36 protein-coding genes and 4 pseudogenes are annotated in these 40,752 nt (G+C 37.3%); 15 read left to right on the top strand and 25 right to left on the bottom strand.

All coding sequences use genetic code 11. The features are described from left to right. The first annotated feature begins 295 nt into the window (after window positions 1-295). A complete protein-coding gene (locus C0975_RS10670) occupies window positions 296-931 on the top strand; it encodes a TfoX/Sxy family DNA transformation protein (RefSeq protein ID WP_101776362.1) in 636 nt (211 codons plus the stop codon). Between the two features lie 77 nt (window positions 932-1,008). Here the strand turns inward: C0975_RS10670 and tnpA are convergent. From tnpA to yrfG, 12 genes and pseudogenes are all read right to left on the bottom strand, one after another. After that, window positions 1,009-1,389: pseudogene (gene tnpA, locus C0975_RS10675) on the bottom strand (IS200/IS605 family transposase). 227 nt (window positions 1,390-1,616) lie between these two features. Further along, entirely contained in the window at window positions 1,617-2,201 is a 585-nt protein-coding gene (gene nfuA, locus C0975_RS10680; RefSeq protein ID WP_101776363.1) for a Fe-S biogenesis protein NfuA, read from the bottom strand. A 98-nt stretch (window positions 2,202-2,299) separates the two neighbouring features. Next, window positions 2,300-2,986, bottom strand: coding sequence for an amidophosphoribosyltransferase (locus C0975_RS10685; protein ID WP_101776364.1), 687 nt, complete (start codon window positions 2,984-2,986; stop codon window positions 2,300-2,302). Between the two features lie 110 nt (window positions 2,987-3,096). Beyond that, a complete protein-coding gene (locus tag C0975_RS10690) occupies window positions 3,097-3,909 on the bottom strand; it encodes a Cof-type HAD-IIB family hydrolase (RefSeq protein WP_101776365.1) in 813 nt (270 codons plus the stop codon). Between the two features lie 147 nt (window positions 3,910-4,056). Further along, on the bottom strand, window positions 4,057-5,511 hold the full coding sequence (gene gnd, locus C0975_RS10695) for a decarboxylating NADP(+)-dependent phosphogluconate dehydrogenase (protein ID WP_101776366.1): 1,455 nt from the start codon (window positions 5,509-5,511) through the stop codon (window positions 4,057-4,059). Window positions 5,512-5,765: 254 nt separating this feature from the next. Beyond that, window positions 5,766-6,464, bottom strand: a complete 699-nt coding sequence (gene pgl, locus C0975_RS10700; protein WP_101776367.1) for a 6-phosphogluconolactonase — start codon at window positions 6,462-6,464, stop codon at window positions 5,766-5,768. A gap of 61 nt (window positions 6,465-6,525) precedes the next feature. Then, complete coding sequence (gene zwf / locus C0975_RS10705) at window positions 6,526-8,016, bottom strand: glucose-6-phosphate dehydrogenase (RefSeq protein WP_174674061.1); 1,491 nt, start codon at window positions 8,014-8,016, stop codon at window positions 6,526-6,528. Window positions 8,017-8,088: 72 nt separating this feature from the next. Further along, window positions 8,089-8,913 (bottom strand): 3'(2'),5'-bisphosphate nucleotidase CysQ, encoded by an 825-nt coding sequence (cysQ, locus tag C0975_RS10710; RefSeq protein WP_101776368.1) that lies wholly within the window; start codon window positions 8,911-8,913, stop codon window positions 8,089-8,091. A 230-nt stretch (window positions 8,914-9,143) separates the two neighbouring features. Beyond that, window positions 9,144-9,872: an outer membrane beta-barrel protein gene (locus C0975_RS10715; protein WP_101776369.1), complete on the bottom strand. Its 729-nt coding sequence runs from the start codon at window positions 9,870-9,872 to the stop codon at window positions 9,144-9,146. Window positions 9,873-9,948: 76 nt separating this feature from the next. Further along, on the bottom strand, window positions 9,949-10,815 hold the full coding sequence (gene hslO / locus C0975_RS10720) for an Hsp33 family molecular chaperone HslO (RefSeq protein WP_101776370.1): 867 nt from the start codon (window positions 10,813-10,815) through the stop codon (window positions 9,949-9,951). 88 nt (window positions 10,816-10,903) lie between these two features. Then, window positions 10,904-11,317: a ribosome-associated heat shock protein Hsp15 gene (gene hslR / locus C0975_RS10725; RefSeq protein WP_101776371.1), complete on the bottom strand. Its 414-nt coding sequence runs from the start codon at window positions 11,315-11,317 to the stop codon at window positions 10,904-10,906. 9 nt (window positions 11,318-11,326) lie between these two features. Then, window positions 11,327-11,983 (bottom strand): GMP/IMP nucleotidase, encoded by a 657-nt coding sequence (yrfG, locus tag C0975_RS10730; RefSeq protein WP_101776372.1) that lies wholly within the window; start codon window positions 11,981-11,983, stop codon window positions 11,327-11,329. An 88-nt stretch (window positions 11,984-12,071) separates the two neighbouring features. Here yrfG and nudE point away from each other — a divergent pair, with 88 nt between their 5' ends. The 3 genes from nudE (at window position 12,072) to pckA (ending at window position 15,300) form a co-directional block, all read left to right on the top strand. Further along, entirely contained in the window at window positions 12,072-12,629 is a 558-nt protein-coding gene (nudE, locus tag C0975_RS10735; RefSeq protein ID WP_101776373.1) for an ADP compounds hydrolase NudE, read from the top strand. A 174-nt stretch (window positions 12,630-12,803) separates the two neighbouring features. Next, window positions 12,804-13,502, top strand: a complete 699-nt coding sequence (locus C0975_RS10740) for an outer membrane beta-barrel protein (RefSeq protein ID WP_101776374.1) — start codon at window positions 12,804-12,806, stop codon at window positions 13,500-13,502. Window positions 13,503-13,683: 181 nt separating this feature from the next. Next, entirely contained in the window at window positions 13,684-15,300 is a 1,617-nt protein-coding gene (gene pckA / locus C0975_RS10745; RefSeq protein ID WP_101776375.1) for a phosphoenolpyruvate carboxykinase (ATP), read from the top strand. A 172-nt stretch (window positions 15,301-15,472) separates the two neighbouring features. On the opposite strand, the pseudogene C0975_RS10750 reads toward pckA, so the two are convergent. Continuing rightward, a pseudogene (locus C0975_RS10750) lies at window positions 15,473-16,919 on the bottom strand (NAD-dependent succinate-semialdehyde dehydrogenase). 190 nt (window positions 16,920-17,109) lie between these two features. Between C0975_RS10750 and hpaC the strand changes: the two are divergent. Continuing rightward, complete coding sequence (hpaC, locus tag C0975_RS10755; RefSeq protein ID WP_101776376.1) at window positions 17,110-17,619, top strand: 4-hydroxyphenylacetate 3-monooxygenase, reductase component; 510 nt, start codon at window positions 17,110-17,112, stop codon at window positions 17,617-17,619. A gap of 98 nt (window positions 17,620-17,717) precedes the next feature. On the opposite strand, the gene ftsX is transcribed toward hpaC, so the two are convergent. The 3 genes from ftsX to ftsY all read right to left on the bottom strand — a co-directional run bounded on the left by ftsX (window position 17,718) and on the right by ftsY (window position 20,783). Beyond that, window positions 17,718-18,653 (bottom strand): permease-like cell division protein FtsX, encoded by a 936-nt coding sequence (ftsX, locus tag C0975_RS10760; RefSeq protein WP_101776377.1) that lies wholly within the window; start codon window positions 18,651-18,653, stop codon window positions 17,718-17,720. An 11-nt stretch (window positions 18,654-18,664) separates the two neighbouring features. Continuing rightward, window positions 18,665-19,315, bottom strand: coding sequence for a cell division ATP-binding protein FtsE (gene ftsE, locus C0975_RS10765; protein WP_101776378.1), 651 nt, complete (start codon window positions 19,313-19,315; stop codon window positions 18,665-18,667). Window positions 19,316-19,388: 73 nt separating this feature from the next. Further along, entirely contained in the window at window positions 19,389-20,783 is a 1,395-nt protein-coding gene (ftsY, locus tag C0975_RS10770; protein WP_101776379.1) for a signal recognition particle-docking protein FtsY, read from the bottom strand. A 185-nt stretch (window positions 20,784-20,968) separates the two neighbouring features. Between ftsY and C0975_RS10775 the strand changes: the two genes are divergently transcribed. The 4 genes from C0975_RS10775 to C0975_RS10790 all read left to right on the top strand — a co-directional run bounded on the left by C0975_RS10775 (window position 20,969) and on the right by C0975_RS10790 (window position 25,544). After that, window positions 20,969-21,928: a hypothetical protein gene (locus C0975_RS10775; protein ID WP_101776380.1), complete on the top strand. Its 960-nt coding sequence runs from the start codon at window positions 20,969-20,971 to the stop codon at window positions 21,926-21,928. Between the two features lie 435 nt (window positions 21,929-22,363). Next, on the top strand, window positions 22,364-23,362 hold the full coding sequence (locus C0975_RS10780; RefSeq protein ID WP_101776381.1) for a hypothetical protein: 999 nt from the start codon (window positions 22,364-22,366) through the stop codon (window positions 23,360-23,362). 56 nt (window positions 23,363-23,418) lie between these two features. Next, entirely contained in the window at window positions 23,419-24,021 is a 603-nt protein-coding gene (rsmD, locus tag C0975_RS10785; RefSeq protein ID WP_101776382.1) for a 16S rRNA (guanine(966)-N(2))-methyltransferase RsmD, read from the top strand. Between the two features lie 11 nt (window positions 24,022-24,032). Continuing rightward, window positions 24,033-25,544 carry a surface lipoprotein assembly modifier gene (locus C0975_RS10790; RefSeq protein WP_101776383.1) on the top strand — a complete coding sequence of 504 codons (1,512 nt, stop codon included), beginning with the start codon at window positions 24,033-24,035 and terminating at the stop codon, window positions 25,542-25,544. Between the two features lie 55 nt (window positions 25,545-25,599). Here C0975_RS10790 and C0975_RS10795 read toward each other — a convergent pair. Next, window positions 25,600-25,894, bottom strand: a pseudogene (locus tag C0975_RS10795) (HigA family addiction module antitoxin). Between the two features lie 245 nt (window positions 25,895-26,139). Here C0975_RS10795 and trmL point away from each other — a divergent pair. Next, window positions 26,140-26,616 carry a tRNA (uridine(34)/cytosine(34)/5-carboxymethylaminomethyluridine(34)-2'-O)-methyltransferase TrmL gene (gene trmL, locus C0975_RS10800; RefSeq protein WP_101776384.1) on the top strand — a complete coding sequence of 159 codons (477 nt, stop codon included), beginning with the start codon at window positions 26,140-26,142 and terminating at the stop codon, window positions 26,614-26,616. Between the two features lie 61 nt (window positions 26,617-26,677). On the opposite strand, the gene C0975_RS10805 is transcribed toward trmL, so the two are convergent. Next, window positions 26,678-27,547 carry a VirK/YbjX family protein gene (locus C0975_RS10805; RefSeq protein WP_101776385.1) on the bottom strand — a complete coding sequence of 290 codons (870 nt, stop codon included), beginning with the start codon at window positions 27,545-27,547 and terminating at the stop codon, window positions 26,678-26,680. Between the two features lie 110 nt (window positions 27,548-27,657). On the opposite strand from C0975_RS10805, the gene yihA reads away from it, so the two are divergent. Both yihA and C0975_RS10815 read left to right on the top strand, forming a co-directional pair. Next, window positions 27,658-28,275 (top strand): ribosome biogenesis GTP-binding protein YihA/YsxC, encoded by a 618-nt coding sequence (yihA, locus tag C0975_RS10810; RefSeq protein ID WP_101776386.1) that lies wholly within the window; start codon window positions 27,658-27,660, stop codon window positions 28,273-28,275. Between the two features lie 108 nt (window positions 28,276-28,383). Continuing rightward, on the top strand, window positions 28,384-29,916 hold the full coding sequence (locus C0975_RS10815; protein ID WP_101776387.1) for a YifB family Mg chelatase-like AAA ATPase: 1,533 nt from the start codon (window positions 28,384-28,386) through the stop codon (window positions 29,914-29,916). A 90-nt stretch (window positions 29,917-30,006) separates the two neighbouring features. On the opposite strand, the gene C0975_RS10820 is transcribed toward C0975_RS10815, so the two are convergent. Both C0975_RS10820 and envC read right to left on the bottom strand, forming a co-directional pair. Beyond that, the gene (locus C0975_RS10820; RefSeq protein ID WP_101776388.1) at window positions 30,007-30,846 is read right to left on the bottom strand and encodes a divergent polysaccharide deacetylase family protein; all 840 of its coding nucleotides are present in this window, start codon (window positions 30,844-30,846) and stop codon (window positions 30,007-30,009) included. Next, on the bottom strand, window positions 30,843-32,072 hold the full coding sequence (gene envC / locus C0975_RS10825) for a murein hydrolase activator EnvC (RefSeq protein WP_101776389.1): 1,230 nt from the start codon (window positions 32,070-32,072) through the stop codon (window positions 30,843-30,845). Before envC ends, C0975_RS10820 begins: the two co-directional genes overlap by 4 nt. A gap of 183 nt (window positions 32,073-32,255) precedes the next feature. Between envC and C0975_RS10830 the strand changes: the two genes are divergently transcribed. After that, complete coding sequence (locus C0975_RS10830; protein WP_046339903.1) at window positions 32,256-32,939, top strand: 2,3-diphosphoglycerate-dependent phosphoglycerate mutase; 684 nt, start codon at window positions 32,256-32,258, stop codon at window positions 32,937-32,939. A 96-nt stretch (window positions 32,940-33,035) separates the two neighbouring features. On the opposite strand, the gene carB is transcribed toward C0975_RS10830, so the two are convergent. The 5 genes and pseudogenes from carB to carA form a co-directional block, all read right to left on the bottom strand. Further along, the gene (gene carB, locus C0975_RS10835) at window positions 33,036-36,251 is read right to left on the bottom strand and encodes a carbamoyl-phosphate synthase large subunit (protein ID WP_101776390.1); all 3,216 of its coding nucleotides are present in this window, start codon (window positions 36,249-36,251) and stop codon (window positions 33,036-33,038) included. A gap of 171 nt (window positions 36,252-36,422) precedes the next feature. After that, window positions 36,423-37,019, bottom strand: coding sequence for a DJ-1/PfpI family protein (locus C0975_RS10840; protein ID WP_101776391.1), 597 nt, complete (start codon window positions 37,017-37,019; stop codon window positions 36,423-36,425). A 55-nt stretch (window positions 37,020-37,074) separates the two neighbouring features. Further along, complete coding sequence (locus tag C0975_RS10845) at window positions 37,075-37,527, bottom strand: hypothetical protein (protein ID WP_101776392.1); 453 nt, start codon at window positions 37,525-37,527, stop codon at window positions 37,075-37,077. Window positions 37,528-37,618: 91 nt separating this feature from the next. Next, window positions 37,619-37,876 (bottom strand): annotated as a pseudogene (locus C0975_RS11760) (PhzF family phenazine biosynthesis protein); the annotation flags it as partial. A gap of 129 nt (window positions 37,877-38,005) precedes the next feature. Beyond that, window positions 38,006-39,142: a glutamine-hydrolyzing carbamoyl-phosphate synthase small subunit gene (gene carA, locus C0975_RS10850; protein WP_101776393.1), complete on the bottom strand. Its 1,137-nt coding sequence runs from the start codon at window positions 39,140-39,142 to the stop codon at window positions 38,006-38,008. 346 nt (window positions 39,143-39,488) lie between these two features. Between carA and C0975_RS10855 the strand changes: the two genes are divergently transcribed. After that, window positions 39,489-40,229 (top strand): MlaA family lipoprotein, encoded by a 741-nt coding sequence (locus C0975_RS10855; RefSeq protein ID WP_101776394.1) that lies wholly within the window; start codon window positions 39,489-39,491, stop codon window positions 40,227-40,229. A 12-nt stretch (window positions 40,230-40,241) separates the two neighbouring features. Next, window positions 40,242-40,736: a YfbU family protein gene (locus tag C0975_RS10860; RefSeq protein WP_101776395.1), complete on the top strand. Its 495-nt coding sequence runs from the start codon at window positions 40,242-40,244 to the stop codon at window positions 40,734-40,736. Window positions 40,737-40,752: the final 16 nt, after the last annotated feature.

Genomic DNA, 40,752 nt, shown 5'->3' on the forward strand with positions numbered 1-40,752 from the left:
TTAAATCTTTATTATGTGTTCAATAAGCCTAATCTATTTAACAGTGGTATAAGCAACATCAATATTCTTTCGACTTAATTAACTAATTAACCACAACTCATTAATTACAAATGCTCAAACCTTGTCCAAAAACCAATAAAAATTTACTATTTTTTCGATCTAAATCACAAAATTTTCAATAATTTATAATATTTTTTCTAAATAAAATGAAGATATGTTATAACTTGCCGCGCTCGAGGTTATGAGCTTATAAACACGCAATTGTCAGTAGTATAACTATAAGGAAGAGTTAATTATGACGAAAACAGAAAAAGAAACATTAAAAATTCGGGAAACCTTAAGCGAGCTTATTGGAGAAGTCACCGCAAAAAGCCTCTTTGCGAGTTATGGATTATTCCACCAGAAAATAATGTTTGGTTTATATCAAAATAACGTGTTCTATTTGAAGGCTGAAGGGAAACTAGCCTTATTTTTAGAATCAAAGGGAGCGGCTAGTTACCTTGCCAAACAACCTCCTTCAACACTCAATATTTCTAGTTATTACCGTCTTCCAAAAGAAATCACTTCAAACAAAGATCTCTATAAACAAATTCTAGAACAATCCCTTCAACAAATTAGGAGTCAAAAACTAGCTGAAGCGCTAGCAAAGAAAAATCGTATTAAAGAACTCCCTAATCTCTCTATTAAACACGAAAGAATGCTAGAAAAAGTAGCCGTTTATAATGTTGATATGTTTCAAACATTAGGCGCTAAAAATGCCTATATTCGGCTCAAAAAGAAAGGAATTACTGCAGATATCGGCATATTTTGGGCATTCTATGCAGCATTAGAAAATAAAAATATTAATTTAATTACAGCAACAGAAAAACAAAATGTATTAGCTCGCTTAAATTTAGCTTTGGCAGAAGCAGGGTTAAGGCAAGTGAAGTAAAAATCCACCTTTATACAAGGAGGCTAATTGACGCCCCATAGGGGCGTTTCTAAATTCTGACTCTCAGAATCTGAATTTTACATAGCAGATAGCTTTAACTGCTTATCTTCCAATTCGTGTTTCTCTTGATATTTCACATATCTCCTTAATCATTTCTGCATCAACACCTACGGTCTTCTACGCAGTAATTTCTCGCCCCCAAATAATTACCACACAATTTATATTTTCTTAAATACGGAAATTTATTGAACAATCTTATACCTGTTCTACCTTTTAAATGCCTTATTACTTTCGAGACCGACAATTTTGGCAGGATTTTTACTAACAAGTTAGCATGATCTACTTGGACGTTCAATTCTACTATTCCTATTTTTAATTGCTCGCATAATATCCTTAGCTGAACATGGACGTCTCTACCTACTTTATCTTTATAAAATCCTGAAACGACATTTCAGTATTCAAACTAAATGATATTGACAATGCCAAATGACATGCGATGATTTCTTAAGTCGACTCATAGTTTGTCTTTATGTTGGTTATAGGGATAGCTTTCGAAGGATTTTCAATGAGTCGGTTTATTTAGACAAAGTCTTTAAAGACGATAGCCACTTTCATAAAAGGTAGCTTTTAGTTAACAATAAAAATACGGGCTGTTTAATATAAACAGCCCGTATTGATTTTAAGATTAATAATAAGAATGCTCACCACGTTGATGTTCAGTGATATCTTTAGCACCTTTTAATTCATTTGGGAATAAACTTAATAATTGTTTCTCGATACCATCTTTTAACGTGACATCGACCATCGAGCAACCGTTACAACCACCACCAAATTGTAAAATAGCATAACCATCATCTGTAATTTCAATTAAAATGATACGTCCACCATGGCTTGCAAGCTGAGGATTGATTTGCGTTTGAATAACATATTCAACACGTTCAATTAAGGGAGCGTCATCTGCTACTTTACGCATTTTTGCATTTGGTGCTTTTAAAGTTAATTGTGCCCCCAGCTCTTCTGTCACATAATCAATTTCAGCATCTTCTAAAAAAGGCAAACTAATTTCATCAATAAATGCAGAAAATGAAGCATATTTCATTTCCGTATCTGTTGCTTCTACTGCATTTGGTGGGCAATAAGAAACACCACATTCCGCATTTGGCGAACCTGGGTTAACGACGAAAATTCGAATATTGGTTCCTTCCTCTTGCTGATCAAGTAAGCGACGAAAATGCGCTTGGGCAGCTTCAGAAATCATAATTTGTTGCATAAATTATCCTAAAAAAATGTGAATACTTGAGTAAGATTGTCAAGAATGATACTCCTAGATTGTTTTTTTTTCCACCTTTTACAGCAATAAATCTTTACTTACGTTTTTGCAAGTCCCCAGACTTGGATCTGCTCAATACCCGCTTGGCGTAAGACCTTAACAATCTCATTTAATGTTGAACCTGTCGTAATCACATCATCAAGTAGAGCAACGGATTTATAAGCATGCTGTTGATATTTAGGATTAATCCGAAAAGCATTACGTAAGTTTTTACGACGTTCGTTAGCACTTAACCCACGCTGAGTATGAGTATATTTTACACGTTGTAATAAATATTCGTCACAAGGAATTTGTAACCAGTTAGCGATACACCGAGCCATTAAACTAGATTGATTATAACCACGTTGCCAATGACGAAAACGATATAAAGGCACAGGCAAGATCACTTCTGGTAAAACAAGCGCATGTGTTCGTCGTGCATCATGCACTGCGAGTAATAAAAGGCGCGCTAAAGTGCGGTCTAAAAAGAACGCATTTTGAAATTTGAAACGGTGAATTAAAGACGATAGGAGATCAACATAACGCCCAATAATTACTATGCGATCCCAACTCGTCTTATCGTGTAAACAGTGACCACAATATAAGGCATTCTGCGTTAACTCCATGCCACAATGTCCACAATAAGCAAAACGTCTAATTTGTTTATTACAACGACAACACAATCCATGCTGTGCAATTGCTAATTTTTGTTGACAATGAACACAGCGAAAACTAAGCCAATTCATGTTATTCCCTTATTTTAATGTATGTCATGTATTCAAGATTAAAATAAAGGAAAATTTGATGCAGGATTAACTGACTTTTTTACGAATAGGATCGCAAAACTAAATTTTATTTAATCAATCAGTTTTGCTGCTTTTAAGAAAGAATAGATACCCTCTTCTTCAATATGTAATGTCACATGATCTGCGGCAACTTTGACTTGTTGATGAGCATTCCCCATTGCAACACCCACACCAGCCATAGTGAGCATTTCAATATCATTCAGACCATCACCAAAAGCCATAACATTTTGCATAGTAAAACCAAAATGCTGAATAGCAGCCGCAATACCACTCGCTTTTGAAATATGCTCATCGAATAAATCAACAGAATGCTCATGCCAACGAACTGCCTGCAAATCTTTTAGCACACCAGAACGATTAACTAATTCATCTTCAGGCTGATCATAAAAAGCTAGGATTTGGAAAACATCATGCTGTTTAAAATAATCTTTATTGACATAATAATGTCCTTTTAAAGGATCTAATGCACTACGTACTTTATCTGTAATTGCAGAAACACAAGTATCTGTTGGTGAAATTTGCGCATATTCAATTTGATGTTGGGTAAAAAAATCGGCTAGTTGTTGGATCTTTTGTTTTGAAAGTGGATTCCTTTCTAAGGTTGTGCCTTGATAGCTTACATATTGACCATTCATCGTCACGAATAAATCCATTTGTGTTTGCTGAATTAATTGTTTAATTTTAGGCGGGAAATTGCTTGGTGTGCGTCCAGTTGCAATAGCGGGGATAATCCCATTTGCTCTTAATTTTTGAATAGCTGAAACCGTCGTTTCAGGTAAATAATCTTTATCTTTTACTAATAAGGTTTCATCAATATCAAAAAATACGATTTTAATTTGCTCACGATAATTAGGAATTGTCATAACAGACCTTTCATTGAGATTTAATGGTGCACAGATTGTAGCACTATTTTGTCTATTTCAGCGAAAATAACATCAATTTTGACCGCACTTTTAATCAAAAAGCCACTGTCTGAAATCAACAAGTGGCTTTTTACAAAGTGGTGTTAACTAAACATCATAAGTCGTTGATGCTGTATCACCGCCACGACCAGTCCAATTAGTGTGGAAAAATTCACCACGTGGTTTATCAGTACGCTCATAAGTATGCGCACCAAAATAATCACGTTGTGCTTGTAACAGGTTCGCTGGTAAACGCGCACTAGTGTAGCTATCTAAGAAAGTGATCGCTGATGCCATACAAGGCATTGGAATGCCAACTTCAATTGATTTTGCCACTACTTGACGCCATTCGCCTAAACTATCCTCTAAAATACCTTTAAAGTAAGCATCTGAACCTAAGAAAATTAAATCTGGATCTGCCTCATAAGCATCTCGAATATTACCTAAGAAACGGCTGCGAATGATACAACCTTCACGCCATAAGAGTGCAGTATTACCATAGTTAATATTCCAACCAAAATTTTCCGACGCTTCACGGATTAACATGAAACCTTGTGCATAAGAAATAATTTTAGACGCTAACAAAGCCTTGCGTACTGCTTCAATCCATCCTTTCTTATTACCTTCGACTTTACCCACTGTTTTATTAAATAATTGAGAAGCTTCTACACGTTGATCTTTAAATGAAGACACGCAACGAGCAAACACGGATTCGGTGATTAATGTTAATGGAATACCAAAATCTAATGCGTTGATACCTGTCCATTTACCTGTCCCTTTCTGACCCGCCGTATCTAAAATTTTGTCTACTAAACGTGTACCATCTTCATCTTTATAGCCTAAGATATCTGCAGTGATATCAATTAAATAACTATCTAATTCTGTGTTACGCCATTCATTGAAGGTTGCTTGCAGCTCATCATCGGATAACCCAACACCTTCTTTTAAGAATTGATATGCTTCGCAAATCAATTGCATATCACCATATTCAATACCATTGTGTACCATTTTTACAAAATGACCTGCACCATCACGTCCAACCCAATCGCAGCAAGCTTCACCTTTATCAGTTTTCGCCGAAATTGCTTGTAAAATAGGTTTAACATGTTCCCATGCTGACTCATCACCACCTGGCATAATAGAAGGTCCGAGACGTGCGCCTTCTTCACCACCAGATACACCCGTACCAATAAAGCGAATCCCTTTTTCACGTAAATATGCCACACGACGATTGGTGTCTGGGTAGTTGGTATTGCCACCATCAATGATGATATCACCTGCTTCTAAATGTGGTAATAATGCGTCAATGAACTGATCTACTACATCACCTGCACGTACCATCAGCATAACTTTGCGTGGTTTTTCCAATTTTCTCGCTAAGTCTTCCAACGAGTAAGCGCCAATAATATTGGTCCCTTTCGCCGCACCTTGTAAAAACTCGTCTACCTTTGATGTAGTACGGTTGTATGCTACCACTTTAAAACCATGGTCATTCATATTCAGAATTAAATTCTGCCCCATTACCGCTAAACCGATAACGCCGATGTCGCCTTTTACTGACATATTTTGCTCCTGTGTTAACTTTTATTCATTGTTATGGATATGTATGCGTCTAAATTTGCTGAAATAGACAATTCAGTCTAATTCTTTCAATTTATTATTCCAATCGCCCATATCTTTACATGTTGCTCTATATTCTATTTAAAATACATTGAGTATTCGTGCCAATTATCAGGAACTCATGACATTTCTTACTCAGCTCCCGCACGACTTCTTATGTGCTCTTATTCAAAACTTTTCAAAAACTGACCGCACTTTTACAACAACTGTGCCGCATCCTTATCCAAATACCACTCCGTCACCCCATTTTTCGCTTTAATCTTGGCGGCTGGGTAAGGTAAATCTTTAGCATCTGTAGTCTGAATTTCTTTCAGAATTTCTGCCTTGCTGCTGCCTGTCACCAAGTAAGTCACACGTTTTGCTTGTTCAATGAGTTTTGCCGTTTTTGAAATACGCAGTTGCCCCGTTTCTGGATGTTGTGCAATAACCGCCAAATTTGGATCATCAAAATTGGTTTGCTGTGGAAATAAGGAGGCGGTGTGTCCATCTGTTCCCATACCTAAAATAATCCAATCAAAAACTTGCTCTGGAACGACCGTACTTAACTCTTGCACAAAGCGTTTAAGTTCTGTTTCTACGGGTGCTTCACCACGAATGCGGTGAATGTTTTGTGCTGGAATTTGAATATGATCGAACAATAACTTTTGTACTTCACCATAATTACTTTCTGGATCAGTTGGCACCACCATACGATCATCGCCCCACCAAAAATGTAAATTTTGCCACTGAATTTCGTTGTTATAAGGCGCTTGTGCTAAAGTTTTGAACAATAATTTTGGTGTCGAACCCCCAGATAACGAAATATGCACAGGACGACCTTCAAGACTGTACGCTAAAAATTCTTGTGCAATGTTTTCCACTGCATGTTGGGCATTATCAAAAATAACGGTATTCATGTTGTATCCTAAGTAGTTTTGATTTATCCCCTCTCAATGAGAAAGGGGGATTATTCAACAATTACACTTTCTTTTTCATTAATCCGCTTGGTTTACGCCAAACCCGACCTGTTTTAGCGATTAATTTATCGGCTTCTGTCGGTCCCCAAGTGCCGGATTCATACTCATACAAACGTCCATTTTTCGCTTTGTATTCCAAAATTGGCTCCACAAATTTCCAGCACGCATGTACTGCGTCAGTACGTGCAAATAAGGTCGCATCACCTTTCATTGAATCTAATAATAAGCGCTCATAAGCGGTTAATAAACTTGGCGAAGCAAGATCAGCATAACGGAAATCCATCGACACTTCTTTTGCCTCAAAGCCTGCACCTGGCTTTTTCAAGCCGAAACGCATAGAAATCCCTTCATCTGGCTGGATACGAATAATCAGTTTATTTTCTGGCGCTTTTTGGCTAAAGACAGGGTGCGGCGTCGTTTTAAAATGAATCACAATTTCTGTCACTCGTGCAGGTAAACGTTTACCAGTACGCACATAGAATGGTACGCCAGCCCAACGCCAGTTATCAATTTCACAACGCACGGCCATATAGGTTTCGGTATTTGAATCAGCAGGTACACCTCTTTCCTGCAAATAACCTTTGACTTCTTCGCCGCCTACAATACCAGCAGCATATTGTCCTAACACCAAGTTATTTTTGAGATCATCATCACTTAATGGATGTAAACAGTGTAATACTTTCGCGACTTCATCACGCATTGAATCGGCGTTGATAATCGCAGGTGGCTCCATCGCAACCATCGCAAGGACTTGTAATAAGTGATTTTGGAACATATCACGCATTGCTCCAGAACCATCATAATAACCACCGCGATCTTCTACCCCAATGGATTCTGCGCCTGTGATTTCAATATAATCAATAAAATTACGATTCCACAGTGGCTCAAATAACCCATTTGAAAAACGCAGTACAAGTAAGTTTTGTACCGTTTCTTTACCCAAATAATGGTCAATACGATAAATTTGGTGCTCATCAAAGAAACGGTGAATTTGGATATCCAACTCTTTTGCTGTACGAATATCATAACCAAATGGTTTTTCGACAATGAGACGCTTCCAACCAAATTCTTCGGTATTTAAACCATGTGCAGCTAAACATTCTGGAATAATGCCATACAAACTTGGTGGTGTAGATAAATAATACAGCGTATTACCACAAGTTTGATATTTATCATGTAATTCATCTAAACGTGGAATTAATTTGCCATAGTCTGCGGCATCTGAAGTGTTAATAGCTTGATAATAAAGGTGTTGGCAGAATTGCTCTAAAGTTTCACCATTCGCGCCTTCGCTTTTCATTAACGCTTGGCGCATTTTTTCACGGAAACTGTCATTATCTAAATCCGTTCTTGCCACGCCTAATACAGAGAAATGTTCAGTCAAACGACCGATTTTATATAAGTTATACAGTGCAGGAATGAGCTTACGATAAGTTAAATCCCCTGATGCACCAAAAATAACGATACAATTGTTATCTGCTTCGATTTTCATTTTTATCCTAAAATTATTTTGTTAAAAAATTGATCTAATATGTAACATATTATAACAAATTGCCAAGAGTCCTTATGCATTAAATTGGAAGATTTTATGCCAATCAAATGCCGAATTTGCCACCATCACAAAATTGGGATTGGTAAAATGTGCTTTTTGATTATAAGTTAACGGTTGGAAGTCAAAATCAAATACTTGCCCACCGATCTCCGCCAATAAAACTTCTGCTGGTGCGGTATCCCATTCGCCCGTCGAACCAAAGCGCACATAGCAATCACAAGTACCATCAGCAACTAAACCACTTTTTAAGCCGCATGAACCATAAATCAAAAATTCATATTGATAATTTGGGTTTAACAATGGCTGTACTTTTCGTTGCGTACTTTCAGCTCCTACTCCAATTTTAATAGCACGCTTATGAGGAGAACATTGACTTGCAAGTTTAATGATATCATCGCCGACTTTTTTGTAAGCACCAACCCCCTGCATTGCATAATAAATGGTCTTTAAAATTGGCACATAAATAATCCCTAACACGGGTTGCTGTTTCTGGACTAAGGTAATCAAAATAGCGAAATGATCTGTGCGATTAATAAATTGCTGCGTACCATCTAAAGGGTCAATTAACCAATATTCATCCCACTGGCGACGTTCTGCAAAAGGTATTTTGCACTGTTCTTCAGATAAAATCGGCACATGTGGCGTCAATGCGGTTAACTTTTCGATCAAAAATTGGCTTAAACATAAATCCACTTCAGTGACGGGCGTATTATCTAATTTATGTTCAACATTGACCGCACTTTCTTTGAATTTTTGATAAAAGTCGACTAAATACTTTCCCGCTTGATAACTAATATTGAGCGTCTCATCTAATAACGTTGGGGAAAGTGTTAACATAAGAATATCCTTTTAAACTATTGATTATTAGTTGAAAGCAACAACGTTTTTGACTAAAGGTTTGTGATTAAAGCATCGCTGATGGAAGAATGCGAACATTGAGCAATGTAAACGGTTGCTTAAAAATAGAAAAACAGGCTACCAAATATCTTGGCAGCCTGCAACTTAATCAATACTAAAATAAATGTCTTTATCACAGACAAGTTTAATTCGTATTCATTCCTCAATGACTAAAATTTATAGCCTATAGAGAAACGCACTGCATCATTATTATATGACACTGTTTCAACAACATTTGGAGAAACATTTTGTACTTGTGTTGTAGAGTAATATTTTAATTTTGATTTCGTATGATGATACGACAACTCTACTAAAATATTGTTATATTCAGCGCCAATACCTGCACCATAATACGCACCATTTGCTGATGATGTACGAGTAACACTATTAAATGGTATAAAAGGTCCTATAAATGAGCCACTCTGTATTTGGGCATTATGTTCATGCGATGAACGAATTTTATTAAAAGAATAACCCAAATCACTTTTTACATAAAAAGTGAAAGCGGGGTGAATATTAAAATTATATTTCCCCGTAAAATAAATAGGAATGGAAGAATAGCGTGGCATTTTATACTTATCAATAGCATTATATCCATTATTACCGTTAGACAATTTTTTAAAACCCTTCGATTCGTTATAAAATCCCTTACGATAAATATAACCAGCGCCACCACCCACTTCGAATTCTGGGGTAAGATTATAAGTCAGTTCTAAAAAAGCACTAGGTGAAAATGTATTTTTCTTTGTAGGTGTATTCAGCGCCCACGGACTGGGAGAAGCGGATTCAAAACGAGAAGTTAAGTCAATACCGACTTTACCATACACATTAACATTAGTACTAAATGCCATTACATTACTTGTTGCTAAAACTAAGACTCCTAAATATATTTTTTTCATAAAAGCTCCATTTTATATAAAAAAAGGAACTATAATCTAACGTTAAACGAACATAAAATCAACAATACAATTTAAATTATGTTTTTATTTTTAACTGATTAATTGCCTCTTTATTAAAGAAATAATGCGTTCCACAGCATTCACATTGCATATCAATCGTGCCATTATGTTCAGCCAATACATCATCAATTTCATCATCTGAAATTAACAGTAGAGCTGCTCCTGAACGTTCTTGCGAACAACCACAAAAAAAGGTGATAGATTGTGCAGGAAAAAGCTGAACAGTTTCTTCATGATACAAGCGATATAACAATTGTTCTGCACTTAAACCAAATATTTCCTCATCTTTTACTGTTGCCGTAAGGGTCGCTAAGTGATCAAAATCTTCTGCTGTACCTGAACCATCTGGCATAATCTGCAATAACATACCTGCCGCAACAGGCTTACCTTGGTATTCACTCACTCGAATAATAAGCTGTGTTTGCAATTGTTCAGAACGGACAAAATAATCTTCTAAACATTCAGTAATCGTTGGCTTATCAAGGGCAATCACACCTTGATAACGTTCTCCATCAGTTGGGGCAATTGTAATCACTAATACGCCTTTACCTACTAACTGTACCAAACTCATCTCGCCCCGCACTTCAGATTGTAAACGAGCTAAAGCGCGAATCTGCTGTTGATCATTCCCATTGACTAACGCCAACTTTAATGGACCATCACCTTGCACTTGTACAGTAATATCGCCTTCAAATTTCAACGTTGCGGTTAATAAACTAGTTGCAACCATCATTTCACCCAATAAATTTTGGATAACTTGTGGATATTGATGCGTATTCAATGTATCAGTGAAGGTTTGATTTAAACGAACCCATTCACCGCGCACTGCACGATGTTGGAATAAATAGCGATAAAGTTTGTCATTGTCAGTTTGATATGTCATTAAGTTTCCTTTTTAACCCGTTTGCTAGTAAACGAGCTATTAATGTATATAATTTGCTAAAACATCTATATAGTATTGATTGATACAATTACAAGTGATCTTGCTGTTTAAACTTCAACAAGTCACGGCGTTCTTTCTTATTTGGACGGCGATCAGGATGAGGCATAGTCAATGCATGAATTTTACGTGCAATTGCCATTTTGGCTCTCTGCTCTATACTTTTTTCTGTTTCTTGGTATAGAAGCTGTGCTTCTAGTGCACCACGTCGTTGAGTCGAAAGCGCCACTACTTCGACTTCTTTTTCTTCATTGCCTTGCCGTAGCTTAATCACACCACCAATCTCAACCGTTTTATTTGGTTTAGTACGCTGACCATTATAGTGTACTTTACCACCATCAATCATTTCTTTTGCAATCGTGCGAGTTTTGTAAAAACGTGCAGCCCAGAGCCATTTATCCAAACGTACATCTTCTTGCTCTTGCTGTTTCTTCTCTTTTGCCATATTGCCCTGTTACTCCACTAAAGTGCGGTAGTTTTTTACCGAAAAATGTCGCTCAAACTGTTTATGTGGCAAGGTACTATCTGGATTTTCTACTCCAACCGTATAAGCAATCCCAAACTGTTTGGCACTGTCTAATACCTGTTCAGTATCATCAATAAATAGCGTACGAGTTGGGTCAAAATAATGCTGCTGTTGTAATTTCTGCCACAAGGCTTGTTCAATTTTAGGCGCACCAAATTGATGACTAGACAGTAATAGATCAAAGTGCGGTGCAAAATCACAAAATTTTAACTTCATTTCTAAACTAAATAGGTTACTGTCCGTTAATAACATCACTTGTTTCCCCATCTGCCGCACCGCTTGCAAAAAGGGCGCTACATCAGAGCGCACTTTTAATGTCGGTCCATGAGATTGATATAACTCACGTAATGGCAAACTTAATTGATCAGCCCAAAAATCTAAACAATACCAATCTTTGCTATGCTCAATCGCGTCATAACGCTGTTTCAACGATTGGCGACTTTGTTCAACACAAATCCCCCATTTTTCGGCATAAGCCTGCGGCACAAGCTGTTTCCAAAAGTAATGATCAAAATAAAGATCAATCAAAGTCCCATCTAAATCTAAAATCACGGTTTCAATTTGTTGCCAATTCATCGCTAACATCATGCTGCCTTTTCTTTTTGTCACAAGCGGTTTATGGTATCGTTATTCCCTAATTTTGTAAAATTGAGCCGTTTGGCACGAGGTAAACATGCACCAAAAACCCCAAATTCTGGCAATTTCTGTGGCTGCCAAATCACGTCTTTTTGAGATTCAAGCCGTAGATCTTAAATTTGCCAATGGTGTTCAGCGCACTTATGAACGTTTTAAACCAAGTAGCCGATGTGCTGTGATGGTCTTACCCATAGAGCAAGATACGCTATTAATGGTGCGTGAATATGCAGTAGGTACCGAGCGCTACGAACTCGGTTTTCCGAAAGGCTTAATGGATCCCAATGAAACCCCTGAACAAAGCGCTAACCGTGAATTAAAAGAAGAAATTGGTTTAGGGGCAAAACAGCTTATCCATTTACGCACGGTGAATACCTCACCAAGCCATATGAACAACCCAATGCATATCTTTGTCGCTTATGATTTTTACCCTTGTAAATTGGAAGGTGACGAACCCGAACCGCTAGAATTAGTCCGTGTCCCACTCAACCAACTTGAACAATTATTACAAAATCCTGATTTTTGTGAAGCACATAACCTGGTTGCATTATATTGCTTACGAGACTTTCTCAAAAAATATAATGTTGCAAAAATTTAATATATTGATCTTATTAAAAACAATGAAAACCTCTTATTTTTCAAAATCAAAGTAATTGCAAATCAGATCTTATTTCAAATCAAAATAGCATTAAAAAACACGCTTTAATAGATTGTTTTTCTAACAATCATAAGTATAATTTTCAGCCGGTTATATACAAAAATGGAGTTTAAAATGAAAAAAATCATGTTAGGAATGCTTGTATTCGCAACAAGTAATGCAATGGCACTAGGTCATAATTTTAATTTGTATGGAAAAATGGGCGTAGATCTCGTTTCTCGTTTTGACCGCATTGCCATTACAAGGAATGAAACTCAAGCACCCAAAAAAACAGCACACTTCTCACCGAGCTTCTTTGCAGAAATCACCTATAATGCGACACCTAAAACAGAACTCGGATTCGGTTTAGGGTATGTTTATCGTAAACATTACGACTATAAAGTTGCACAAAAAACTAATAGTGGCAACAATGCGTTAATTGATGTTATTGAGGAATATCCTGTAAATCGTTATTTCTCAATTCCACTTTACTTTCTTGTGAAGCACAACTTTCAGATTCAACAAAATTTACACTCCTATATCAAGGTTGATTTTGGTCATGCATTTAACAAAATCAAGTCCAATATGACATTAATTGAGCATAACGATTATATAGGTAATGGAAAATACCATACAACTCAACATAACATTTCTCTGAATGTAGAAAATGGTAACTATTATGGCGTAGGATTCGGCATTGAATATAAAAATATGCTTGCCGAACTTGCCTATACGCATACTGATTCACACTTGACTTATTCATCTAAATTAATTCGAGGGGAAGCAAAATATAACAACGATAGTCTTCGTTTCTCAGTAGGTTATCGATTCTAACTTGCTTATCTGAAAACCGTTCTATCACAGGACGGTTTTTTCTTTGATATAAATCATAGAATAATAAAAATTTTCAGTAATTTTTCAAAATTTTGATCAACCTAACAGTTTTTAGGTAGAAAGTTGATTAGAATGTTTTCATTATTTTTTAACTTTAAAACTTAACTCTATGAGGTGATGTATGACAGACTTAAACAAAGTAATCAGCGAACTTGGTGCACTTGGTATCCATGACGTAAAAGAAATTGTTTATAACCCAACTTATGAGCAACTTTTTGAGGAAGAAACCAAACCAGGTTTAGAAGGTTACGAAAAAGGTATCGTAACGCAATCAGGTGCAGTTGCGGTTGATACAGGTATCTTTACTGGTCGTTCGCCAAAAGATAAATATATCGTGCTTGATGATAAAACTAAAGATACAGTTTGGTGGACAAGCGATGCGGCGAAAAACGATAACAAACCAATGACACAAGACACTTGGACAAGCTTAAAAGGTTTAGTAACAGAACAACTTTCTGGCAAACGTCTATTTGTTATCGACGCTTTCTGTGGTGCAAACGCAGACACACGTTTATCAGTACGTATTGTGACAGAAGTTGCATGGCAAGCCCACTTCGTGAAAAACATGTTCATTCGCCCAACTGAAGCAGAATTAGTCGGCTTCAAACCAGATTTCGTAGTAATGAATGGTTCAAAAGTCACTAACCCGAACTGGAAAGAGCAAGGCTTAAATTCTGAAAACTTCGTTGCATTCAACTTAACTGAAGGTATTCAATTAATCGGTGGTACTTGGTACGGCGGTGAAATGAAAAAAGGTATGTTCTCAATGATGAACTACTTCTTACCATTAAAAGGCATCGCATCAATGCACTGTTCAGCCAACGTGGGTGAAAAAGGCGATGTCGCTGTCTTCTTCGGTTTATCAGGTACAGGTAAAACCACACTTTCAACGGATCCAAAACGTCAATTAATCGGTGACGATGAGCATGGTTGGGACGATGATGGCGTATTCAACTATGAAGGTGGTTGCTATGCGAAAACAATTAAACTTTCGCCAGAAAACGAACCAGATATCTATAAAGCCATCAAACGTGATGCCTTATTAGAAAACGTAGTGGTACGTGCAGATGGTTCTGTTGATTATGATGATGGTTCAAAAACAGAAAATACTCGTGTTTCTTACCCAATCTATCATATCGATAACATCGTCACACCAGTATCAAAAGCAGGTCATGCGAAGAAAGTGATTTTCTTAACTGCTGACGCATTCGGTGTATTACCACCAGTGTCTAAATTGACACCAGAACAAACCAAATACTACTTCTTATCTGGTTTCACAGCGAAATTAGCAGGTACTGAGCGTGGTATCACAGAACCGACACCAACTTTCTCAGCGTGTTTTGGTGCCGCATTCTTATCACTTCACCCAACACAATATGCTGAAGTGTTAGTAAAACGTATGGAAGCGGCAGGTGCTGAAGCCTACTTAGTGAACACAGGTTGGAACGGTACAGGTAAACGTATTTCAATCAAAGATACTCGCGGTATCATCGATGCTATCTTAGATGGTTCAATCGAAAAAGCAGAAATGGGTAAATTACCAATCTTTGATTTAGCGATCCCAACTGCATTACCAGGTGTTGACCCTGCTATCTTAGATCCACGTGATACTTATGCAGATAAAGCACAATGGCAAGCAAAAGCAGAAGATCTCGCAGGTCGTTTCGTGAAAAACTTCGAAAAATACACCACTAACGATGAAGGTAAAGCATTAGTGGCAGCAGGTCCAAAAGCGTAATCAAATGCCTTAATATTTAAATGACTAAACAGCTCGGTGTAAATCGAGCTGTTTTTTTGTATATTAAAACTTTCTAAAAAGTGACCGCACTTGAGTTAAAAGTGCGGTCACTTTTTTCAATATTTTCTCACAAACAAGCCCTCACTTGTTCTTTCTAACTGTCACAGATCAATCACACCTTCAAACAAAGGTACTTCATCTCCAAAAATTCTTCAATACCGTAGCGTGAACCTTCACGTCCTAAGCCCGACTCTTTTACCCCGCCAAAAGGGGCCATTTCGTTGCTAATTAAGCCTTCGTTAATGCCCACAATGCCATATTCTAAGGCTTCGGCAACACGCCAGATACGAGAAAGATCTTGGGTGTAAACGTAAGAAGCTAACCCAAACTCAGTGTCATTTGCCATGTTTATCACTTGTTCTTCTGTGTCAAATTTGAATATAGATGCCAACGGAGCGAAAGTTTCGTCTTTTGCCACCAACATAGATTGCGTGACATCACGTAATACCGTTGGCTCAAAGAAGGTACCACCTAAAGCGTGTGTTTTACCACCGATCACTAAACTTGCATCTTTCGTGGTAGCATCAGCAATGTGTTGTTGAATTTTTTTGACCGCACTTTCACTGATCAAAGGTCCAATATTCACGCCTGCTTCATTTGCACTACCCACTTTAAAAGCCGCTACTTTAGTACTGAATTTTTCGATAAAGCATTCGTAAATACCAGTTTGCACATAAATACGATTAGTACATACACAGGTTTGTCCACTATTACGGAATTTTGAAGCCAAAATCCCTTCAATCACGTTATCAAGAGCAGCAGCATCAAATACAAGAGATGGCGCATTACCACCCAATTCAAGTGAAAGTTTTTTCACGGTACTTGTCGATTGTGCCATTAAGATTTTGCCCACTCGAGTTGAACCTGTGAAAGTCACTTTACGTACAATAGGATTTTCAGTGAGCTCTTTACCCACCTCAATCGCATTAGTTGAGGTAATTACATTAAACAATCCAGCTGGAATACCCGCTTGATGTGCTAATTCCGCTAAGGCTAAGGCAGACAGGGGTGTTTCCTGTGCAGGTTTTAACACAATGGCGCAACCTGCTGTAAAGGCGGGAGCTGCTTTGCAGGGTAATCATCGCATTCGGGAAGTTCCAAGGCGTAACCGCAGCCACTACGCCAATCGCTTGTTTAATCACTAATAAGCGATGATTTTCTTTATCTTGTGGCAATACATCACCATAAATCCGTTTTGCCTCCTCCACAAACCATTCGATAAAACTGGCACCATATAAAATCTCGCCACGACTTTCAGTGATCGGTTTACCTTGTTCTAAACTGAGCAATTGGGCTAATTCCCCGTGATTCTCAATGACTAAGTCGTACCAGCGTCGCAATACACTTGCACGCTCTTTAGGTGTCACTTTTTGCCACTGTTTTTGTGCTTTTGCCGCACATTCAATCGCATACTTTGTCTCGCTTACCGTTAAGTCAGGCAACTCACAAATCACCTCATTTGTTGCAGGATTGGTGACGGGAAACGTTCTGTTATTTTTCACCTCCACATATTCGCCATTAATATAAGCTTTAGTTTTAAGTAGAGAAAATCGTTGCATAATGCCTCCCAACAAGCAGTTCATTGCCATAACCTGTTTATGGTCTTGGACAACATTATGCATTTTAACAAGTGGAATGACCTCTTCTCATTGCGCTTTTCTTACTATTGCCTAACCCAATACGCTATAATTTTGCTAAGGATGTTTACAAAATCGACTCATTAAGCATCAAAAATTAAGGAAAATTACTATGCTTACTCTTACGCCAATTCAACAAAATTTCCGTAATTCCATGGCAAAACTAGCTGCTGGAGTGAATATCATCACCACTAACGGCGCAGCTGGAAAATGTGGAATCACTGTAACTGCGGTGTGTTCGGTGACAGATACACCACCCACTGTGATGATCTGTATTAATAAAAACAGTGAAATGAATCCTGTTTTTCAAGCCAATAAACGCCTTTGTATCAATGTGCTCAATGCTGAACAAATTGAATTAGCGCAGCATTTTGCTGGCTTTAAAGACAGTGATATGGACGAGCGTTTTGAATGGGATGTGTGGCAACGCAAAGAGGAGCCAAACGCGCCACCAAGTTTAAACAATGCATTAGCGAACTTAACAGGTACCATTGTTGATATCCGTGATATTGGCACTCATTCTATGTTCTTAGTGGAACTAGAGGATATTCAAGTTAGTGAAAAAGGACAAGCATTAGTCTATTTCTCACGCTATTTCCATCAAGTGGGCGATAAAGAATAGCCTGCTTGCCTGAATAAAAAAGCGACGTAATGATCTCAACATGTCGCTAAAACCAACCGCACTTAGTGCTGCCATCTAACTAAAGTGCGGTCACTTTTTTAATTTTTTCGTTCTAACATATTGATATGACGCGTTGCAGCAATCCAAGCACCGACATACCCTACTAATGTACAAATAATGAGCAAGAACAAAAATTCTGCCAAATTAACGCCGCTTAATTCAAAGGTGACAGCAAAAATATCAGTGACATATTTAACAGCATTCGTGAAATAACCAATCACTACGCTACTAAATAAGCAGGCAAATACCCCGCCTAACACTGCGTAAATCATACCTGTATAAAGAAATGGACGTAAAATAAATTGATCTGTCGCACCTAATAATTTCATCACTTCAATATTAGTTTGGCTGCTGTAAACGTCAGAACGAATACTATTACCAATCACTAAAAATACAGCTAACGTCATCAATACAGCACAAAAAATAGCAACATGTGCAGCTAACCAAGTCAATGCCGTTAATTTTTCTAGCCAATCATTATCTAAACGTACTTCCTGCACGCCTTTGATCTTGTCTAAATTTTGGCGCAGCTCATTACGCTTTTGTGACTGGTTATATTCTTGTGACGGCTTAATGATCACTACCGCAGGTAACGGATTATCATCTAATATATCCAATTCATTATTAAAGCCAGACCAATCACGAAACGCATTTAAACTTTCTTGGCGTGAAATGTAATTTAATGACTCAACACCTGTTTGCTGACGAATTTTTTCTACCACTAAATTAGCATCTTCTTCAGTTAAGGTCTTATGTAAGTAAACCGTTAACTCACTTTCAGGATAAAATTGAGTTGTTGCTTGATGAATATTTTTCCACAATAAATAACTTACAGTAGGAATAGTTAAAGACACACTAATCACTAAAATAGTCAATAACGTACCAAAACGACGTTTAAGCAAATCTGCCCATACTGCACGCAACACATAATGTATTTGCACCCAAAATGGTGCTTGAACACGACGAAAACTCATCACGACTTTCCTCAACGTAAATAACCTTGTTCAAGAATAAGGCAAGGTTTTGGTTTTTGTTGAATAATATTCAAATCATGAGTTGCAATTAATACTGTCATTCCCATTTGATTTAATTCTTCAAACAAACTAAAAATTTCAAAAGACAAGGCATTATCAAGATTGCCTGTCGGTTCATCTGCTAATAATAATTGTGGTTTATGAACAATCGCACGCGCAATATCTACACGTTGTTGCTCACCACCAGATAAATGTACGGGTAAATGATTAGCTCGATCACGTAAACCAACTCGATCGAGTGAAGCAAGGGCACGAGTTTCTGCTTCTTTTGGATGCATACCCGCAATAATGAGGGGTAATGCTACATTATCAACAATAGAACGATCGCCTAATAAACGATAATCCTGATGTACCATGCCAATTTGGCGACGTAAGAAAGGGATTTCATAAGCAGAAAGGCGAGTAATGTCATGACCATTAAACCAAATTTGCCCGCCATTTGCGCGCTCCATCCCCATAATTAATTTCAGCAATGTACTTTTACCTGCACCAGAATGCCCCACAACATAAGTCATACTGCCCACAGGTAAATGAAAACTGATATTTTGTAAAGCAGGTTTGCCACCTAAATAGGCCTTACTCACATTTGAAAATCTAATCATTTTTCATCTACTTCTAATGCGTTTTCACATCAAGATTTGCAATCGCAAAACTCACTTTCCTCAAATAAAACAATTAATCTTCGTGTACAAATAATGCTTCAATAAACTCATCAGCATTAAATTCACGTAAATCTTCAATTTTTTCACCCACACCAATATAACGAATTGGCAAATTAAACTGATCTGCAATAGCAAAAATGACACCACCTTTTGCTGTGCCATCTAATTTAGTAAGGCTAATACCAGTTAATCCCACTGCTTCATGGAACAATTTCGCTTGGCTAATTGCATTTTGCCCAGTACCCGCATCAAGGGTTAACATAATCTCATGTGGTGCAGTTTCATCATATTTTTTCATGACACGCACAATCTTTTTCAATTCATCCATTAAGTTGTTTTTATTCTGTAAACGTCCTGCCGTATCCGCAATTAATACATCAATATTACGTGCAGCCGCAGATTGCATCGCATCAAAAATCACAGAAGCTGAATCGGAACCTGTACTTTGCGCTACTACTGGAATATGATTGCGCTCCCCCCAAACTTGTAGTTGTTCTACCGCAGCCGCACGGAAAGTGTCCCCAGCAGCCAGCATCACCGACTGACCTTCTTGTTGGAATTTTCGCGCCAATTTACCAATTGTTGTCGTCTTACCTACACCATTGACTCCCACCATTAAAATCACATAAGGGTTTTTACTTTGATCGATCACTAAAGGTTGCACAACGGGTTTTAAAATTTCTGCCATTTCCACTTTTAATTGCTGATATAACAATTCAGCGTCCTGTAGCTGTTTATGACTTGCATGTTGTATTAAATTATTGATGATTTTTGTTGTGGTTGGCATACCTAGATCCGCCACCAATAATTGTTCTTCTAACTCTTCAAACAACGCGTCATCAATTTTTTTGCCTAAAAAGAAACTCCGAAAACCTGCACCAATATTCTGTTTCGTTTTTAGCAATCCTTTTACTAAGCGGCTAAAAACCCCCCCTTCACTGGGCTTTTCCTGTTCTCTTACGGCTTCAGGTTGCGGCATAACATCAGCAGATAAGGTTCCTTCTTCAATTTCAGACTGAATTTCTGCGGCTTGTACTTCTAGCTCCACAATAGCCTCTACGACATCTTGTTGTTCTAACGCGGCATGTAGTTCAATCGCCTCTTCGCCCAACACATCTTGCACAACTTCCGTCATCACCTCTTCGACAACATCTGCTTCTTGTACTGCGTTACTGCCTACTGGTAACGCCCCCCCCTCAAAATCGACCGCACTTTTTTCTACTGGCGAATCGACCAATTCCCTTTGTTGCTCCACAACAGTTACTGTTGATTCTGGATCTTGAGACTGTTCTGGTTTAATCAATTCTGCTATGTCAGAATCTTGTTCTAACGCACTCTCTTGCTGTGTTTTTTGCTTACCTAAGCCAAACCAAGACCAAAAGCCACTCTTTTTATTTTCTGTTGACATAATTCTCTCTTAAAATACTTGTTTGATTGATTCATTATAAAGGCAAAAGTTGTTTGATAGTTTACCATCGAATAGATTGACAATAAAAAATTTCCATGTATTTTAAATAAAAATGTGTAGAATATGTACAATCTTAAACAAAATAGGACTTTATGAAATTAAGACTTTACTCAAGGAATAAAAAAATGCAAAAATCATTTCTTACATTAGCAATTGTTGGTCTATCCACAATATTAGTCGCTTGCGGTGGTGGAGGCAGCGGCGGCGGTAACAACCACTCTACCAATCAAGCCAAGCCGATTCAGCCTACGCCAAAACCTGTGCCGCCTTTACCGCCTCAACATAGTGAACCGCAATCAGATAATGGTCAATTGCCACAACCTCCTCAAAGCAATCAGCCAGAGTTGAATCAACCACAACGTGCTCAATGGACTGGAGAATGTCATTCAGCTAGCTTTTGTGCGCCTGATGCAGAGCCAAGTAGTGCAGTAACAGTATATGATTTGACCTTAAAAAGAAATGCTACCCCACAAAATAGCACACCAGATAAACTCGAAAAAACGGAACGACAAATAAAACTCGTATTAGGCGATAATAAAGAGACAGAGTATCAATTTACCCTCTTAGGTTCAGAAGACAATGAAGTTGGTTATTACGGTTATCGAAATACTGTTGGGGCACCAGATCGTAGACAAGTTGAAGTACTCTACGCAGTTAATTCCGATTTTAAGAGCGAAAATCAAAAACCAAACTTCACTGCAAATTACAAGAAAGAAAGAGGATTTATCTATGCTCCAATAGATTCTTCAACAAATAGTATTAAAAATTATGGTGATGTGGATTTAACTTATACAGAAGGAAAACTTTCAGGAAGCATTTATCGTCCACATAATGGTAATTACACTAAAGATAAGATATTTAGTATTGAAACAAGTAAGACTAGTGATGCAGTTATTATTACGCCATTAGAAAACCTTCAAGGTACAATAAGAACTGGTGATAAAGCTGTGCTAAATTACCTTTTTGCTAATTCGACAAAACAAAAACAAGATCATAAATACTTTTTTGGTTCAGCAAAAACAGAAACATGGACAGGTGTCCTTGCTGCAGAAAAACAGGAGCCATCAACAAATCCGAAACCTTAGATAAATTTAAATATATTCTATATCGGCACGAAGGTGTTTTTAAACGCCTTCATTTTTTAAAAATATCTTAACTAAAAAGTAAGTGATTTTTATAACACCCTAAATACACAAAAATAAAATAATAAATATTTTATAACCCCAATAAAAATAACTTATAACCTAAATATTATTCTTATTATTTTAAAAATCTCTATTTTCATAATTTAATTCATATCTGAATAAAAAACAAGGCAATCAAATAATAATAAAATTGAATATCAAAACAACATTATTCCATCTCATAATTCAATCACCCAATAACGCAGTACAAATAATAAAATGTCTCATTCAACTCACTAAATATTCAATTTACAAATAAAAAATATAGTATAAAATAGCCCCCTAATTTTATAAGAAGACATTTAATATTTTTTAATAACAAAAGGACTTGAAAACATGAATAATGTACTTTTTAAAACGAGCTTATTAATTGGGTTATCAACATTAGTGACTGCTTGTGGCAGCGGTAATGGTAATCATACTTCTCATACGTCACCACAACAAACACATCAATCAAATAATACAAATTATCAAAACACAAACACCCAATCACAAAATAGCTCAACGAAACAAATTCAGTCGCGAGTTAATCAACAATACTCTCAATCAAATAAAAAAGAAGAAAATACAGTTTCTAACAAACTTGAAAAGGAAATACTGCAAATAGATACTGCTCAGCAATGGATAGGGCAATGCGTGACTAGTGAATATTGCGGCGATAATAGCTTCAGCAATAAAATCAATGTGTATGATATAAAACATACTGACGATGCAAAACCAGCTGATAGTAATCCAGATAAAACGACAGAAATGGTAACCACAATCACTCTAACCTCTAAAAATACAAGTGGAAATGGGTATAGTTTTACATTATTTGGTAATGATAATTCAGGCTACTACGGTTATCGTCAACGAGCAAATAATGCCCAAGATGGTCGCCATTACGATTTCCTTTATGCAGTAAAAACAGATGTGAATAACAATGAGTTACCGAGTAATTACACAGCTAATTATACCAAAGAAAGAGGATTTATTTATTCTCCATTAAGCCTTTCTTCATCTTCAAGCTCGGATAACTTAATTTTAAAATATGGTAACGTTTATTTAACATATGAAAATGGTAAAATAACGGGAGATATTGAAGATTCACAGAGTAGAGACAAAACTTATCCAACTTTTAAACTTTCTGGCAATGATACCAATTTAATTATCACTTCAACAGATAATGTTCCACCCCCTATTTCACCAAATGAAAAAGGTGTAGTTGAAGTACATTTTATCAACTCTGAAAAAAATACCCACGATTATAAATATTTAGTAGGCACAGGACAAAGTTACCCTGGTACTGGAAAAGTTGGCTGGATTGGCGTAATCTTTGCTGAAAAAAAAAGATAATTGATACAATTCATCATCACTGAGGCGATACACGCCTCTTTTTTATACAAACTAAAATGAAAAAAAAATCACAAAAATTCACTGAGTCAAAAGGCAAAGTCCGCATTATCGCAGGCTTATGGCGAGGTCGGAAGCTACCAGTGTTTCATGCTGAAGGCTTACGACCCACAGGTGATCGCGTTAAAGAAACGTTATTTAATTGGTTGATGCCTTATATTGTTGATACTTACTGTTTAGATTGCTTTGCGGGCAGTGGCTCACTTGGTTTTGAAGCATTATCACGCCAAGCCAAACAAGTGACTTTTCTAGAACTAGATAAAGCAGTTGCCGCACAATTGCACAAAAATTTGCAAGCCTTAAAATGCACAACTGAGCAAGCAAAAGTGATCAATCAAAACAGCTTACAATTTTTAAAATCTGCGCAAAACACACCGTACTTTGATGTAGTTTTTGTCGATCCACCTTTTCATTTTGGTTTGGCACAACAAACCATTGATTTACTCACTCAACATAATTGGCTCAAACCTAATGCATTGATTTATGTGGAAACTGAGAAAAACCAATCGATTGTTGCGCCAACGCATTGGCAAATCTTGAAAGAAAAAATCACTGGACAAGTTTGCTACCGACTTTATTATTCTCATACAACTTCAAACTAGCTTATGGACTTATGGATAAGAAACAACACTTTTTAACTCTTCTTACGACTATGGCATTATGCGGATTCAGTATTTCCCCTACCGTTTTAGCTGAACAAGTGGTCACTGTTGATAACCATCGCCCTGATGAACATTTTCATAAAACACCACAAATACAACCACAATCCCATTTACCAGGCAAATCTAAACAAGATCAAGCACAAGCGCAGCATCTTTCACTGACCTCTGAACAACTACTACAACGCCCTGATTTATTATTACGCGCGCTCATTCCTGTTTTAAGAAATAATGACATGCATGGTGTTGAACTGCTGTTGCCCATTTATGAAAAATTACCTGAAAAAGATCCTTTTTTATTAAAATGGGCAAAAGCAATTGTGGCTAAAAAACAAGGAGATCTGACAGAATCTATTCGCCTTTATCGTGAATTAATTGCCGAACAGCCCTCTCTCCAACCAGCACGTTTACAATTAGCAATTGCATTGATGCATAATCGTGAGTATGAAGCAGCTGAAGGACAATTCAGTCGCTTACGTGCAGAAAATCTACCACCACAGTTAATACAAATTATTGATGGTTACATTAATGCAATCCATGAACAAGATAGCTGGAGTTTTTATAGCGGTGCAAACTATTTACGCGAAAGTAATGTAAATAACGCACCGAAAAAAGGCACTAAGGCAGATGGTTTCACTCCGTCGAGTGAGCCAGAAAGTGCAGAAGGTGTAAGTTATTTCTTTGGTACGAATAAAACTTGGTCACTCAAAAATGGCTTTTTTGCTGAATTTAATACTGACATCAACGGCAAATATTACTGGAATAATCATAAATATGATGAGTTTTCACTACGTGCGGGTTTAGGCGGTGGTTATCGTAATGCCAAAGCTGAAATCAAATTGATTCCTTATATGGAGCAATTTTGGTATGTAGGTGGAGAAAATGCAGATAAAAATGCTAAAACCTTACACCGGTACTCCAAAACTGGTGGCGTATCGTTAGATTTCAGCTACTGGCTAAACCAAAATTGGAAAATATCGACCGCGCTGGAATATGGTGAACAGCGTTATCCAAGCCCTGAACGTAAAAAATCAAACGGGAATTTATATTCCTTATCAAACACGATAATGTACTTCCCAAATAGTCAACAATATTGGTTCGCAGGCGCTGATTTTTATCGCAAAAATGCGAATTGGAAAGCAAATGCCTTTGATCGTCGTGGTATCCGCTTAGGTTGGGGACAAGAATGGCCTAAAGGGATTTCAACACGTTTACAGTTAAACTATGCTAAACGTACATATCATATGCCCTCGGCACCTCAAAATGCTATTTTTGCACCAAGTTTCTTTAAAATCGCACAGAAAAACCATGAATATGGTATGAATTTTACGATTTGGCATCGTAGTATTCACTGGTTAAGTATTACACCTAAAATTACTTGGTCATATCAAAAAACAGACAGTAATAATCCATTCGCACGCTACGATCGTAACCGTGTATATTTAAGTGTAAGTAAAAATTTCTAAGCAAATAAAAATGCCCGACTTTGATATCGGGCATTTTCTTTTTAGAAGCTAAAACTTAAGCTATTTTTTCTAAAATGCTACTTGTACTCATTAGTGAAATATTATTTAAACTTTCTTGAAATCATACATTATTATCCAATTCTCACAAATCAAGCTTCATTTGTAAATTCAACCAAAACTCAGAACTCGTATTAAACAATTTAGCCAACTCAAATGCCATGTCTAAAGATAATTTTGTATTGTTATTAACTATCGCGCTTGCTGTATTTCTATGCACATCCAACAAGAGCTAAATCAGCAATTTTTAAATTTAATGGTATTAAATATTCTGCTAATAAAATATCACCTATAGTTGATGGTTTCTCTTTACTTTATTCATCATTAATCCTCTATTCTATGTTCTATAAAATCATATTTTATATTCATGTTTATCTAATCTAATTTCTGATATTTTTTGTCTACAACGTTCTTTAAATCGAAATATTAAACGGTATTTTCCATTGATTCTTATCGAATAAAGATTATTCCTACCACATTCAGCCATCACCAAAACTATGCTAAAATTCCCTCTACTTTTTCTCAATCATGATTAATTATGTTAGATATTGTTTTATACGAACCTGAGATTCCACAAAATACTGGCAATATTATTCGGTTATGTGCAAATACGGGGTTTCGTTTACATTTAATTGAACCATTAGGCTTTACTTGGGATGATAAGAAATTGCGCCGATCGGGCTTGGATTATCATGAATTTGCCGAAATAAAACGACATAAAACTTTTGACGCATTTTTACAAACAGAACAGCCTAAACGCCTATTTGCATTGACCACGAAAGGCACGCCTGCTCACAGCCAAGTACAATTTGAATTAGGTGATTATTTAATGTTTGGTCCTGAAAGCCGCGGCATTCCTATGGCTATCCTCGATAGCTTACCTACGCAGCAAAAAATTCGGATTCCAATGACAGAAAATAGCCGCAGCATGAATTTATCCAATTCTGTTGCTGTTGCCGTTTATGAAGCTTGGCGTCAACTAAGTTATCTAGGTGCTACTAATGTTATACGCTAAAGCAAAACTTTAAAAAAATAGACCGCACTTTACAAATTGAAGGTCGCCTTAGGCGACCTGACTATTGTTGCAAAATGCGATTCATTGAATCTTGTAATTGCTCTAACATCGCATAGCGCTTACGATACATCGAACGCTTATTACTCGGAATACTCTCCATCTCTTTGATATTGAATTGTACTGGCAATTCCCAGTAATCTTTTAACACGCCTGCTGATTCAGCAAAAATCGCATCATAATCCACCACATAACGTTTACTTTGTACTAAACGCGATTTGTTTTGATACTTATGTGGAATACCTAATAATTTTTGATAACCAAAGGCGTTAGTTAATGCTTTCATTGCTTCCACCATCAAGTATGCTGGACGTAAACCATGACATTTTTTAGTCAGTTGTTTCACAATGTCTTTTGAACCATCAAAATTTGGACCTTGAATCACAGCAATTAATAACGCTTGTTCAACTTTACCAAAAGTTAAAAGATAGATTAGTTCTTGCGTCGGTCTATAACGTAATTCTAGCGCCCAGAAACCTTCCATCGCTTGGTATTGATTAAGATTTAAATAAAGCTCAAAATCCTCTATAACTTCACCAAAACAAATAGGTTGTTGCCACAATTGAGGTAAGCCAAGTGTGGTCAATTTTGCTGGAATAAAATGTAAGTTATCACAAATACTAGCAAAACGTTGTTGTGTATTAAAACGTTTATCTAAGAAACGATGAGCAAGCGGATAACTAAAACTCGCTTTCTTATTGAGCAAATCAACTAAACTTGGATGAGTATTAATAAATTGTTCAAAACGTTTAATATAAGTAAAGTGCAATAATGAACGTAGCTGAAAACGAAAACGTTTTAGACGATAGGATTTTTTGCCTCGATCAGGATATAACGCATGTGGACTTGGCCATTGATATAATTGGTTTGCCATAAAATTCAAATAAGTCAGATTAAAGATGGACTATTTTCGCACAATTTGCTGATCTTTTCATTTTTTTATCTGTATTTATCAGGTATCCTAAGCGCCACAAAGGAGCGTTTATGTCTGACATCAAATTGAATTATCACAAAACTCATTTTCTCACTAGTGCCCCAAATATTCGTGCTTTACCAGAAGATACTGGCATTGAAATTGCTTTTGCTGGTCGCTCAAATGCAGGAAAATCAACAGCGTTAAATGCCTTAACGAATCAAAAAAGTTTAGCACGTACCTCAAAAACACCGGGACGAACTCAATTAATTAACTTATTTGAAGTTGAGCCACAATGTAAGCTAGTGGACTTACCGGGTTATGGTTATGCAGCAGTCCCTGAACAAATGAAGATTCAATGGCAAAAAGCGCTCGGTGAATATTTACAAAAACGGGCATGTTTAGCAGGTCTAGTGGTGTTAATGGATATTCGCCATCCACTCAAAGATCTCGATCAGCAAATGATTGAATGGGCAGTTTCTGCCAATTTACCAGTACTCTTATTGCTGACTAAAGCAGATAAATTAAGTCAAAGTGCCAGAAGTAAACAAGTCAAAATGGTCCGTGAAGCGATTTTACCTTTCCAAGGAGATATCCAAGTAGATGCTTTTTCTGCTTTAAATAAAATTGGTATTGATCGCCTTGCAACAAAATTAGATAGCTGGTTTGCACCACTTTTTGCTGAATAATAATTTGTTTCTGCGATCTAAATCGTAAAAAAGTGTGAAATTCATGAAAAATGAAGCGCACTTTTTTATTCTCTGCAAGTTTTCTTTTTCTAACTTGTGGAGTCAAGGATGTCTCTTGCTATTGTATATAGTCGCGCCTCTATTGGTATACAAGCCCCTTTAGTGACAATTGAAGTGCATTTTAGTAATGGCAAACCGCAATTTAATTTAGTCGGTTTACCAGAAAAAACAGTGAAAGAAGCACAAGATCGGGTACGTAGTGCACTATTAAATGCCCAATTCAAATATCCCGCCAAACGCATTACCGTTAACCTCGCACCAGCAGACTTACCCAAAGAAGGCGGGCGTTTTGATCTACCTATTGCACTTGGTATGCTCGCAGCAGCAGGACAAATTGAAGCACAAAAACTACAACAATTTGAGTTTGTTGGTGAGTTAGCACTTACTGGTGAACTACGTGGTGTACAAGGTGTCATTCCAGCCATTCTTGCCGCTCAAAAAGCAAAACGGAAGTTAATTATAGCCAGCCAAAATGCGAACGAAGCAAGCCTAGTTTCAAACCAACAAACTTATTTCGCCAATAATTTATTAGATGTTGTGAACTTCCTAAATGAACGTATCAATTTGCCTTTAGCTTCGACATTAACAGCACAAAGTGCGGTCGGTTTTTCACAAAAAAATCCGCTGGATTTAACCGATATTATTGGTCAACAACATGCCAAACGCGCTTTAACCATTGCTGCAGCCGGGCAACATAATTTGCTCTTTTTAGGACCGCCAGGTACGGGAAAAACGATGTTGGCAAGTCGCTTAACAATGTTGCTACCTGATATGACAGACCAAGAAGCGATTGAAACTGCCGCAGTAACTAGCCTAGTGCATAATGAATTAAACTTTCATAATTGGAAACAACGCCCTTTTCGCACTCCTCATCATAGCGCATCTATTCCTGCTTTGGTCGGCGGTGGAACTATCCCTAAACCGGGTGAAATTTCACTCGCGCACAATGGCGTTCTTTTTCTCGATGAGTTGCCCGAATTTGACCGCAAAGTCTTAGATGCGCTACGTCAACCATTAGAAAGTGGCAATATTATCATTTCACGAGCTAATGCCAAAATTGAGTTTCCTGCACGTTTTCAATTAGTTGCTGCAATGAACCCTAGCCCAACAGGGCATTATCAAGGCCCTCATAATCGTGCGACTCCGCAACAAGTTATGCGCTATTTAAACCGCCTTTCTGGTCCATTTTTGGATCGTTTTGACTTATCTATCGAAGTACCATTATTACCACAAGGTGCATTACAAAATAACCATAGTGAACGAGGTGAAAGTAGCGTACAAGTGCGCGAGAAAGTATTAAAAGTACGTGAGATTCAACTTAGTCGAGCAGGCAAAATCAATGCATATTTAACCAGTAAAGAAATTGAGCGAGATTGTAAACTCGATAATAAAGATGCGTTGTTTTTAGAAAATGCACTAGCTAAATTAGGCTTATCAGTACGCGCCTATCACCGCATTTTAAAAGTAGCACGCACAATTGCTGATCTCAATAATGAAACACAAATTAATCAAAATCATTTAGCTGAAGCGCTCAGCTATCGAGCAATGGACAGATTATTACAAAAGTTATCCCAGTTGTAAAATGTGCCTATCTATTAAGCAACCTAGCTTATCAGCGCTTAATCATAATGTTTTATACAAAACATTAATAAAATCGACCGCACTTTTACCTTACTGTGGTACTCCTCTTAGCATTGGTACAAATCGATAAGGTGATATTGATGTGGGTGCTGGAATGTCATTAAACAATAAAATAAAAGGTTTTATTGGTACTACTTTTTCATTGCGCCATAAACTCCCAATACCGACTAATTGCACATCGGCTGGTAAATTTTTCAATCCAGCTTGTAAAACAGCAACTGTATTTTTACGCGGATGTCCGATAGCAATTGCAGCACCATGTTTTTGTGCATAATGAACAGCACGCTGAAATTGACGTTGAACATCAGCATATTCATTACTATCATCAAGGAAAATATGGCGTTCAAGGGAAGGTATACCTTGTTCCTTTGCTATTTTGTGCGCAACACTACGCCCAATAGTACGACTATCTAAAAAGAACAAATGTTGTTCTCGTAAAGCTATCATCAGTTTTGTCATCAAATCTACATCAGAAGTTGCAGCGCTTCCCATATGGTTATTCATACCAATTGCATAAGAAACAATGTCTTTCGCTGTTTTTACACGTTGCTTAACTTCCGTTTCAGTTAAGCCTAAAGTTAAACCGCCTGCTTCTATTTTTTGCTGATTTAATGGCTGCATTGGCATATGAATCAATACATCTCGCCCTTGTTGCTGTGCTTGTAAATTACGTTGCTGTGCATGAGGTGCAGAAGGGATAATTGCGACAGAAACCGCTTTCGGCATTGCATAGACTTGCGCATCTTCTTTTTGATGGTAGCCTATATCATCAATCACAATTGCAAGCTTCGCTGCTTGTACTGGAGCAGCAAACAAAATTCCAGCAAAAACGACCGCACTTTTAAGCCCAGCTAAGATCAACTTACTCATTTCAACCAACCTACTGGATTGACTGCCACGCCTTTACGGCGAATTTCAAAATATAACCCTGATTGTGATTGTCCCCCACTGGTTCCGACTTCGGCAATCTTCTGTCCCGCTTTAACAAATTGCCCTTCTTTTACTGTGACCGATTGATTATAACCATATAAACTTAAATCATTTTCACCATGCTTTACAATCACCATCAAACCATAGCCTTGTAACCAACTAGCTAAAATGACGCGTCCATCAGCAATTGATTTCACTGTCGTACCAGCAGCTGCGCTAATTACCATTCCTTTCCAGCGCAATTCACCCATTTGTATTGAACCAAAACTATTTAAAATCTTGCCGACTACAGGATAAACATATTGTTTATTGGGTTTACCCAACCCACTTGCACTTGCCATCAATTGCTTTTCTTGTGCTGTTGGTTTATAAGGCTTTTGTGTTTTCTTTTCTTCTGCTTGTTTTTTCTGTGCATAGACCTCACGCTCACGTTGCTCTTGCTGGCGAGCCGCTTGTTCAGCACGTTGAATCTCTTGGCGTAACGCATTTTCATTAGCACGCAATGTTTCTAAACGTGTTTCATCACGTGATAAATTACGATTCAATTGATTTAAAGTTGATTGGCGTTCTTGCTGAACTTTTTGTAATTCTTGTTGCTGCTTTTTTTGTATTGATAATTGCGTTTGCTGTGCTTTTTGCTGCTCAATGATTAATTCTTTATCTTTCGCTAATTGCGTCTGAGTTGCTTTTAATTCATCAATAAGAGCGACACGCACTTGGTTTATATGCGCATAATATTGCTTCATCCGATCCGCATTTTTCGCCTCATCAGAAAGCATTCGCTCTAATGTTGATGGATTCGCACCAGAGCGATAAGCAGAATCCAGTTGTTTCGCAAGCTTCTGTTTTTGCTCTTTTTCTTGTTGTTCTAAACGCTTAATTTGTTTATCCGTTTCATTAATTTGCTTACGGATTTCTTTTAAATCTATTTCAGTTTGGCGCAATTGACCAATTACATTATTAATCTGATTTTCTTGCATTTTTAATGTCGACTGAAGCTTTTGCTGCTCTTTTTTTTGCTCTGCAATTTTTTGTTCTTGTTGTTTAATTTGTTTTTGAATTTGCGACAAATCATTTGCTTGTACTGAAATAGCAACACATAAGCAACCACCAAAAAGTACAGTTAAGATTTTACGCATTTTATACTTATCCAATAAAAACCACATTGCTAAACTTTCCTTTAATCAATTTCCATTTAACTATACCATTATTTAGCCAACCGCTCTAAAGCTAATTTTCCCTTAAATTTTTGCGACAGATCAGGAAATCAAAGTATTTTCCTTTCAAAGGCACAGCTTTTTTGCTATAACTTGCGATATTATTTTTCATTAACATTGAGGAGATTTTCTATGGAATTGGTCTTTATTCGTCACGGTTTCAGTGAGTGGAATGCAAAAAACTTATTCACTGGTTGGCGCGATGTCAACTTAACTGAACGCGGTATCGAGGAAGCAAAGTCAGCAGGTAAAAAATTACTTGAAGCAGGCTTTGAATTTGATATTGCGTTTACATCTGTGTTAACTCGTGCAATCAAAACTTGTAATATCGTGCTAGAAGAATCTAACCAACTTTGGATTCCACAAGTGAAAAACTGGCGTTTAAATGAGCGTCACTACGGTGCATTACAAGGTTTAGATAAAAAGGCTACTGCAGAACAATACGGTGATGAACAAGTTCATATTTGGCGTCGTTCTTACGATATTTCTCCTCCAGATTTAGATCCTCAAGATCCACATTCTGCACATAATGACCGTCGTTATGCACATTTACCAAGCGATGTAGTGCCAGATGCTGAAAACTTAAAAATCACACTTGAGCGTGTATTACCATTCTGGGAAGATCAAATTGCACCAGCATTACTTTCGGGCAAACGCGTTCTTGTAACAGCGCACGGTAACTCATTACGTGCATTAGCAAAACATATTGAAGGTATTTCCGATGCTGACATTATGGATTTAGAAATCCCAACAGGTCAGCCATTAGTGTACAAATTAGATGACAATTTAAAAGTAGTTGAAAAATACTATCTTTAATTACTAAAACGAAGAGATAAAAAATCGGGACTGTTGTCCCGATTTTTGTGCTTATTTGTTTTAAAGTGCGGTCACTTTTATTGTACTTTTAATCTACTAAAATGCATTACTTAAACTACGATGTAAATCTTGGACAGAATACACTTCCGAATCCTCTGAATATCCTACACTTTCAACCAGTGCTTCTGCTTCAGCAAGGGTGGTTTGTAAAAAGACTTTTTGCTGTAATGCACTACGACGAATAGCATGACCATCCGTGACAGTTTCCGCTAAACCACTTACTGTATTTATCACCATCGCAATCTCACTATTTTTAATGGCATCAACAATATTTGGGCGACCCTCTCGTACTTTGTTAATGATTTGCACAAAAACACCATTTTCACGCAAGAATTTCGCGGTACCTAAAGTTGCACATAAACCATAGCCTGCTTCTTGTAATTTACGCGCAATTGATAATAAACGCGGCTTATCTGCATCATTTACTGACAAGAACACTTTTCCTGTTTTTGGAATACGCTCATTTGCACCTAACTGTGCTTTCAAAAATGCTTCAGCAAACGTTTTACCAACACCCATCACTTCACCTGTTGAGCGCATTTCAGGTCCTAATACTGTATCAACGCCTGGGAACTTGATGAAGGGGAATACTGCCTCTTTTACCGAATAAAAGTGTGGGATAATTTCACCCTGAATACCTTGTTGCTTCAAGCTGATGCCTGCCATGACACGTGCCGCAATTTTTGCTAGGGGGCGACCTGTCGCTTTACTGACAAATGGCACTGTACGGCTTGCACGAGGATTCACTTCAAGCACATAAATAACACTATCTTGTACTGCAAATTGGACATTCATTAAACCTTTCACGCCCAAAGCAAAAGCCATTTCAGTCGTTTGACGACGAATTTCATCTTGTACTGTCTGGCTTAATGAATGAGGTGGTAATGAGCACGCAGAATCACCACTGTGAATGCCCACTTGCTCAATATGTTGCATAATACCGCCAATAACGACATCCTCACCATCACAAATACAATCCACATCTACTTCGATTGCATTGTTTAAGAAATGGTCTAGAAGAATCGGGCTATCATTAGATACTGATACGGCTTCACGCATATAACGCTCCAACTCTGTTACGTTATACACAATTTGCATCGCTCGCCCACCTAGCACATAAGATGGACGGACCACTAATGGATAGCCCACTTCTTCCGCTAATTTCACTGCTTCTTCTGCATTGCGTGCAGTACGGTTAATTGGCTGCTTTAAGTTTAATTTGTGCAAAACTTGTTGGAAACGTTCTCGGTCTTCTGCTGCATCAATGCTATCTGCTGATGTACCGATAATGTTTACACCATTGGCATGTAAATCATTAGCCAGTTTCAATGGAGTTTGACCGCCATAATGTAAAATCACACCATAAGGCTTCTCTACATGAATAATTTCCAGTACATCTTCGAGCGTTAATGGCTCAAAATAAAGACGATCTGATGTATCAAAATCCGTTGACACCGTTTCTGGGTTACAATTCACCATAATAGTTTCAAAGCCACTTTCACGTAAAGCAAGGGAAGCATGCACACAACAATAATCAAATTCAATCCCTTGCCCAATTCGGTTTGGCCCACCACCTAAGATCATGATTTTCTTTTTATCTGATGGACGGCTTTCACATTCTTCTTCATAGGTAGAATAAAGATATGCGGTATCAGAAGTAAATTCACCGGCACAAGTATCGACTCGCTTATAAACAGGATGTAAATTTAACGAAATACGTTTATTTCTGACCGCACTTTCTGTTGATTTAGTCAGTTGCGCAATACGTTTATCAGAAAAACCCTTGCGTTTTAAACGACGAAGTTCGACATAATCCAGTTCAGCTAAACTGCGTTTTTCAAGTGCTAATTCTTCTAATACCAAATCTTGAATTTGGATTAAAAACCAAGGATCAATTTTGCTGTAATGCTGCACTTCATCTAAGCTAAAACCTGCACCAAAGGCATCGGCGACATATAAAATACGGATCGGTCCGGGATTACCTAATTCTTGACGAATTTTCTCCGGCTCTTCAGACATGAGATTAAAACCGCAAATCCCTGTTTCTAAACCCCGTAACGCTTTTTGCAATGATTCTTGGAAAGTACGTCCCATCGCCATCACTTCACCCACCGATTTCATTTGCGTCGTTAAACGATCATCCGCTTGCGGGAATTTCTCAAAAGCAAAACGTGGCACTTTAGTCACCACATAGTCAATCGACGGTTCAAAGGAAGCAGGAATTAAACCACCAGTAATATCATTGCGTAATTCATTTAAAGTATAGCCAACTGCTAATTTAGCTGCGACTTTAGCAATTGGGAAACCAGTTGCTTTTGAGGCAAGCGCAGAAGAACGACTTACACGAGGGTTCATTTCAATCACTATCATCTCGCCATTGGCAGGATTAATCGCAAACTGCACATTTGAACCACCCGTATCCACACCAATTTCACGTAACACCGCAAGGCTAGCATTACGCATGATCTGGTATTCTTTATCGGTTAAGGTTTGCGCCGGTGCAACAGTAATAGAATCCCCTGTATGTACGCCCATTGGATCGAAATTTTCAATCGAACACACGATAATACAGTTATCCGCTTTATCTCGCACCACTTCCATTTCATATTCTTTCCAACCTAACACCGATTGTTCGATCAATAATTCATGTGTAGGTGATGCATCAAAACCACGCTCACAAATTGCCATAAACTCATCTTTATTATAAGCGATACCACCACCTGAACCGCCCATCGTAAAAGATGGACGAATCAAGGTCGGAAAACCGACTTCTGCTTGCGCTGCCCAAGCTTCTTCAAAGGTATGACAAACAAAGGATTTTGGTGAGCTTAAACCAATTTTTTCCATTGCTTCTTTAAAGCGTCCACGGTCTTCCGCTTTATCAATCGCATCTTCTGTCGCACCAATAAGCTCCACATTGTATTTTTTCAACACACCGTTTTTGGATAAATCCAATGCGCAATTTAATGCAGTTTGTCCCCCCATCGTAGGTAAAATCGCATCTGGTCGTTCTTTTTCGATGATTTTCTCAACCGTACGCCACTCAATCGGCTCAATATAGGTCACATCCGACATATTCGGATCTGTCATAATTGTCGCTGGATTGGAATTGACTAACACCACTTTATAGCCTTCTTCACGCAAAGCTTTACACGCCTGTGCGCCTGAATAATCAAATTCACACGCTTGACCAATCACAATAGGACCCGCGCCGATGATTAATATCGTATTTATATCTGTACGTTTTGGCATTTTTGTTCTCTCTCTGTAAAACGATTAAAAATTTAACCGCACTTTTATTTTGTTTATCTTGAAATAGTATAAATGCTGGATATTTATCCTATCTATCGGACATTCTAATCTACCAGTGTCATTTACTTTTTACTTTCATCAGTATAAACACTGACATAATTAACCATTTACTCAATAACCATATAATGGTGCGAATTCATCTTTCTCTGGATCATCATTCCAAACATATTCTGTCTGATTTGCTATTTGCCGAGCTAATGCTTCACTGTAATGATCACGTATAAAACCTAATGTCATATCCATCCCAGCAGAAATACCCGATGAAGTATAAAATTTGTTATCTTTTACCCAACGAGCAACTGTCTTCCACTTCACATCAGGATTAACCTGACGGACCCATTCAAACGCTAGTTTATTGGAAGTTGCATATTTTCCGTTAAGTTGTTTCGTCGCAGCAAGCAAGGCTGAACCAGTACAAACACTAAGACAAAACCTAGCGTCTTTGACTAATTGGGTTAACCAAGTTAAAAATGACGTATCTCCAACTAATTGGCGTGTACCTTGCCCACCGGGAATCAACAATATACTTTTTTCCAGCAAACATGTGATAGAAACCGTATCTGTTTTAAAACCTTGATAACTTTTAATAAGCCCACCTTGCTTGGAAATATAATGAAGCTGAACATTTGGAATACGAAATAAAAACTCAACAGGCCCCATTAAATCTAACGTTTCATAGTCATCAAATAATAAGCAATAAATATTCATTTTTTCTTAACAAGACCTCTTCGTTATTCCACAATTCTTATCTATACCATCAATTTTAAGGATAAAATTCTGTAAGTGCCTTGACTAAGTTTTTTTCATTCATTTCTGATTGCTTTTCCGCACTGATATAAACTTTAGCAAAACCTTTATTCTCCTTTGTACCCAAAACATAAATTGCATAGCGTGATCCATTGTTAAAATCACAAGTGGCATAAGGAATATTTTGATAAGTTTTATATTGAAGCTGGCAATCCTTTTTACGATATTGTGTTTCCTTGGCATACCAATCTTTGACAAATTGACTGGCATAGCTTTCTGGAATATTTAAGCGGTCAACAATGATCATATGACCAGAACGATCATAAGGTACATATTGATACAAACCTGAGTTAGCAGATAATTCAGCTACGGCTAATTGATAATTCTTACCTTGAAACACTTTATCATTGGAGTTAACACATGCAGTTAAGCCCAATATTCCAATCATTAACATGAATTTTGCTTTCATTTAGTTCTCCTTTAATTATTCATATTTAATAAACATCACCAGCATCAGTTTCTAACAGATAATGATGAGACAAATTCAGTTGTTGATATCATACAAATGCAGCGTCAATTGTAGAATGACCAGCGAAAGACAATTCATGATCGAGAGTAGAAATACGCAATTTTTGCACCGCACTTTGATGACAAGCCCGCTGTACAAATACGACTCCAGACAAATTAAATTGACGTACAATGAGTTACATTTGCTCATCAGTTAAACCATCTGCTTGCGGAAAAACAGCCAACGGATTACTACCAAAATGGCTTTCAGCAAGTACATTGATTAGCTGATATGTACAGGGTATTAACATCATTAAGCCTCATATACTAAACGCAAAGTGCGGTCACTATTTGATAAATTTTGCATAGATCGCTGCTATCTATCTAATTTTCTATGCAAGTTTCACTATATTTCTATTGATAATACAGTAAGCTAAGAATTAACTCTGACTTAACTTTGCTTTACGCATTTCATTAATAAATTTATCAAATAAATAAGCCACATCATTCGGACCTGGGCTTGCCTCTGGATGACCTTGGAATGAAAAGGCAGATTGATTGTTTAACTCAATGCCTTGTACTGAGTGATCAAATAAAGAACGATGTGTCACACGCACATTACTTGGTAAGCTTGCCTCATCCACTTCAAAACCATGATTTTGACTCGTAATAAATACTTTTTGTGAATCTAGATCTTGTACAGGATGGTTTGCACCGTGATGACCGAATGGCATTTTCTTGGTTTTTCCACCTGCTGCTAAACCGAGTAATTGATGACCTAGGCAAATGCCAAAAATCGGTTTTTTACTGATTAATAATTTTTGAATAGCAGTAATCGCATAATCACAAGGTTCAGGATCACCAGGACCGTTAGAAAGAAAAATACCATCAGGGTTTAGCGCAATCACTTCTTCTGCACTTGTTTGGGCTGGTACTACGGTAATTTTGCAACCGCGCTCAGCAAGCATTCTTAAAATATTGTGTTTTACACCAAAATCATAAGCCACAATGTGAAATTCTGGTTGGGTCTGTTCAACAAAACCTTTACCTAATTGCCATTCACCTGATGTCCAAACAAATGCTTCCTCGCTCGTCACTGCTTGAGCTAAATCTTTACCTGTCATCGAACCAAAACTTTTCGCTAGTTCGAGGGCCTTTGCGATATCAACTTCACCAGTCATGATACAACCCGCTTGCGTACCTTTATCACGTAAAAGACGAGTTAAACGACGCGTATCAATATCCGCAATAGCCACAACATTATTATGTTGTAAGTAATCACTTAGACTCATTTCAGCACGGAAATTACTGTGTAACAAAGGGAGATCACGAATAATTAAACCAGCAGCATAAACATGATTAGATTCACAATCTTCCTGATTAGTGCCAGTATTACCGATATGAGGATAAGTTAATGTAACGATTTGTTTGAAATAAGAAGGGTCAGTGAGGATTTCTTGATAGCCGGTCATTGAGGTATTAAACACAACTTCACCAATAGTATAACCTTGCACACCAATTGAGCTACCATGGAAAACACTACCATCTGCCAATACCAAAATTGCTGGTTCAGACATAAATTACTCCTAATTTGTTTTGGTTGAACACTTACGAATGTTCATTAACCACAATCTAGTAAAATTCACGAAAAATCGACCGCACTTTACGGCATCGTGAAAACTAAATCGTGTCTGAAAATTAACTTAATCTAAAGAAATAGCTTCCTGAAAGTTAAACTTTGCAATTCTAATGGACGATACGCAACTATTCAAGTAATTTCGCAAACGTTTAAATGCATATTTATTTACAAATAATGCATAAAAATACAATTAATTGCAAGTTTATTATGTGTATACAAATTGTTTTGTAGTTATGAGTTAACTTGATAGAATGAGATGTCTTTTAATCTTAAAGTGAGTAGATATGAAAAATACCAAATTTCTCGCGACAATTTTCTTGGCATCTGCTGTATTAAACGGATGTGCAACAATTGATTCGCAAACTGGCGAACGTAAAGATCCATTAGAAGGCTTCAACCGCACCATGTGGGATTTTAACTACAAAGTAGTTGATCCTTACCTGCTGAAACCAGTGGCAACAGGCTGGAAAGAATATGTGCCAACACCAGTAAAATCAGGTTTAACCAATGTTACAAATAATTTAGATGAACCTGCCAGTTTTGTGAATCGTTTACTATCAGGCGATTTCAAAAAAGCAATGGTGCATTTTAACCGATTCTGGATTAACACAGTATTTGGGCTAGGTGGTTTAATTGATGTAGCAAGTTACAGCGATCCATTAAAAATCGAAAATAATAGCCGCTTTGGTGATACATTAGGTCGATATGGTGTAGAAACAGGTTCTTATGTCATGCTACCGCTTTATGGTCCTGCAACGCCACGCCAGGATATTGGTAATCTGGCAGACACAACTTATCCAATGCTCTCCTTACTGGGTCCTTGGGGATTAGTGAAGTGGGGAATTCAAGGTATTGATAGCCGTGCAAATGCGTTAGATAAAGAAGCACTTTTAGAACAATCGCAAGATCCTTATATCACTTTCCGCGAAGCTTACTTCCAAAATTTAGAATACCGAGTAAAAGACGGGAAAGTCAACGCACCAGAGCAAGATCTATCACAAGATATTTTAAATGAAATTGACTAACAGGAATATATTATGGAAATGACCTCAACCCAACGTCTAATTTTAGCAAACCAATACAAATTAATGGGTTTATTAGATAGCCAAAACGCCTCAAAATACCAACGCTTAGAAGCAATCGTCAAAGGTGGTTTTGCATTAGAATTAAAAGAACTCGATAAAGAATTCTCTAATTTATCAGAAAATGAATGTCAAATGGTATTAGATACGCTAGAAATGTACCATGCATTACAAGTGTCTTACAATAATTTAAGCGATAAATCAGCACTCACGCCACATCGTTTACAATTTGCTGGCTACTGTGCTGTACGTGAGAAAAAATACCTTAATTACCTTCGTTTTATTACAGGTATTGAAGGCAAATACCAAGAGTTCATGCGTTGTGAACACGGTTGTGATTCTCAAGTACCAATGTGGGACAAATACACACGTATGCTAGACACATGGCGCAAATGTCCACATGGTTATCATTTAAGTATGACCGAAATCCAAAACATCTTAAATTCATAATGCCTTAATGATTGGT

Origin of the sequence: Pasteurella oralis, from assembly GCF_002850605.1 — a bacterium.
Classification (GTDB): Bacteria; Pseudomonadota; Gammaproteobacteria; order Enterobacterales; family Pasteurellaceae; genus Pasteurella; species Pasteurella oralis.

What these genes read in the sequence shown, in the direction of transcription:
- C0975_RS10715 (WP_101776369.1), bottom strand. Translation starts at nt 9,872, where the DNA reads ATGAAAAAAATATATTTAGGAGTCTTAGTTTTAGCAACAAGTAATGTA.
- C0975_RS10820 (WP_101776388.1), bottom strand. Translation starts at nt 30,846, where the DNA reads ATGAGTAAGTTGATCTTAGCTGGGCTTAAAAGTGCGGTCGTTTTTGCT.
- C0975_RS10775 (WP_101776380.1), top strand. Translation starts at nt 20,969, where the DNA reads ATGCAAAAATCATTTCTTACATTAGCAATTGTTGGTCTATCCACAATA.
- rsmD (WP_101776382.1), top strand. Translation starts at nt 23,419, where the DNA reads ATGAAAAAAAAATCACAAAAATTCACTGAGTCAAAAGGCAAAGTCCGC.
- C0975_RS10845 (WP_101776392.1), bottom strand. Translation starts at nt 37,527, where the DNA reads ATGAAAGCAAAATTCATGTTAATGATTGGAATATTGGGCTTAACTGCA.
- carB (WP_101776390.1), bottom strand. Translation starts at nt 36,251, where the DNA reads ATGCCAAAACGTACAGATATAAATACGATATTAATCATCGGCGCGGGT.
- carA (WP_101776393.1), bottom strand. Translation starts at nt 39,142, where the DNA reads ATGTCTGAACCAGCAATTTTGGTATTGGCAGATGGTAGTGTTTTCCAT.
- envC (WP_101776389.1), bottom strand. Translation starts at nt 32,072, where the DNA reads ATGTGGTTTTTATTGGATAAGTATAAAATGCGTAAAATCTTAACTGTA.
- C0975_RS10670 (WP_101776362.1), top strand. Translation starts at nt 296, where the DNA reads ATGACGAAAACAGAAAAAGAAACATTAAAAATTCGGGAAACCTTAAGC.
- C0975_RS10805 (WP_101776385.1), bottom strand. Translation starts at nt 27,547, where the DNA reads ATGGCAAACCAATTATATCAATGGCCAAGTCCACATGCGTTATATCCT.
- ftsE (WP_101776378.1), bottom strand. Translation starts at nt 19,315, where the DNA reads ATGATTAGATTTTCAAATGTGAGTAAGGCCTATTTAGGTGGCAAACCT.
- cysQ (WP_101776368.1), bottom strand. Translation starts at nt 8,913, where the DNA reads ATGTTAACACTTTCCCCAACGTTATTAGATGAGACGCTCAATATTAGT.
- C0975_RS10830 (WP_046339903.1), top strand. Translation starts at nt 32,256, where the DNA reads ATGGAATTGGTCTTTATTCGTCACGGTTTCAGTGAGTGGAATGCAAAA.
- yihA (WP_101776386.1), top strand. Translation starts at nt 27,658, where the DNA reads ATGTCTGACATCAAATTGAATTATCACAAAACTCATTTTCTCACTAGT.
- pgl (WP_101776367.1), bottom strand. Translation starts at nt 6,464, where the DNA reads ATGAATACCGTTATTTTTGATAATGCCCAACATGCAGTGGAAAACATT.
- C0975_RS10690 (WP_101776365.1), bottom strand. Translation starts at nt 3,909, where the DNA reads ATGACAATTCCTAATTATCGTGAGCAAATTAAAATCGTATTTTTTGAT.
- C0975_RS10855 (WP_101776394.1), top strand. Translation starts at nt 39,489, where the DNA reads ATGAAAAATACCAAATTTCTCGCGACAATTTTCTTGGCATCTGCTGTA.
- nudE (WP_101776373.1), top strand. Translation starts at nt 12,072, where the DNA reads ATGCACCAAAAACCCCAAATTCTGGCAATTTCTGTGGCTGCCAAATCA.
- hpaC (WP_101776376.1), top strand. Translation starts at nt 17,110, where the DNA reads ATGCTTACTCTTACGCCAATTCAACAAAATTTCCGTAATTCCATGGCA.
- gnd (WP_101776366.1), bottom strand. Translation starts at nt 5,511, where the DNA reads ATGTCAGTAAAAGGCGACATCGGCGTTATCGGTTTAGCGGTAATGGGG.
- pckA (WP_101776375.1), top strand. Translation starts at nt 13,684, where the DNA reads ATGACAGACTTAAACAAAGTAATCAGCGAACTTGGTGCACTTGGTATC.
- hslR (WP_101776371.1), bottom strand. Translation starts at nt 11,317, where the DNA reads ATGGCAAAAGAGAAGAAACAGCAAGAGCAAGAAGATGTACGTTTGGAT.
- C0975_RS10840 (WP_101776391.1), bottom strand. Translation starts at nt 37,019, where the DNA reads ATGAATATTTATTGCTTATTATTTGATGACTATGAAACGTTAGATTTA.
- zwf (WP_174674061.1), bottom strand. Translation starts at nt 8,016, where the DNA reads ATGAAAATCGAAGCAGATAACAATTGTATCGTTATTTTTGGTGCATCA.
- trmL (WP_101776384.1), top strand. Translation starts at nt 26,140, where the DNA reads ATGTTAGATATTGTTTTATACGAACCTGAGATTCCACAAAATACTGGC.
- hslO (WP_101776370.1), bottom strand. Translation starts at nt 10,815, where the DNA reads ATGACATATCAAACTGACAATGACAAACTTTATCGCTATTTATTCCAA.
- C0975_RS10860 (WP_101776395.1), top strand. Translation starts at nt 40,242, where the DNA reads ATGGAAATGACCTCAACCCAACGTCTAATTTTAGCAAACCAATACAAA.
- C0975_RS10790 (WP_101776383.1), top strand. Translation starts at nt 24,033, where the DNA reads ATGGATAAGAAACAACACTTTTTAACTCTTCTTACGACTATGGCATTA.
- yrfG (WP_101776372.1), bottom strand. Translation starts at nt 11,983, where the DNA reads ATGTTAGCGATGAATTGGCAACAAATTGAAACCGTGATTTTAGATTTA.
- C0975_RS10780 (WP_101776381.1), top strand. Translation starts at nt 22,364, where the DNA reads ATGAATAATGTACTTTTTAAAACGAGCTTATTAATTGGGTTATCAACA.
- C0975_RS10740 (WP_101776374.1), top strand. Translation starts at nt 12,804, where the DNA reads ATGAAAAAAATCATGTTAGGAATGCTTGTATTCGCAACAAGTAATGCA.
- ftsX (WP_101776377.1), bottom strand. Translation starts at nt 18,653, where the DNA reads ATGAGTTTTCGTCGTGTTCAAGCACCATTTTGGGTGCAAATACATTAT.
- C0975_RS10685 (WP_101776364.1), bottom strand. Translation starts at nt 2,986, where the DNA reads ATGAATTGGCTTAGTTTTCGCTGTGTTCATTGTCAACAAAAATTAGCA.
- ftsY (WP_101776379.1), bottom strand. Translation starts at nt 20,783, where the DNA reads ATGTCAACAGAAAATAAAAAGAGTGGCTTTTGGTCTTGGTTTGGCTTA.
- nfuA (WP_101776363.1), bottom strand. Translation starts at nt 2,201, where the DNA reads ATGCAACAAATTATGATTTCTGAAGCTGCCCAAGCGCATTTTCGTCGC.
- C0975_RS10815 (WP_101776387.1), top strand. Translation starts at nt 28,384, where the DNA reads ATGTCTCTTGCTATTGTATATAGTCGCGCCTCTATTGGTATACAAGCC.